The organism is Cellulosimicrobium arenosum, from assembly GCF_014837295.1.
Taxonomy (GTDB): Bacteria; Actinomycetota; Actinomycetes; order Actinomycetales; family Cellulomonadaceae; genus Cellulosimicrobium; species Cellulosimicrobium arenosum.
In genome coordinates, this window is record NZ_JACYHB010000008.1 from 1 (window position 1) to 55,898 (window position 55,898).

Genomic DNA, 55,898 nt, shown 5'->3' on the forward strand with positions numbered 1-55,898 from the left:
TCCGTCAGCGCCGTCGCGTCCGCGATCGCGAACGGCACGTTCAACAACCGCGCCAACGTCTGCGCCAGATACGTCTTGCCCGTCCCCGTCGGACCGATCAGCAGCACGTTCGACTTCGACAGCTCGATGTCGGCGTCCGACCCGTCCTCGCCCGCCGCCTCGGCGGCGGCTGCGGCGCGGATCCGCTTGTAGTGGTTGTGGACGGCCACGGCGAGCGCACGCTTGGCGCCGTCCTGCTCGACCACGTACCGGCTCAGGTGCGCGAAGATCTCGTGCGGCGTGGGCAGGTGCGCGTCCGCGTCGGTGATGTCCGGGACCGTCTCCTCGACACGGTCCTCGTCGACCATCTCGAGGCACAGCGCGATGCACTCGTCGCAGATGAAGACCCCCGCCGGCCCGGCGATGAGTCGCTTGACCTGCTTCTGCGACTTTCCGCAGAACGAGCAGGTCAGGGCTTCAGCGGCGCGTGGACGTGCACCGCGCCCGTTCCCCGAGCCGGAACTGCTGCCGTCCGTGGGTGCCACACGTGCCTCCGTCGGTTCGCCGTCACGTGCGCCCGATGGTAGCGCTACCCGGTGACATTTCGGTCACGACTCCCTTCCCGGACGTCTCGATCCGCGCGAGCAGGGTGAGCCGGCTCGCCATCCGGAAGGCGTCCGGGCGGTCCGGCATCGCGGCGAGGAACGCGTCCCTGTCGTGGGCAGACGTGACGACGAGCTCGACGTCCGCGTCGCACAGCACGTCGACCACGGCGATGAACCGCTGCTGCGCCTCCCTGTCCGCACCGGGGAGCAGCGGCACGTCGGTGACGACCCAGCGACGGAACCGGGACGCCCAGTCGAGGTACTCGAGCGTCGACGTCGCCCGTGCCGCCAGGTCGGCGAACGTCGTCCACAGCTCGCCGTCGCGCGCAGCGGACACGGCGAACGTCCGGGAGCCGGTGCGGACCGTCGTCCGCTCGCCCGCCGCGGGTGCGCGCAGCCCGAGCGCCGCGAGCTGCGCCGGCGCGCCCGGCGACACCCAGCTGCCGCCGGCGAAGCCGGAGCGTCCCCGCCCTCCCCACGAGCGGTAGTCGGTCGTGCCGGCCAGCTCGACGACGTCGAGGTGGGCCTGCAAGAGCTCGATGCCCGGCTCGGCGAGGTGGTGCCACAGCGGGTTCGGCAGGAGCGTGCCGGGCTCGTAGTTGGACGTGGCGACCACGACCACGCGTGCGCTGAACGCACGGCGCAGGAGCCTCGTCAGCAGGGTCGCGTCACCGGTGTCGTGCAGGTGGAGCTCGTCGAGGTACAGCACGCGCGTCCCGCGCAGCAGGTCGTCGATCGCGGCGTCGACGACCGTCGCCCGGGGTGGCGGCTGCGCTGCGTCGTCGGGCCGCGGGGCCGCCCACGACGCGACGCGCTGCGCGTGGATCGCCGCGTGCAGCTCGCGGAACAGCTCGTAGACGTGGACGCGGCGGGCGGCTCCTGCTGTCGGCCCGTCCACCAGAGCGGCGAAGAACGCCCCGACCAGCCAGGACTTGCCGCGCCCCGCGGGACCCCACACGTACAGGCCGCGGAGACCGCGCCGTCGGGCGGTGCGCAGGCCGACGGCCAGCACGAGGAGCCGGTCGAGGACGGATTCCTGCGCAGGGTCGAGGGCGAAGCCCTCTCGCGCCGCCGCCGCCGCGACCGCGTCCCGGATGCGCGTCGCCTCACCATGTACCACCGGTACAGGCTAGGTTCTTCAGGGGCAGTACGAGCGCCGCTGCTCGGCTAGACTGGAACGGTTCCAGACTAGGACTCTGCTCCAGCATGCTGCGCACCCGGGAGGCCGCCGTGACCGACCTGATCGACACCACCGAGATGTACCTGAAGTCGATCTACGAGCTCCAGGAGGAAGGGATCCCGCCCCTGCGCGCGCGTATCGCCGAGCGGCTCGGCCACTCCGGTCCCACCGTCTCCCAGACGGTCGCGCGCATGGAGCGCGACGGGCTCGTCGTCGTCGGCGGCGACCGCCACCTCGAGCTGACCGGTCTCGGCCACGAGACCGCGATGCGCGTCATGCGCAAGCACCGCCTCGCCGAGCGCCTGCTCACCGACGTCATCAAGCTCGACTGGGAGCAGGTCCACAACGAGGCGTGCCGGTGGGAGCACGTGATGAGCGACCTCGTCGAGCAACGGCTCATCGGCCTGCTCCACCACCCGCACTTCGACCCCTACGGCAACCCGATCCCGGGCCTGCACGAGCTCGGCGAGAACTTCCCGGAGGTCCAGTACCTCGACGGCGTCGTCGCGCTGCCCAAGCACCTCGCGAAGACGGACGCCAAGGCGGGCGACGACCTCCGGGTGGTCCTGCAGCGCATCGCCGAGCCGATCCAGGTCGACGTCGAGCTCCTCGCCCGCTTCGCCGAGGCCGGGATCCTGCCGAAGAAGTCGCTCCAGGTGCAGGTCGGGGACGACGGTGTCGTGACCGTCTCGGGCGAGGGCGCGCAGACGGTCATGGACCTGCCGGAGGAGATCGCCCGCCACCTGTTCGTCACGACAGACTGACCGGACCCGCGCGCTCCGCGCGCCCCGCGCGAGCCCCGCGCGCCCCGCGCGAGCCCCGCGCGCCCCGCGAGCCCCGCGAGCCGTCGAGAACGACCTGGGGGCCGTTATCCATCGGATGACGGCCCCCAGGTCGTTCTCGACGCGAAGAGGAACTCAGGCGGGGACGATCAGACCCGCCGTCTGGGTGCGGGCGCGGTCCAGGCGGGCCGCGACGTCCTGCCAGTTGGCGATGTTCCACACGGCCTTGATGTAGTCGGCCTTGACGTTGAGGTAGTCGAGGTAGAAGGCGTGCTCCCACATGTCGAGCATGAACAGCGGGGTGATGCCGACGGGGACGTTGGCCTGCTGGTCGAAGAGCTGGAAGATCGCGAGGCGCCCGCCGATGGCGTCCCAGCCGAGCACCGCCCAGCCGGAGCCCTGGATGCCGGCCGCGACGGCCGCGAACTGCCCCTGGAACTTCTCGAACGAACCGAACTGCTCGGTGATGGCGGCGGCGAGCTCGCCGTCGGGCTGGCCGCCGCCCTCGGGCGACAGGTTGTGCCAGAACACGGTGTGGTTCGTGTGGCCACCGAGGTTGAACGCGAGGTTCTTCTCGTGCAGGTTGACCGCGGCGAAGTCACCGGACTCGCGCGCCTCGGCGAGCTTGTCGAGCGCGGTGTTCGCGCCGGTGACGTACGCCTGGTGGTGCTTGTCGTGGTGCAGCTCCATGATGCGCCCGGAGATGTGCGGCTCCAGAGCGGCGTAGTCGTAGGGCAGCTCGGGCAGGGTGTAGACAGGCATGGTTCCTCGGATCCTTCCGTCGGTGTGCTTGCCACGCTAGGACCTCGACCACGGTGCAGGTCAAGGGGAGGCGGCTGTGATCTTGCTGGTCGGACGCCCGACGACGCCCCCGCCCACTCTCCCGCGTGCCGGGCTCCCGCGCTCGCGGGAGCACGTGGTCACCTCGCCGTCTTCCCGTGCAGCCTGGCCGCCGACGAGGCTGTCGCGCCCCGGCTCGGCGGCTTCTCGTATGCCAAGGGACGGTCCGCTTCAGCGCGGACCACCCCCTCCCTGCCGACGTCGTCCGCGATCTCGTCGCCGGTCGCGTCGACCAGACTACGCGCAGCTGGATCGCTGAGACCGCCGTGGCGGGCATGATGGACGGATGCCCGACGTCGCCCGCCCCGGTCTGCGCGTGAGCGCGTCCCTCGTCGTGCCCGACGCCGAGCTGTCGTGGCGCTTCTCCCGGTCCTCGGGCCCGGGTGGGCAGGGCGTCAACACCGCGGACTCCCGGGTCGGGCTCTCGTGGGACGTGATGCGCTCGGCCGTCCTCTCGGCCTCGCAGCGCGAGCGGATCCTCGACCGCCTCGACAAGCGGCTCGTCGAGGGCGTGCTCACCGTCTCCGCGTCGGAGAACCGCGCGCAGCTCCGCAACCGCGAGCACGCGCGCACCCGGCTCGCCGCGCTCGTCGCGGACGCCATCGCGCCCCCAGGTCCGCGACGTCGTGCGACCCGCCCCACGCGCGGCTCGGTCGAGCGCCGGCTCGGCGCGAAGAAGCGGCGCACCGACGTCAAGCAGCTCCGCAAGCCCCCGCGGGACTGAGCCCTGATCCTGCCGCCGAAGGAGTCACCGGTGGTGTCTCCGCGGTTCTGGTCCCCTCGTGCCGTCGTCGAGCCCTGCGGCGCTACGCTCGGCGGGTCCGGCTTCCAGGGTTCGCCGGCGAGCCCCAGATCACAGGAGCGATGTGAGCGTGCCCCCTCGTCTGTCAGCCACGGCCATGTTCTGGTGGGGGGTCGGTCTGTTCGCTGCCGGCATCGTGCTGAACGAGCTCCTCGCGCGCCGCGCGGGCGCCTACGGCTCGCCGGAGCTCGCTCGGGTCCTGCAGTCCGTCTTCGGCATCGGGCACATCGCCGGCACGGCGGCGTACCAGCTCGGCATCGCGACGCTCGTCGGCTCGTTCGTCGTCAGGGCGCTCAAGGACGAGTGGCCGCTCAGACAGACCCAGCCAAAAAAGCCGCAAAAGCACTAACCACCCACCCCACCCACCCCACCCACCCCACCCGCCCCGCCCCCCGCCCCCCGCCCCCATCACCCGCCGTCGAACACGTCATGGAGGTCGTTCTGAGGGGCTAGGCGACCGTCATGACGTGTTCGGCGACAGGGCGAGAGCTGTGGCGGCCGCGGCGGCCAGCGTCTCGGCCACTCGGGTCAGGGACGGGGAGTGGAGGCGCCACTGCTGCCAGTGCTGGGAGACGTGGAGCGCCTGCCCGTCGTCGAAGCCGACCAGGCGGCCCGCGCGCTCGGAGGGGGCGCTCTGCAGGTCGGGGAGCACGCCCCAGCCCATGCCGAGCTCGATCGCGCGGCGGAACTCGTGGGACGCCGGGACGTGGTGCCGAGGCGGGTCGAGCCGGGTGGGGCCGGACCTGTTACGCAGGTACCGGTCCTGGAGGTCGTCCTTGCGGTCGAACGCGAGGACGGGCGCGACGGCGAGCGCGGTGGTGGTCGGGCCCTCGGGAAACCAGCGCTCGACGAACCCCGGGCTCGCCATCGGCCGATAGCGCATCTTCCCGAGCAGCGTCGAGCGGCAGCCGGGAACGGCCTCGGCGACCGAGGTGACGGCGGCGACGGCGGTGCCGTCACGCAGCAGCCCGATCGAGTGCTCCTCGTCCTCGCGCAGCACCTCGAGCCTCGCCCACGCGGCGGCCTCGGCGAGCGCGGGCAGCGCCCACGTCGTCATCGCGTCGCCCGAGACGACCAACGTGATCTCCGGGAGCGGGGCGCCCGCACCGTCGTCGGACCCGTCGGGCGACGGCCCGCGGTCGAGCCCCAGCTCGGCGAGCACGTCCGCCTGCTGGAGCGCCACGTGGCGGGCGTGCCGCACCAGCACCCGGCCGGGCGGGGTGAGCTCCGCCGGGCGCCCGCGCCGCACGAGGACCTGTCCCACCGCGGACTCGAGCGCGCGCATCCGCTGGCTCACCGCCGAGGGCGTGACGCCGAGCTCCTTCGCCGCGGCGTCGAACGTGCCTGTCGCGGCGATCGCCTCGAGCGCGCGCAGCTGATCGGGTTGCAGATCGACCATGAGCTCACCTTACGATCCTGCAGAATCTTTCGCTGTACTGAACATCGTGCGCGACCTATCGTCGACGACGTGAGCCTCCTCGCCGCCGCGCCCGCAGCCCTCGCCGGCTTCGGCACGGGTCTGTCGCTGATCGTGGCCATCGGTGCGCAGAACGCGTTCGTCCTGCGCCAAGGGCTGCGGCGCGAGCACGTGCTGCCCGTCGTGGTGGTCTGCGCGCTGTCGGACCTCGTCCTCATCGCGGCGGGCACGGCCGGCCTCGGGGCCGTCGTCTCCGGCGCCCCTGCCGTGCTCACGGGTGTGCGATGGGTGGGTGCGCTCTTCCTCCTGACCCTCGCGGTGCTCGCGGCACGACGCGCCCTGGGACCCGGCGCGCTCGACGCCGCGGGGACGGGTGCGTCGTCGGCGCGGTCCGCCGTCGGGACGTCGCTCGCGCTGACCTGGCTCAACCCGCACGTCTACCTCGACACCCTCCTGCTGCTGGGGTCTCTCGCCGCGGGGTATGCCGCCGCGCACGCGGGCGGTCCGAGCACCCCGGCTCCCGACGCCGTCCGCTGGCTCTTCGGGGCCGGTGCGGGTCTCGCGAGCATCGTCTGGTTCACGTCGCTCGGGTTCGGCGCGCGGCTGCTCGCCCCGATCTTCGCGCGGCCCACCGCGTGGCGCGTGCTCGACGGGGTGATCGCGGCCGTCATGGCGACGATCGGGGTGTCGCTGCTCCTGGGCGGATGAGGCCCTGGCCCGTCACGTCAGGTGGTCGTAGTCCCCGCGCACCCACGCCGCGTGCCGTTCGGCGGAGCGCAGCACGACGTCCCGCGCGTCCACGGGAACCATCTCCTCGAAGTTGTTGTAGAGCCGGTCGAACGGGCGCCGCGCGACGCGTTGCGCGACGCGCAGCGCCACCGTGCCGGACAGCGGGAGACGGTTGGGGTAGGAGCGCATGAAGCTCACGGACGTCCGGTCCGGGTTCGCCATGATCGTGTCGCCGCTGAGCAGCACGCCGCGGCCCTCCGCGCCCGCCGCCCAGTGCACGACCGCGCTGCCCGGGAAGTGCCCGCCGGGTTGCGACAGCACCACACCGGGCAGCAGCTCGCGCTCGCCCGACCACGTCTCGATCACCGGGTCGGGCCGGGCCACCCACCCGGCGTCGGCCTCCGCGACGAGCACCGGGACTCCGCCCAGGGCACGGCTCCACTCGACCTGCGCCCCGAACATGTGCGGGTGGCTCGCGACGATCGCCACGACCGGGCCGAGCGCGTGGACGGCGGCGGCCGCGTCGTCGTCCACGAAGCCCAGCGGGTCCCACAGGAGGTTGCCCGCGGGCGTGCGCACCACCTTGGACTGCTGGCCGATCCCGACACTCGGCTCGCTCGTCAGGCCGAACAGGTCCGGCTCGAGCTCGGTGACCGTGACCCGCTCGCCCGCCGCGGCGAGCTCGGCGAGCGTCGTCCACGCCTGACCCGTCGCGGGGACGTACTGCCGCTCGTCCGCGCAGATCGCGCAGACCTCGGGTCGCTCGGCGTGCTCGACGGCGCAGGTGCGGCAGATCCACCAGGTGGCGCCGGAGGGGGCGGGGGAGGTCGCTTCCATGCCCTGTGTCTACCGCAGCCCGAGCGGACGTCGCCAGTGGACTGCTCCCCTGTCGTGGCAGGGCGGTCGACTCCGCTCCTGCCGGGCGATCGGTGGGGGCGCGGTGTGCCTGGCGGCCGCTGCGCCGGTGCGTGCCGGTGCGTGCCGGTGCGTGCCGGTGTGCCCGTGCCGCCGGGTGCGGTCCGTGGTTGGCTCGGGTCGTGAGCGGACACGACCCGCAGTTCCTCGGCCCCCTCGTGCCGTTGCCGCGTGCGGACAGACCGCTGCGCGAGCTCCCCTCCACGCACTTCACGGTGCAGCTCGACACCGTGCGGCGCCTCGCCGCGGCCACGGTCGTCGACATCGACGGTGCACTGCTGCGGGACGTGCCACGCGACGACGCCTGGCACCTCGACCCGCGCGTACCCGAGACGGAGCAGGCAGGTCCCGAGCTCTACGCGCGCAACGACCTCGACCGTGGGCACCTCGTCCGGCGGCGGGACCCCGGCTGGGGCGACGAGGACGAGGCGCGGCGCGCGGACGCCGAGACGTTCGCCTACCCCGACGCCGCGCCGCAGGTCGCACGGTTCAACCAGTCGAAGGAGCTGTGGAACGGGCTCGAGGACCACGTGCTCGAGCACGCGCGCGCGCAGCGGTCGCGTCTCGTCGTGCTCACCGGGCCCGTGCTCGCGCCCGACGACCCGGTCTACCGCGGCGTCGGCATCTCGCGGCTGTTCTGGAAGGTCGTGGCCTGGGCGGACGACAGGGCGGAAGGCACGGCGGGCGACACCATCCTCGCCGCGACGGCGTTCGTGCTCGACCAGTCCCCGCAGCTTGCGGGCACCGAGCTCCGGACGGCGACGGCCCGGGCGCTCGCGGCCGGCGACGTGCCGCCCCTCGGCCCCTTCCGGACCTTCCAGGTGCCGGTCGGCGACGTCGCGATCCTGACCGGTCTCGACCTCGGCCCGCTCGTCGCGGCCGACGTCCTCCCGGCCGACGTCCTCGCGCCGATCGAGCCCGGTGCGACCGGAGCCGGGACGTCCGGGACCGGCCCGGAGCCGTCGACGGCGCCGGTGCGGGCGGGGTGGACCGAGCTGCACGTGCCGGCACAGGTGCGTCTCCCTTGACCTCCCTCCCCCACCTGTCGTGGGAACGCTTCCACGACCGGGCCCGGGCGGGTTAGCCTACGTCTGACGGGTGCTGCCCGTCCGTCGTCCACGGTCCGAGGAGGAGCCATGGTGCAGACCACGCTCGCGGACGTCGCCGCGGCCGCGCGCGTCTCGCGGTCCACCGCCTCGCGCGTGCTGCGCGAGTCCGGCTACGTCTCGCCCGACGCCCGGCGCGCGGTCCTCGACGCCGTCGAACGGCTCGCCTACGTGCCGCACCCGGGCGCGCGTGCGCTGGCGAGCGGCCGGGGTGAGCGGGTCGTCGTGGCGGTCGGGTCGCCGTCGTCGGACCTCATGGCCGACCCCTACGTCGCGCGCGTGGTCGCCGCCGCGGGTCGGGCGGCCGACGCCGAGGGCGTCGGCGTCGCGCTGCGCTGGCTCGGCCGGGAGCCGCAGCGCGAGCTCGAACGGCTCGCCCGCGACCCCGGCGTCGGGGGAGTCCTGCTCGTGGACTACTCCGCGGACGTCCTGGCCCGGGTCCCCCGCGACCTCGCGGCGCGCGTCGCGGCGATCGGACCGGCGGACGGCCGGGTGCCGTCCTACGACGTCGACGCCGCCGCGGGGATCGGGGCGCTCGTCGAGCGCGTCGTGGCGCGCGGTCGACGGGGAGTCGTGATGCTCGCCGGTCCCCCGTGGCTGCCGGGGACGGGCCGCGCGGTCGACGCCTACGAGGCCGTGATACACGACGCCGGGCTCCCCGCCCGCGTCGTCGTCGCCGGTCTCACGGCTGCCGACGGCGCCGGTGCGGCCCGCGAGGCACGGCTCCGCTGGCCCGACACGGACGCGCTCGTGGCGATGAGCGACTCGTCGGCGATCGGCGCGCTGCGGGCGCTCGCGCGGGACGGCGTGGCCGTGCCCGACGACGTCGCGGTGACCGGCTTCGACGACCTCCCCCTCGCGGGCGAGGTCGATCCCGGGCTCACGACGGCGACCCACCCGGTCGAGCTCATCACGGCCGCGGCGACGGCCGACCTGCTCGGGCAGCTCCGCGGCCAGGGGCGGGTCTTCCCGTCGGTCGTCGTCTCGCGCTCGACGGCGTAGCAGGCCGGTCGCGCACGGTCCCGTCCGGTCTCACCAGTCGTGCACCGTCCCGTCCTGCAGCCGGTTCACCGGCAGGTATGCCGGCGCGTACGGGTGGGCGGCGGCCAGCTCCTCGTCCAGCTCGACGCCGATCCCCGGCGCGTCGCCGGGGTGGAGGTGGCCGTCGTCGAACGTGAAGGCGTGGCGGAACACCTCGTGCGTGCGGTCGGTATAGCCGGAGTACTCCTGGATCCCGAAGTTGTGGATCGCGAGGTCCAGGTGGATCGCGGCCGCCATGCCGACGGGCGACACGTCCTCCGGGCCGTGGATCGCACTCTTGATCTGACGCGTCGCGGCGTAGTCGAAGAGCTTGCGCAGCGGGGTCACGCCGCCGAAGTGGGTGACCGCGGAGCGGACGTAGTCGATCAGCTGGTCGTCGACGAGGGTCTGGTAGTCGTAGAACGAGTTGAAGACCTCGCCGATCGCGAGCGGCGTGGTCGTGTGCTCGCGCACGAGGCGCAGACCCTGCTGGTTCTCCGCGGGCGTGCAGTCCTCCAGCCAGAACAGGTCGTACCGCTCGATCTCCTTGCCGAGGCGCGCCGCCTGCTGGGGCGTCAGGCGGTGGTGGGCGTCGTGCAGCAGCGGCAGAGCGGGTCCGAACTCGTTGCGCACCGCCTCCAGGACCGTCGGCAGGTGCCGCAGGTAGGCCGCCGTGTCCCAGTCCTCCACGACGGGCCGGGCGCGCTGGTCCTGACGCGCGTCGCCGTCGTCGGGCGCGATCGCCGTCCCGGAGTGGACCCCGTAGACGGCCTGCAGGCCCGGGACCCCGGTCTGCACGCGCACCGCCTGGTAGCCCTCGGCGAGCCGGGCTCGCACCGAGTCGAGCAGCTCGGGGACGTCGCGTCCGTTGGCGTGGCCGTAGGTGCGCACGCGCTCGCGGGACGCGCCGCCGAGCAGCTGGTAGAGAGGGAGCCCGGCGGCCTTGGCCTTCACGTCCCACAGCGCGACGTCGACCGCCGCGATCGCCGCCATGGTGACCGGTCCGCGGCGCCAGTACGCGCCCCGGTAGAGCGACTGCCAGGTGTCCTCGATCCGGTGCGGGTCGAGCCCGACCAGCAGCGGGGCGACGTGGTCGCGCAGGTACGAGACGACGGCGAGCTCGCGACCGTTGAGCGTCGCGTCGCCGAGGCCCGTGATCCCTGCGTCGGTGGTGATCGTGAGCGTGACGAAGTTGCGGCCGGGGCTGGTCACCACGACCTGGGCGTCGACGATCTTCATGCGGGTCCTTCTCCGGTCGTCGGGGTGGGCGGGACGATCATGTCGCAGCTGCCGCGGTCTGCTCGTCCGTCACGAGGGTAGGCGTCGCGCCGCCCGGTGGAGCGACCCAGACCGCGAGACAGAACCGCCGGTCGCGAGATTGCACTCGCCGCGTTCTACCTCGCGACCGCAGCTTCTACCTCAGCGTGGTGGTGTCACGCATTTTGGGTGACGACTGCGGCGACGGGGTTCGTCATCCTGGCCGGAGGGCGCCTGAGCGCGCCGCGGTGGCGTCCGGGCGAGGTGCGATGAACGGTTCCGAAGAGACCTCCCGGTCCGGTGCGGGGGGCGGCGGCCTCGCCGAACGGCTCGCCGCGCTCGAGCAGGAGAACGCCGAGCTGCGCCGCCTCGTCGCGGAGCGCGCCCCGCACGTGGACGAGCCACAGCGCCCACCCCGGCACCGGGGGCGCTCCGCCGCCGCCGTCGTGCTCCTCCTCGTGGCGACACTGCTCGCACCCGTGGCCGCGGTCTCCGCCTGGACCGAACGCACCCTCACCGACACGGAGCGCTACGTCGCCACCGTCGCACCGCTCGCGCACGACCCCGTCGTGCGCCAGGCGATCGCCGGGCGCATCACGCACGAGGTGATGGAACGCCTCGACGTCGCCGCGCTCGTCGACCAGGCGATCGGCGAGCTGCAGAGCACGTTGCAGGAGCAGGGCGTCGCACCCCGCGCGAGCGCGGCGCTCCCGTCGCTCGTGGCGCCGCTGACGAGCGGTGTCGAGTCGTTCGTCCGCGAGACGGCGAACCGTCTCGTGAACAGCGACGAGTTCGCGTCGACCTGGGCGCAGGCCAACCGCGTCGCGCACCGCCAGCTCGTGGCCGTCCTGCGCGGGTCGGGCGGGGACGTGCTCCAGGTCGGCCAGGACGGGCAGCTCACGATCCAGCTCGCCGGGGTGATCGACCTGCTCAAGGAACGGCTCGTGGCGCGAGGGCTCGACGTCGCGGGGAACATCCCGACCGTCGACGCGTCCTTCACGCTCGCTCAGACGTCGCAGCTCGTCGAGGTGCAGAACCGCTACGCCCAGGTGGTCGCGCTGGGCACGTGGCTGCCGTGGGTCGTGCTCGGTCTGTACGCCGCCGGCGTGCTCGTGGCGGTCCGTCGCGCGCGCGCCCTGGTCGTCGCCGGGCTCGCGCTCACGCTCGCGATGCTCCTGCTCGGCGTCGGGCTCGCCGTGGCGCGCGCCCTGTACCTCGACGCCCTGTCGGGGCGGGTGCTGCGGCTGGACGCGGCCGAGGTCGTGTTCGACCAGCTCCTGTCGTTCCTGCGCACCACCCTGCGCACCGTCGGGGTGCTGGGCCTCGTGGTCGCTCTCGTGGCGTACCTCGCGGGGCCGGGGGAGTCGGCGCGAGCACTGCGCGGCGCCGTCGTCCGCGGCCTCGCGCGAGCCCGGGCCGGCGCCGAGCAGCGCGGGGCGTCCAGCGGTCGGCTCGGCACGTGGCTCGGACGGCACCGACGGCCCGCCCGGGTGGTCGTGCTCGCGCTCGCGGCTCTCGTGCTCCTGCTCGCCCCGCACCCGACGCCGCCGCTCGTCGTGGGTACGGCGGTGGTCGCCGGGCTGCTCGTCGCCGTGCTCGAGCTCGTCGCGCGGCCGCCGCAGGAGGTCGCGGGGGACGACGGTCCGGAGACGGCGACGCCGGACGACCGCCCGGGAGATCGCGTTCTCACGCGAACGACATGATGCGAGCCTCCCCGACGCGGTGTCGACTGGGTCCACGGCGACGAGGGGCCGACCTCGCCGGGTCCGTCTCGCGGAAAGCTCGATCGGCGTCGGAGGACGGAGGCTCGTCGTGGACCATGCGGAGACCCTGCAGCGGCTCATGATCAACGACGCGCGCATCGAGGACGGGCGAGGGCTCGAGCCCGAGGTGCTGGACCCGAGGACCCTCGCGCTCGTCCGGCTCGCCGCGCTCGTCGCGGTCGGGGGAGCCGACCCGACCTACGGCGCGGAGGTCGACGCCGCGGTGGGGGCGGGCGCCTCCGCGGCCGAGGTGGTCGACGTGCTGTGCGCCGTCGTGCCGATCGTCGGCCTGCCGAACGCCGTGGCCGCCTCGCCCAAGGTCGCGCTGGCACTGGGGCTCGAGCCGGTCGAGGGGATGTGGGACGACGGGGCGCCGGGCGCCGCGGGAGGGCCCGGGAGGTCGCGGGCTGTCTAGGAGAGCGACGTCGCGAGGCGGGCCAGCGCGCCCGGGACGAGGGAGTAGTAGGCCCAGCGTCCGCGCTGCTCGCGGGTGAGCAGACCGGCGTCCACCAGGATCTTGAGATGGTGGCTGACGGTGGGCTGGGAGAGGCTGACCGGTTCCGTGAGGTCGCAGACGCACGCTTCGCCGCCGTCGTGCGCGGCGACGACGGACAGCAGCTGGATGCGGGTCGGGTCGCCGAGCGCCTTGAACACGCGGGCCAGCTCGCGCGCGCTCTCGGGGTCCGCGGCCTCGCGCACGAGCGGCGTGCAGCACCCGCCCGGGGCGGGTGGATCCGTTGCGTCGAGCGTGAGCGGGGTGGTGGGCATGTCCCCATCTTGCCATGCATCGAAGTTTGTGGATACGTTGGCGGCAAGACGTTGATCGAAACCTGTCGATGCGAGGAGACGTGATGAGCGTAGAGCGTGCGGACCTGCCGGTCGTGGTGATCGGGGCGGGCCCCGTCGGGCTGGCCGCGGCGGCCCACCTGCTGGAGCGCGGCCTGGAGCCGCTCGTGCTCGAGGCCGGTGACGGTCCGGGTGCGGCGGTGGCGTCGTGGGGCCACGTGCGTCTGTTCTCGCCGTGGCGCTACGACGTCGACGCCGCAGCGCGGCGCCTGCTGGAGCCGACGGGCTGGGCCGAGCCGGAGCCCGACGGCCTGCCGACGGGCAGCGAGCTCGTCGAGCGGTACCTCGTCCCGCTGGCCGCGACGCCCGAGATCGCCACGCACCTGAGGACCGGGACCCGGGTGGTGGCCGTCGCGCGCGACGGGGCGGACAGGACGCGCTCGCTCGGGCGCGAGCGGAACGGCTACCGGGTGCGCACCGTGGACGGCACCGGCGCCGTGCGTGACGTGCTGGCCCGGGCGGTGATCGACGCGTCGGGGACGTTCTCGACGTCGAACCCGCTGGGGGTCTCGGGGCTGCCCGCGGCCGGTGAGGCCGAGGCGGCCGCGTTCGTGACCGGACCGCTGCCGGACGTGCTGGGCGCACAGCGCGACCGGTTCGCCGGCCGGCACACCCTGGTGGTGGGGATGGGCCACTCCGCGGCGAACACGCTGCTGAACCTGATCGATCTCGCCGAGTCGGAGCCCGGCACGACGATCACCTGGGCGATCCGGGGCGGATCGCCCCGGCGCCTGTTCGGTGGGGGCACCGACGACGAGCTGCCCGCGCGCGGCCGGCTCGGCACCCGGCTCCAGGCGGCCGTCGAGTCCGGGCACCTGACCCTGCTCAAGCGCGTGTCGATCGAGCGGCTCGTGCCCGGCGACGAGTCGGTGCGGGTGCGAGGGACCGTGCGTGCGGAGGTGCTGGACCTGCAGGTGCACGCGATCGTCGACGCGACCGGGTTCCGCCCGGACCTGGACATGCTGCGCGAGGTGCGCCTGGACCTGGACCCGATCGTCGAGGCGCCGGCTGCTCTGGCTCCCCTGATCGACCCGAACCAGCACTCGTGCGGCACCGTGCCCCCGCACGGAGAGCGGGTGCTGTCGCACCCCGACGACGGCTTCTACCTCGCCGGCATGAAGTCCTACGGGCGCGCGCCGACGTTCCTGCTCGCCACCGGGTACGAGCAGGTGCGCTCGATCGCCGCGGCGCTGGCCGGCGACCGCGCCGCCGCGGACGTGGTCGAGCTGAACCTGCCGGCTACCGGCGTCTGCTCGAGCGACCTCGCCCTGGCCGCCGACGGCGAGAGCGCGGCCGGGTCGTGCTGCGGCACCGCGCCGGCCGAGCCGCAGCTCGTCACCTTCGGGGTCGGGCCCGGTGCCGTCAGGCGGTAGCGACCGCGACCGGCGTGACGCCGAGCTCGTCGAGCAGGGTCAGGATGCGCGCGCGGATCTGGTCGCGGATGGGGCGCACGGAGTCGATGCCCTGCCCGGCAGGGTCGTCGAGCTGCCAGTCCTCGTAGCGCTTGCCGGGGAAGATGGGGCACGCGTCGCCGCAGCCCATGGTGATGACGACGTCGGAGGCCTGTACGGCGTCCGTCGTGAGGATCTTGGGCTGCTCGGCACGGATGTCGATGCCCTCCTCGAGCATGGCGTCGACGGCGACCGGGTTGATCTGGTCCGCGGGCGCGGACCCGGCCGAGCGGACCTCGACGGCCCCGCCGGACAGGGCGCGCAGGTAGCCGGCGGCCATCTGGGAACGGCCGGCGTTGTGCACGCAGACGAACAGGGCGGACGGCTTCGCGGTGGTGGTGCCGGTCATGGTGGCCTCCGGTGGCTCGGTCGGTCGGGGGGTGGGCAGTGCGAGGTCGGGCAGGAGATCGGTGAGCAGGGCGCGGACCCGGGTGTCGAGCTCGGCGCGGATGGCGGCGACCCCGGCGGGTGAGGCCAGCGCGGGGTCGCCCACGAGCCAGTCCTCGTACCGCGTGCCGGGCAGGACCGGGCAGACGTCGCCGCAGCCCATGGTGATCACGACGTCCGCGGCACGGACGGCGTCGTCGGTCAGCGGCTTGGGGAACGCCTCGCCCTCGGCGGTGCCGAGCGCGGCGAGCTCGGGCCGCACCGCGGGGTGCACGTCCGCGGCCGGGGTCGAGCCCGCGGAGCGGACGACGACGCGGTCGCCGGCGTAGCGGTGGACCAGGGCGGCGGCGAGCTGGGAGCGCCCGGCGTTGGCGACGCAGACGAACAGCACCTGCGGGCGCGCGCCCTGGTGGCGGGACAGGTCTGCCAGCCGCTGGCGGGCGAAGCGCTCGGTGAGCGTGTGCAGGTGCGCCGAGACCGTGGCCGACCGGGCCAGGGCCGTGTAGGACTCGCGCACGGTGCGCAGCACGACGCCGGAGCCCAGGTCCGGGTGACGGGTGGCGAGGTCGGCGGCGAGGCGGTCGAGCGCGGCGTCGACGTCCTCGAGTCCGGTCAGCTCGTGGGGTGCGACGAGCGCCTCGAGGGCGGCCGGGGCGAAGGACTCGAGCAGGGTGGAGATCGCGCCCTTGTAACCGGGGGTGATGCGGTACCAGACCCAGGTGCCGCGCCGCTCGGAGGTCAGCACCCCGACCTCGCGGAGCACCTTGAGGTGGTGCGACACGGTGGGCTGGGACACGTCGGTGAGCGCCGCGAGGTCGCACACGCACGCCTCTCCCGCCGGAGAGGTCGCGATGAAGGAAAGCATCCGCAGGCGCAGCGGCTCCGCGAGGGCCTTGAGCGTGGTGGCGACGGCGCCGGCGACCTCGGTGCCGATCGCGTGGGACTCGATCTGCGGGGCGCAGTCCGGGTCCGCGACGGTCGGGGGGGTGGTGGTCATGACCTCACCTCTTCCAGCTCACGTGCAGGGGTGGCGTAGGGGTCGACGGCGAACCAGCGGCGTGCGAGCCACAGCGAGACGTAGACGAGGCCGACGAGCACGGGGACCTCGATGAGGGGGCCGACGACACCGGCGAGGGCCTGGCCCGACGTCGCGCCGAAGGTGCCGATGGCGACGGCGATCGCGAGCTCGAAGTTGTTGCCCGCGGCGGTGAACGCGAGCGTGGTGGAGCGTGCGTAGCCGAGCGCGAGCATCTTGCCGACGACGATGCCGATGCCCCACATGGCGGCGAAGTACACCAGCAGCGGCAACGCGATGCGGGCCACGTCGAGCGGGTGGGACGTGACGGCCTCGCCCTGCAGGGCGAAGAGCAGCACGATCGTGAACAGCAGCCCGTACAGCGCCCACGGCCCGACGGCGGGCAGGAACCGGTCCTCGTACCAGGTGCGACCGTTCGTGCGCTCCCCGACGAGGCGCGAGGCGAACCCGGCGGCCAGCGGGACGCCGAGGAAGACGAGGACGTTGAGCGCGATCTGCCCGACCGAGACGTCCAGGCCCTGGGTGTCCAGCCCGAGCCACCCGGGCAGCACGGTGAGGTAGAACCAGCCGAGCAGGGAGAACGCGACGACCTGGAACACGGAGTTGATCGCGACCAGCACCGCGGCCGCCTCCCGGTCCCCGCACGCGAGGTCGTTCCATATCACGACCATCGCGATGCAGCGGGCGAGGCCGACGATGATCAGCCCGGTGCGGTACTCGGGCAGGTCGGGCAGGAAGATCCACGCGAGGGCGAACATCAGCGCGGGCCCGACCAGCCAGTTCAGCACCAGTGAGGACACCAGGAGCCGCTTGTCGCCGGTGACCGCACCCACGCGGTCGTAACGGACCTTGGCCAGCACCGGGTACATCATCACCAGCAGGCCGAGCGCGATCGGGACCGAGATCCCGCCGATCTCCATCGCCGTGAGCACCTCGGACAGCGCGGGGACGAACCGGCCCAGGACCAGACCGGCGACCATCGCGAGCCCGATCCACAACGGCAGCCACCGGTCCAGCGCGGACAGCCGCCCGCGCGTGGCCGCGGTGGGGTCGCTCACGCGAGGACCTCCTCGATCTCGGTGACCAGCGCCTGCTTCGGGCGCGCCCCGACGACGGACTTGACGAGCTTGCCGTCGGTGTAGAAGTTCAGCGTCGGGATGGACACGACCCCGGCGGCGGCGACGGTCCTCGGGTTGGCGTCGGCGTCGAGCTTGGCGATCGTGAGCCTGCCGTCGTACTCCTGCGCGAGCTCGTCCAGGATCGGGGCGACCTGACGGCACGGGCCGCACCAGGTCGCCCAGACGTCCACCAGGACCGGAATCTCGGAGGCGAGGACCACCTCGTCGAAGGTGTCGTCGGTGACGGTCACGGTGCTCATCGGATCTCCTCCAGCGCCAGCGGCAGCTCGTCGGGGTTCGGTGTTTCCGGGTTGCCGGCGAGGTCTTGCAGGCCGGCGGCGTCGGCGAGCTCGGTGAGGTAGCGCTGGGCGTCGAGCGCGGCCGAGCAGCCCGACCCGGCGGCGGTGATGGCTTGGCGGTAGGTGTGGTCGACGGCGTCGCCGCACGCGAACACGCCCTCGAGGTTGGTCGCGGTCGTGCGCCCGACGACCTGGATGTACCCCTCGTCGTCGAGATCGACCTGTCCCTTGACGAGCTCGGTGCGCGGCTCGTGGCCGATCGCGACGAACAGGCCCGTGGCGGGCAGGGCGCGCTCCTCGCCGGTCACCGTGTCGCGCAGCGTGAGCGCCTCGACCGTGCTCTCGCCGCCGATGCCGGCGACCTCGGCGTTCCACGCGAACTCGATCTTCGGGTCGTTCCTCGCGCGGTCGGCCATGATCTTCGACGCGCGCAGCTCGTCGCGGCGGTGCACGAGCGTCACCTTCTCGGCGAACCGGGTCAGGAACGTGGCCTCCTCCACCGCAGAGTCCCCGCCACCGACGACGGCGATGTGCTGGTCGCGGAAGAAGAAGCCGTCGCACGTCGCGCACCAGGACACGCCGCGCCCGGACAGGCGCCTCTCGTCGTCCAGGCCGAGCTCGCGGTACGCCGACCCCGTCGCGAGGATCACCGCGCGAGCGCGGTACGTCTCACCGTTGCCCGTCACGACCGTCTTGACCGGCCCCTCGAGGTCGAGCAGCGTCGCGTCGTCCCACTGGACGCGCGCACCGAACCGCTCGGCCTGCGTGCGCATGCTCTCCATGAGCTCGGGGCCCATGATCCCGTCCGGGAAGCCGGGGAAGTTCTCCACCTCGGTCGTGTTCATGAGCGCGCCGCCCGCGGTGATCGATCCCGCCAGCACGAGCGGCGCCATGCCCGCACGCGCCGCGTAGATCGCCGCGGCGTAGCCAGCGGGGCCTGACCCGACGACGATCACGTCCTCGGCAGGCAGCCGTTCCTGTATCGACATGGTTCTATATTGACATACATCGAATCAAGAGGCCAGAGGTCACCCGTCGGTCCTGTTGAGGGCCCGACCGGGTGACCCTAGGCTGCAGAGGTGTCCGAGGGGAACCTGGACGGGGTCGCGGCTCGACCTGACCTGAGCCGTACGCTCCAGGCCGGGAAGGTCGAGACGCCCAGAACGCGCCGCGGAGCAGTGCCGCGGCGTGCGCTCATCGAGCGCGCCCGGGGAGGCGGCGCCAGGGTCGTCGGTATCACCGCGCCGCCGGGCTACGGCAAGTCGACGATGCTCGCGGAGTGGGCGGACGCGGAGGACCGCTCGGTCGCCTGGGCCACCGTCGACCGGCTCGACGACGACCCCGCAGCCCTGCTCACGCTGCTCGCCCTCGCGTGCTCCGCGATCTCCCCGCAGGTGGCGGACGTCGTGGAGGACATGCGCGGCCCCGGGCCGAGCTTGCTGGGGCGGTCGGCCCCGCTCCTGGCCTCCGCCCTGTCGCGGACCAGCAGCCCGTTCGTCCTGTTCGTCGACGACCTGCACGAGGCCGACTCGGCGGGCAGCCAGGACGCGCTCGGGATCGTCCTGCGCGGGGTGCCCGAGGGCTCGCAGGTGGTCGTCGCGAGCCGGCACGAGCAGGCCTACCTCGCGCGGCGACGGGTCGACGGGGACGTCCTGGAGATCGGCGCCGACGACCTGCGGCTGGACGCCACCGGCGCCCGGACCGTCTTCCGGGAGGCCCGCGTCGAGGCCTCCGAGGCCGAGCTCGCCGCCGTCGTGGAGCGCTGCGAGGGCTGGCCCACGGGGGTCTTCCTCTGCGCGCTGCTGGTGCGCGACGGCGGCCCGACGTCGGCGTTGACGGGCGACGACCGGTTCGTCGCCGACTACCTCTACCGCGAGTGCATGTCGACGCTCTCGCCCCGGACCCAGAACTTCCTGCGCTGCACGTCGGTGCTCGACCAGCTGTCCGCCGGCGCGTGCGACGCCCTGCTCGACACGGACGACTCGCGCGCGCTGCTGCGCGAGATCGAGGCGGCGCACCTCTTCCTCGTCCCGCTGGACCACCGTCGCGGGTGGTTCCGGTACCACTCCCTGTTCCGTGAGTTCCTGCTCGCCGAGCTGGACCGGGTCGAGGGCGACGCCGTGCGCGGGCTCCACCGTCGCGCCGCCGCGTGGTTCACCGAGAACGGGCTGGCCGCGCGCGCCGTCGAGCACCTGCTCGCGGCGGGCGCGAGCGACGAGGCCGCGCTGCTCGTGGCAGGGCTCGCGCTGTCGACGTACCAGCGCGGCCAGGTCGACGTCCTGGAACGCTGGCTCGTCGCCGTGGGGGACGCCGCGATCGAAGGCTGTCCGCCGCTCGTGGTCGTCGCGGCCTGGAAGGCGCTGCTCCTGGGCGACACCCGCGAGGCGGAGCGCTGGGCCGCGGTGCTCGAACGACTCGACCTGCACGACGCGTCGGACGAGGACCGGACCGCGCTCGAGTCCGCGCGGTGCCAGGTCCGGGCGGCCATGTGCTCGGACGGCGAGGCGAAGGCCCTGGAGTGTGCGCGCTTCGCCGTCGCGCACGAGCCGTCCTGGAGCCCGTGGCGTGACCAGGCGCTCCACCTGCTCGGGTCCGTGCACCTGCTCGTCGGATCGGTCGAGGCGGCGCGTGACGCGTTCGTCGAGGGCGCGCAGTGCGCCGCGGCCATGGGGAACCCGGACTCGATGCTGCTGTGCGAGGCCGAGCTCGCGATCCTCGCGATCGACGCGGGGCGGTGGCCGGTGGCCGCCGAGCACGCCCGCGCAGCGGTCGAGGCGGTCGACGTCCATCACATGGAGGGCTACTCGACGACCGCCCTCGCTCTCGCCGTCCGTGCCCGCGTCGCGCTGCACCACGGCGAGCGGGCCGTCGCCGAGCGGTTCCTGACCCGCGCGATGCGGGCGCGGGTGGCGTGCACGTACGTCCTGCCGTTCCTCGCCCTGCGGGTACGGCTCCAGCTGGCACGTGCCTACGCGACGCTGGGGGACCGGACCGTCGCGATGCACCTCGCGCACGAGATGGACGAGATCCTGCGGCAACGACCTCACGTCGGTCTGCTCGTCGAGGAGGTCGCCACGTTCCGGAGCCGGTTGGAGGAAGCGACGGCGACGCCGGGGGCACCGCCCCTCACCCCCGCGGAGCTGCGGCTGCTGCCGTACCTGCAGACCCACCTCACCATGTCCGAGATCGGCCGCAGGCTCTTCGTGTCGCGCAACACCGTGGGCTCGCAGGTGGGGTCGATCTACCGCAAGCTCGGCGCGACGACGCGCGCGGGCGCGGTCGAGCGCGCCGTCGGGCTGGGCCTGCTCGGCGGCTGAGGCGCACCCCCCGCTCCGCCGTCGACCTGCCGCCGTGGATCGTGCGATCTGCGTGATGAGCCCGCGGTCCCGCCCGACCTACCGTGATGCGGTCACTGTCGTGACGCCCCGCCGGAGGACGAGCAGGAGCGAGGAACGATGAGCGAGGACACGTCTGCCACCGTGGTCGGGCGGCCGCTGCCGCCGGAACGCACCCTGCCGTTCCCGCCGAGGCGCTCGGGCAGCCTCGCCGGGCGCACGCTCGCCGAGTCGACGTACTCGCCGAGGCCGCCGGAGCAGCACCTGCCCGACGACGCGCCGAACGTCGTCGTGATCCTCGTCGACGACGCCGGACCGGCGCTGCCGACCACGCTGGGCGGTCTGGTCCGCACCCCCACGCTCGACCGCGTGCGGGCGGGGGGCGTGGGGTACAACCGGTTCCACACGACGGCGATGTGCTCGCCGACGCGTGCGTCGCTGCTGACGGGCCGCAACCACCACCGGATCGGCAACGGTCAGATCGCCGAGCTCGCGAACGACTGGGACGGGTACTCCGGACACATCCCCAAGACCAGCGCGACGATGGCCGAGGTGCTGCGCCAGTACGGGTACTCGACCGGGGCGTGGGGCAAGTGGCACAACACGCCGGCGGAGGAGACGACGGCGGCCGGCCCGTTCGAGCGGTGGCCGACCGGGTACGGGTTCGAGTACTTCTACGGGTTCCTCGCGGGCGAGGCGTCGCAGTACGAACCCAACCTCGTGCGCAACACCTCGACCGTGCTCCCGCCGAAGACGCCCGAGGAGGGCTACCACCTCAGCGAGGACATCGCCGACGACGCGATGCGTTGGCTCCGGGAGCACAAGGCGTCCGCGTCCGACAAGCCGTTCTTCGTCTACTGGGCCACCGGTGCGCTGCACGGTCCGCACCACGTCATGAAGGAGTGGGCGGACCGGTACGCCGGGATGTTCGACGACGGGTGGGACGCCTACCGCGGGCGCGCGCTCGAGGGCGCGAAGGATGCGGGGTGGGTTCCCCAGGACACCGAGCTCACGCCTCGGGACGAGAGCCTCGACGCGTGGGACGACATCCCCGCCGACCAGAAGGCGTTCCAGTCCCGGCTGATGGAGGTGGCGGCGGGGTTCGGCGAGCACGCGGACGTGCAGGCCGGGCGGCTGCTCGACGAGGTCGAGCGGCTCGGGTACGGCGACAACACGATCGTCGTCTACATCTGGGGCGACAACGGGTCGTCGGGCGAGGGGCAGAACGGCACGATCAGCGAGCTCCTGGCGCAGAACGGCATCCCGAGCACCGTCGAGCAGCACATCGCGGCGCTCGACGACCTCGGCGGGCTCGACGCGCTCGGCACCTCCGCGACCGACAACATGTACCACGCGGGATGGGCCTGGGCGGGCTCGTCGCCGTACAAGGGGATGAAGCTGCTCGCGTCCCACCTCGGCGGCACGCGGAACCCGATGTTCGTGAGCTGGCCCGACCGCATCACGCCCGACTCCCGACCCCGGACCCAGTTCCACCACGTCGTCGACCTCGTGCCGACGATCTACGAGATCCTGGGCATCTCCCACCCGGAGACGGTCAACGGCATCCCGCAGGACCCGATCGACGGGACGAGCTTCGCGTACTCGATCGACGACCCGGACGCGGTAGGCCGGCACCGCACGCAGTACTTCGAGATCATGGGCAGCCGCTCCATCTACTCGAACGGCTGGATGGCCTCGGCCGTCGGGCCGCGCCTGCCCTGGGTCCCCGGGACCCCGGCGGGCATCACGACGTGGACCCCCGACCACGACGTGTGGGAGCTGTACCACTTGGACGAGGACTGGAGCCAGGCGCACGACCTCGCCGCCGAGCACCCCGAGAGGCTCGCCGAGCTCAAGGAGCTCTTCGCCATCGAGGCGGCGCGCAACGAGGCGCTGCCCATCGGCGGCGGACTCTGGGTGCTGGTGCACCCCGAGGACCGCATCACCCCGCCGTACTCGGAGTGGGAGATGTCCGGTGACACCGTGCGGGTGCCGGAGTTCTGCGCACCGGCGCTCGGCAACCGGCCGAACACCGTCACGATGACGGTCACGGTGCCCGAGCGGGCGGAGGGCGTGCTCTACAAGCTCGGCGGTGCGGGCGGCGGGCTCACGTGCTTCCTGCTCGACGGCGTGCTGACCTACGAGTACAACCTGTTCCTCATCGAGCGGACGGTCATCCGGTCGGACGCGCCGGTCGCGCCCGGCGAGCACACGATCGAGATCGCGACGACGTACGTCGAGACCCGGCCCGCCGGGCCGCTGCAGGTCGTCCTGAGCGTCGACGGCGACGAGGTCGCGTCCGGGACCGTACCGACCAGCGCACCGCTGCTGTTCTCCGCGAACGACTGCCTCGACATCGGCAGGGCGTACGGGGGTGCGGTGTCGCGCGAGTACGCCGACCGCATGCCGTTCGCCTTCACCGGGCGGATCGACGACGTCCGCATCGCCTACGTGGTCCCGGACGCGGACCCTGCATGACGACGCAGGACGCGTCGCCCGGCGAACCGGCGGGCGAACCGGCTGTACCGGAGCCGGTCGGACCGCACGGAACGGTAGCGCACCGGCAACCGCCGGGCGAGCGCACGCGTGCGGTGCTCGCCGTCGTCGTCTTGTCCGTGACCGCGATCCTGACGGCGTGGTGCGGGTTCGAGTCCTCGAAGTGGAGCGGGCAGATGTCCATCCGGTTCAGCGAGGCGTCGAGCGCGCGCATCGAGTCGATCGACCTCGCGAGCGAGGCCCGCGACGTCACCGCGATCGACCTGGCGATCTACCTGCAGTGGTTCGACGCGCGCGCGGCCGGCGACACGGAGCTGGCCGAGTACGTGCAGGCGCGCTTCACGCCCGAGTTCGTCGTCGCGTTCGACGACTGGCAGGCGGGCGGGGAGACGCTGCGCTCTCCCTTCGCCGAGGCGTCCTACGTGCCCGAGGGCCGCGCGGAGGCGGCGGCCGCGAGCACGAGGGCTGAGGCGAAGTTCGCGGCGGCGCTGCGCAGCAACCAGCGTGGGGACGACTACGCCCTGCTCACCGTGCTCTTCGCGCTCGTCCTGTTCTTCGTGGCGCTGTCCGAGCGGCACACCGAGCGATGGGCCGGCTGGTACCTGCTCGGGGCGGGGATGGTCGTGGGTGCCGTCGGCGTGGGGATCCTGGTGTCGTTCCCCGTCCTGGTCTGACGTGGCGCGACGCCCTCGCACCGTGCCGCCGCACTTCATGCGTTCTGCGTGAGGACGACGACGGCCCCGCGCGGCAACCTGGCAGGAGGCCCGCGGTCGACGCGGGCACGACGTGAGAGGGGCGGTCGACCATGACGCAGGAACTCGGGCAAGAGCTCCACGGTGATGCCGGGGACGTCGGCGACTTCGAGGAGGGCGGGCCCGTCGACTTCCTGGTCGTCGAGCTCCCGACGGACCGCGCGACGGGCGACGTCGCGTTCCCGCACCTGCTCGACCTCGTGGAGCGCGGCATCATCCGGGTGCTCGACCTGGTCGTGATCCGCCGCGAGGAGGACGGTTCGGTGACCGGCCTCGGCATGGAGGAGCTCGACGACGGCTCGACGGAGCTCGCCGTGTTCGCGGGCGCCCGCTCCGGCCTCCTGGGCGACGACGACCTGGCCGAGGCCGCCGGCGCCGTCGAGCCCGGCATGACGGCCGTGGTGCTCGTCTACGAGAACGCGTGGGCCGCCCCGTTCGCGACTGCGCTGCGTCGCAACGGCGCCCAGCTCGTCGCGAGCGGCCGCATCCCCGTCCAGGCGATCCTCGCGTCGCTGGACGCCGCCGAGCCGGGCGTCTGAGCCCGGCCTTCCTGAGAGGACACTCCCGTGCCAGGACTTCTTCGCGGCGTCGCGCGGACCGCCGCCATCGCCGGGACGGCGACCGCCGTCTCCAACCGCGTCTCGCGCCGCCAGGCAGGCCGGTGGGCGGCGCAGCAGCCCGCGGAGCCCGCGCCGACGTACGCGGCGCCACCCCCGACGTACGCGCAGCCGGCGTACGCCCCGCCCCCTCCGGCGTCGTCGGGGACGGACGCACGGATCGAACAGCTCACCCAGCTCGCCGCCCTGCGTGACCAGGGCGTGCTCAGCCCTGCCGAGTTCGAGGCGGAGAAGGCACGGATCCTCGCCGACTGATCGCGGTCGGCTCGACGAAAGGCACGGACATGGACACCTTCTGGGACTGGTTCGGGTTGATGATCTGGTGGTTCTTCCTCGTGATGTACCTGGTGATCCTCTTCCAGATCATCGGCGACCTGTTCCGCGACCGGCACCTGAGCGGGTGGTGGAAGGCCGTGTGGCTGCTCGCGCTGGTCGTCGTGCCGTTCCTGACCGCACTGATCTACCTCGTCGCGCGCGGTCGGGGCATGGCGGAGCGTCACGCCGAGCGGCTGGCAGGCGCGCGGGCGGACACGGAGGCGTACATCCGCGGCGTGTCCGGCGCGTCCGCGGCGTCGCAGATCTCCGACGCGAAGGCCCTGCTCGACGCGGGGACGATCGACGAGCGCGAGTTCGCCGCGCTCAAGGCGAAGGCCCTGGCCTGAGCCCGACCCGCACCCGGCACACGCAGCACCGACCGCGCCGATCGTCTCGGCTCGTCGAAAGGACCGAACGATGACCGACCAGCGCCACGTGCTGCGACCCACCTACACCCGGGACGGGGTGCGCGCCGTCGCGCCGCGCCTGCAGATCCCCGACGGCGAGATGGAGCCGACGTCCGCGTACCAGCTCGTGCACGACGAGGTCATGCTCGACGGCAACTCCCGGCTGAACCTCGCGACCTTCGTCGCGACGTGGATGGGCGACGAGGCCGACCGCCTCTACGCCGAGGTCTACGACAAGAACATGGTCGACAAGGACGAGTACCCCCGGACGGCAGCGATCGAGGAGAACTGCTGGCGCATCCTCGGATCCCTGTGGAACGTGCCCGACGTGACGGACTGCATCGGCACGTCCACGGTCGGGTCGTCCGAGGCGTGCATGCTCGGCGGCCTCGCGCTCAAACGCCGGTGGCAGCTCGCGCGGCGCACGGCCGGGATGTCGGCCGACCGCCCGAACCTCGTGATGAGCTCGGCGGTGCAGGTGTGCTGGGAGAAGTTCTGCAACTACTTCGAGGTCGAGCCGCGGTACGTGCCGATCACCGCCGAGCACCCGTGCCTCGACGGCAGCAACGTCGAGGAGCACGTCGACGAGAACACCATCGGCGTCGTGGCGATCATGGGCGTCACCTACACGGGCATGTACGAGCCGGTGCAGGAGATCGCGGCCGCGCTCGACGCCCTGCAGGAGCGGACGGGGCACGACGTGCCGATCCACGTCGACGGGGCGTCCGGGGCGATGATCGCGCCGTTCATCCAGCAGGACGTCGTGTGGGACTTCCGGCTCGAGCGCGTGCACTCGATCAGCACGTCGGGCCACAAGTACGGCCTGGTGTACCCGGGGGTGGGCTGGGTCGTGTGGCGCACGCTCGACGCGCTGCCCGAGGAGCTGATCTTCCGGGTGAGCTATCTCGGCGGGGACATGCCGACCCTCGCGCTGAACTTCTCGCGCCCGGGCGCCCAGGTGCTGCTGCAGTACTACCAGTTCCTGCGGCTCGGGCGGGAGGGGTACACCGCGATCCAGCAGGAGTGCCAGGACGTCGCGAAGTACCTCGCCCGCGGCATCGCGGACATCGGCGCGTTCGACCTGTGGAACGACGGGTCGGACATCCCCGTCTTCGCGTGGCAGCTCAAGCCCGGGCACACGGAGAACTGGAGCCTGTACCACCTCTCCGACCGGCTCCGGATGAAGGGCTGGCTCATCCCGGCGTACCCGATGCCCGACGACCTCGGCGACGTCACCGTGCAGCGGATCGTCGTGCGCAACGGTGTGAGCCGGGACCTCGCCGACGACCTGCTCGCGGACATCCGGGTCGAGACCGAGTGGCTCGACGGGCTCTCGTCGCCGATGCCCGTCGAGGGCCTGCGACCGAGCTTCCACCACTAGCCCTCGTGGACCGGGCGGCGGTGGGAGGAGCCGTGAGCGCCTCGACGGGAGCGCTCGAGGTACGACGACGGCTGCGCCGCGAGGCGTGGGGCTTCGCGCTCGGCTCGCTGTGCTTCCTCGTCGGTGCGCTCCCGCCCTATGCCGACGCGGTCGGCGCCGTGACCGTCGGGGTGACCTTCTTCGTCGGCTCGCTGCTCTTCACGGCGGCGGCGTTCGTCCAGCTCGCTCTCAGCGGGCGGCGACCCCCGCGCGCCGGCACGCACCCCGCGGACCGGTGGGACTGGTGGGGCGCGGCGGTCCAGCTGGTCGGGACGGTGTGCTTCAACGTCAGCACGGCGGCGGCGCTGGTCGCGGCGGTCGCCGAGCCGACGCTGACCGGTGCCGGCTGGCGGCCCGACGCCTATGGTTCCGTGGCCTTCCTCGTCTCCTCCGCACTCGCGATCGTCGCGACCCGGGACCGGGGACACCTCTGGGACACCGACGCCCGCACCTGGCACGGCACGTGGCTCAACGTGCTCGGGTCCGTCGCCTTCGCCGCCTCCGCCGTCGGGGCGTACGTCGACCCGTCCACCGGGGACTACGTCAGCACGTGGTGGGACGACGCCGGCACGATCGTCGGGGCGGTGTGCTTCCTGGTCGCGGCGCTGCTCTCGCGCCGCTCCGTCGATGGGAATTCGCCGAGTGATGCACTCCCGGCCGAGTGATGCCGTCATCGAGGACGAGCTGGAGCGGCGGACCTCAAGGGTCAGGCCCGGCCGGTGCGCTCCAGGACGCCGCGCACGTAGGCCGCCTGGCCCGCGTGCTGCAGGCTGTCGACCGCGACGCTGATCAGCCGTGCGCCGAGCGTGACGGGCGGGTCCCACGCCTCGTCGACCACCCGGTCGAGGTCGTCGTCCGTGAGCGCCGCGAGCGCGTCGGCCGACTCGGACTGCACGGCGTCGACGTACCCGAGCAGGAGCTCGGCGCTCGCGCGGACCTGCGCGACGTCGTCGGGCGACTGGCCGTAGCCGGACGCCGAGTCGTCGAACGGCAGGTCGAAGAGCCGGGCCCAGCCGTCGCGGGTCCACACCTGGTCGCGCCCGACGGCGGCGGCGACCTGCGCGTCCTGCCCGCGGGCCAGGTGCCAGGCGAGCCAGGCGATGGTGTTGGCCTCGGGGTCGAGCCGCGCGGTGAGCGCGTCGTCGCCGAGGCCGTCGACGGCGCGGGCCGCCGTCGGGCCGATGCGTCCGAACAGGTCGTCGAGCAGTGCGTGTGCGTCCACAGGTTCGCCTCTCGTCGGTAGGTGCACCGCCAGCGTCTCCCGGCGCGACGGGTCCTCGCGACCGGAGGCGGTCGACGGCCGGCCGAACCCGTGGCGCGTTGCCCGGTCCCGCCGCCGGAGAGCCGACCGGGCCGGGTTCAGTCGAGGCGCACGACGACGGTCCCGGCCTTGTGCTCGTCCTCGACGTGCCGGTGGGCGTCGGCGATCTCGTCGAGCGAGTACGTGGCGTCCACGACCGGACGGAGCGCGCCGGAGCGACCGAGGGACAGCGCGGTCCGCAGGGTCGCGGCCTTCTGCGCGTCGGACCGCAGGCCGGTGAACGCGACGACGCCGCGGCGACCGCGCGTGCGCCGCCCGGTCCACAGGTTTCTCCACAGGATCGGCAGGGACGGGACCGTCGTGAGGTAGACACCGTCGTCGGTCAGGAGGTGACGGCAGCGGCGGTACGAGCTCACGCCCGCGGCGTCGAGCACGACGTCGTACCGCGCCGTCGTCGCCGTGAAGTCTTGCGCCGTCCGGTCCACGACGCCGGTGGCGCCCAGCTCTCGGACCAACCCGGTCCCACGGGGTCCGCACACGGCGGTGACCTGCGCCCCGGTGTGCACGGCGACCTGGACCGCCGCCGTCCCGACGCACCCCGAGGCGCCGATCACCAGTACCGACTGCCCGGCCCGGACCCGGGCGTGGACCGCGAGGAAGGGCAGCGCGGTCAGGGGGCCGGCGGCGAGGACCGCGGCGTCGACGGCGGTGAGGTCGTCCGGCACCGGCTCGACCACCCCGTCCGCGCGCAGGACCACGAGCTCCGCGTGCGCGCCGGCACCCATGTGCGTGAGCCCGACGACGCGGTCGCCGACCGAGAACCTGGTCACCCCGTCGCCGACGGCCACGACCTCCCCGGCGACCTCGCCGCCGAGCACCGGGTGACGCGGCCGACGCAGGCCGAACGCGAGGCGCGCGAACCACGGCGTGCCGGAGCGTGCCGCGACGAGAGCGGCCTCGATCGTGCTCGCGCGGTTGCGCACGAGGATCTCGCCCGCGCCGGGCGCGGGGTCGGCGAGCTCGGCGACGTGCACGACCTCGGGCGGTCCGTACGTGGTGGAGACTGCTGCGAGCATCGACGTGTCCTCTCGTGGGCGGGTGTCGTCAGGTGCCGTCGGGGGTGTCCTCGGGGTAGCCGAAGACCTCGTCCAGCGGTGCCCGCAGCGCGCGGGCGACGAGGAACGCCGTCTCGAGCGACGGCGAGTAGCGCCCCTGCTCGATCGCGATGACGGTCTGGCGGGTGACACCGACGCGGTCCGCGAGCTCGGCCTGCGTCATCTCACCGCGGGCGAAGCGCAGGGCACGGATGGAGTTGGTGACCCGGGTCGGTCTGCCGCCCATGTCAGACCCCCCGGCGGTAGGCGACGATCGTCGTCACCGACGACAGGACGGCGGAGACGACGAACCCGAGGTAGACGGCGTTGGCGATCCAGAAGTAGTCGGCCTCGACGAGGGCGAGCACGAGTGCCACGAGCGCCCCCGCGATCACGCCCCACCAGCCGACGGCGACACCGCGCCGTGCGAGCTCGCGGTCGCGCTCGTCGCTCCGGTAGCTCTCGCTCGGACGGACCACCTCGACCACGATCCGTACGACGACCGCCGCGACGACGGAGGCGACGATCGTCCACAGCAGCGGGGCGACGTACGCGACGTCGGCGAGCGTCCCGCCCTGCGCCGTCGAGAGGAGCACTCCCACGTAGACCCCGTAGACCACGACGCTCACCACGAGGTAGACCCACGTGCCCTTCTCCTCGTACGACATGCTGGCTCCCACGGGTGATGTCAAAGATTGCTGACATGAACGAATGTAAAGCAGAACAGACACGACGTCAAGAATGATCGACATACCACGGTGGCCAGGAACAGAGGCGACGCCGTCACGCGACCGTCGTGCGAGCTCGGCGAGCGGACCGTCATCGGCGAAGGTCGAGCGAAGGCGGCGAACCTGGCGCGCCGACCGCGTCCCCGGCCACCTCCCCGAGAGGGAGTTCCCGACCGGCGGTAGTTTGAGCAGCGGACCGACCAGGAGCGCGACAGAGGGGACCGTGGGGATGAGCGAGGACCAGATCCTCACGGTGATCGGTGTCGCGGCGCTCGCGGGCGTCGCGGTGGTCGGGGTGAACGCGGTCGCGCGGCGGTCCGGGGTCGCGGCCCCGCTGCTGCTCGTGCTGCTCGGCGTGGTGATCAGCTTCCTCCCGTTCGTGCCGGCCGTCGAGGTCGCGCCCGAGTGGATCCTCGCGGGGGTGCTCCCGCCGCTGCTGTACTCGTCGGCGGTGCGGATGCCGACGATGGACTTCCGCCGCGACTTCACGGCGATCGGCGGGTTGTCGGTGGTGCTCGTGGTGGTGAGCTCCGTGCTGCTCGGTCTGCTGTTCACCGTGCTGGTCCCGGACCTCCCGCTGGCGACGGGCATCGCGCTCGGCGCGATCGTGAGCCCGACGGACGCGGCCGCGACCGCGATCGTGCGCCGGCTCGGGGCGTCGCCGCGCGTGGTGACGGTGCTCGAGGGCGAGAGCCTGCTCAACGACGCGTCGGCGCTCGTGCTGCTGCGCTCCGCCGTCGCGGCGACGGCGGCGAGCGTGTCGCTGTGGTCGGTCGCGGGGGACTTCGTGCTGGCCGTGCTGATCGCCGTGGCGGTCGGGTTCCCGGTCGGGCTGCTGGGGTTGTTCGTACGGGCGCGGCTGGGCCGCGCCTCGCTGAGCACCGCCGTGTCGTTCGTCGTCCCGTTCGTCGCGTACCTGCCCGCGGAGCTGCTGGGGGCCTCGGGCCTCGTCGCGGCGGTCACCGCCGGACTCGTCACGGGCAACGGGTCGGCGAAGTACCTGCGCCCCCAGGACCGGATCTCGGAGCGGTCGAACTGGGGGATGGTCGAGATCCTGCTCGAGGGCGGGGTGTTCCTCCTCATGGGCCTCGAGCTGTTCGACCTCGTGGCGGACGTCGTCGACACCAACGGCGATCTCTGGCAGGCGGTCGGGGTCGCCGCCCTGACGATCGTGGCGGTCGTGCTCGTGCGGTCGGCGTACGTGCTGCCGCTCGTGCGGGGTGCCGGCCGGCGCGCGCGGCGCGGCGAGCGGGTCCGTCCCGCGATCACGGGCATGCAGCACCGGCTCGACGCGAAGTTCGGGCCCGACGGCGAGCGGCTCGCCCCCACCCTCGGCCCAGCCGGGTCCTCGGCCGGGTCCGTGCCCGCCGCGGACGACGCGACCGGGCTCACCGCGGAGATGCACGCGATCGGCCCGCACCTGCCGTACGCCCCGAACGAGGCTCGGCGAGGTCAGCGGACCGGCGGACCGCGGGCGGATCCGCAGGCGCGGGTCGGTCGCATGCGCGCCGTCCTGCGCCGGCGCGTCGCGGACATCGACTACCTGACGGCGGAACCGCTGGGCCCCCGGGAGGGCGTGCTCCTCGTGTGGGCCGGGATGCGCGGCGTCGTGACCGTCGCGGCCGCCCAGTCGCTGCCCGGTGGGACGCCGCACCGATCGCTGCTCGTCCTCGTGGCGTTCGGCGTCGCGGCGGGCTCGCTGCTGCTCCAGGGCGGCACGTTGCCGTGGGTCGTGCGCCGTCTGGGTCTGTCAGGGGGGTCCTCGCGGGCCGACGGCGACCGCGCGTCGCTGCGCGCCGAGATGGACGACGCCGCGGTCCAGGTGGTCGACGCACCGGACCTCCGCCGACCGGGAGGCAGGTCGTACGACCCGGTGGTCGTCGACCGCGTCCGGCACGACGTCCTCATCGACCTCGAGAACGGCGACGCCGACGACGCGACGCCGGCGGACCTGTTCGACCAGTACCGCGAGCTGAGGCTGCGGGCCATCGAGGCGCGGCGGGCGCGGCTGCTGGAGGCGAGGTCGGCGGGCGTCTACAGCTCCCAGGCCCTGACCTACGCGCTCAACCTGCTCGACGCCGAGCAGATCGACCTCGAGCTCCGGCGCGGTCCCACCGACGGGGGCGACGACACCTGAGCAGCGCCCGCGCCAGGACCGTCCGCGCCAGGACGCCGTGGGGACCGGTCGGAGATCGTCAGCCGAGCGGTGCGCACAGGCAGAACGGGTGGCCCTCGGGATCGGCGTAGACACGGAACGGGTCCTCGGGATGGCCTTCCTCCTCGGGTGTCCCCGTCAACGGGGTCGCGCCGCACGCCAGCGCGTGCTCGTGCGCGGCCTCGAGGTCAGGGACGCGGAGGTCCAGGTGCACTCGTGCGCCACCGGGCCACGGCGGGACCGGCGCGTCGGAGCGCTGGAGCGCGAGGCGCGTGATGCCGTCCCCGGGCGACTCGAGGGTCAGCCAGTCGTCACCGTCGGGATCGGGAGCCTCGTGCCCCGGCGTGTACGCCCACCCGGCGAGCCGTCGGTAGAACTCGGCGAGCCCGCGCGGGTCGCGCGCGTCGACGGTCACGTTGCGCAGCGGCATCGGCGTGAGCGGCGCGCCGGGTCCGCCCGCCTCGCCTGCGGGGGCGCTCATGCCAGGGCCCCGCGCAGCCATGCGACGTCGGCGGGCGCGTCCGCGTGCGTCTCGCAGACGACGGACGTGCCCGCGTCGCGCACGACGCCGAGCAGCAGGTCCGGGTCGATGGTCCCGGCCGTGAGGCCCGCGTGCCGGTCGGCGCCGGAGCCGGCGGTGTCGCGGCTGTTGTTGAGGTGCACCAGGTCCACGCGGCCGGTGATCGCGCGGACGTCCGCCACCGCGGAGGTGAGGTCGATCCCACCCGCCCAGGCGTGGCACGTGTCGAGGCAGAAGCCGACGTTCTCGGCGCCGTCGGCCTGCTGGACCGCAGCCCACAGGCCCTCGATCCGGTCCAGGCGCCGGGCCATGGAGAAGTCGCCGCCCGCCGTGTTCTCGATGTACACCGTCACGTCGGTCTCGAGCGCGTCGATCGCCTTGCGCCAGTTGTCGAACCCCTTCGCGGGGTCCTCCTTCGCGGTGACGTGCCCGCCGTGCACCACCACGCCCGTGGCGCCGATCGCGGACGCCCCGTCCGCGATCTGCTGGAGCAGCTTGCGGCTCGGGATCCGGATCCGGTTGTTGGGGCTCGCGACGTTGATGACGTACGGGGCGTGGACGACGAGCTGGAGGTCGGCCTCCCGGGCAGCGTCGCGCAGCGCGTCGGCGCCGCCGGGGAAGGTGAACTCCGGCCCCTTCCAGGACTGCGGGTCGCCGAGGAAGACCTGCGCGACGTCCGCGCCGACCTCCCGCGCCTGAGAGATGACGTCCGACTGGTCGAGATGGGCTCCGATCCGCATGGTCCTCAACCTACGCGGAACCACCCACGTCGCGCCGCACGGGCGGTACGTAGCGTCAGCGTTCCAGGGTCCGGAAGATCGTGTCCTTCTGGAGGTCGCGCAGCGCGGACCGCGCGCGTCGTCTGCGGTCGGTCGGGTCCACGGTGCGCTCGTCCCCGGGGTTGGCCGAGCGGCGGACCTCGCCGTGCTTGTTCAGCCCGAGGTCCAGGTCCTGGTCGCCCGACGCGTGGGTCGTGCGCGGGTGGTTCGTCGTCGACGGGGCGGTGGTGGCGCCTGGCGAGGAGAAGAGAGGGTGGTCGGGCACGAGGGGCTCCAGGGTGTCGGTGGAACCACCATCGTGCGACGGAAAGGTTTCCCGACCTCGTCGGGCGCGTTTCGTCCGTGTTGCGCGACTAGAGCTGTGCGGCGCGGGCGTCCGAGGCGCCGGCGCCGGCGCCGGCGCACGACGCGACCTCCTGCCCGTCGACGCGCAGCGATGCCCGCCAGGTCCATCCCGGCGCCAGCCCGTCGAGCGCCGCCTCCGGCACGTTGACGGCCTCGGCGACCGATCCCGCGGAGGTCGTGCCCTCGATCTGCTGCCAGGTGCTGCCGCCCGCGTCGAACGAGACACGGAACGTGCTCGCCTCCTCGGAGACGGGTGCGCCGTCGACGTCCTGCACCGCCAGGACCAGGTCGGCGTCCACCGGCTCGTGGGTCTCGGTCCCGGCCGCGGCGTCGACGAAGTAGACCGCGGTCAGCCCCGTCCACCCCGACCCGTAGGGCGTGCTCGGGTCGGGGTCCGTGCTGCTGCGTGTCACGCCCCACCGGGTTGCGGTCACCGTCGTGGGGACGAAGTCGGCCTCGACGGACACGAAGGTGAGCGGCGCGGTCGTCGAGTCTGCGGTCGGCGCCGGGTCGCACCCCGTGACCCACGACGACGAGGCCGTGCTCGTCGGGCCGAGCGCGAATGCCGCGCCCGTGCCGCACAGCACCACCGCGGCGGCGGTCACCAGGGCGGAGGCGCGGCGGCGGGCGAGGGGCCGCGCGGCGTCGGGCCTGGTCCGGTGGAGCACGACGGTGCTCAGCATCGAGTCCGCGAACGTCTTGCGCTGCGGGTGCCACAGGGGTCGCAGGTATCCGATGAGGAGGACGCAGTCCACGACGTGCGCGAGCCAGCGCAGCACCGTCGTGACGATGCCGGCGGGCCGGCCGGTCTCCTGCCGGACGACGACGATCCCGGCGACGCGCTTGCCGGGCGTCGCCCCCGTGTACGCCTGGAGCAGCGCCAGGCCCAGCACCGTCAGCGCGAGCCAGGCGCTGTCGTCCACGCCGACGCCCGCGCCGGCCCCGGACGAGAGGCCCGGCAGCACCGCGGGCGCGCTCGTCGCGCCGGCCGCGAGGAACGCCACGCCCCCGACGACCGCGGTGTCCAGCAGGTAGGCGACGACGCGCCGGGCCCAGCTCGCGTACGGGGGCTGGTCCGGGTCCTGCCCGACGCCGTGCAGGTGCGTCTCGAGGTCGCCGGACCTCGCGTCGTGCGAGAGGACGGGTGCCCCGGTCGGTGCGTCGCTGGTCACGGCAGGATCTTCGCAGAACGGACGGGCGACGTCACGCGTGCGGGGTCCCGTCCGCGGGCTCGGCCCCCGACGGGGGAGGCACTCGGGCCCAGGGGCTCAGGCGCCCAGCGGGAACCGTCCGGCCGGGTCGTAGCGCGCCCGCACCGACCGCAGCCGCGAGGACGTCTCCGGTGACCACGCGCGCTCGAGCGTCTCCTCGGTCCACGGGCCGGACAGGAAGTTCGCGTTCGTCTCGCTCGCGGCCCACGGCGCCGACCACGCCGCGAGCGCCTGCGCGTTCGCCACCATGTCGGGGACCCGGGGCGGGTCCACCCCCACGAGGCTGAGCAGGAAGCCTGCGGTCCGGCCCCCGGCCGCCGACCCGCCGTCGACGTCGCGTGCCGCCGCGCCCCCGAGGTGCCGGAGCTCCGCGGCGACGAACGGCGAGTCGCTCCCCGGCCCGTACTCGGCGAGGAACCGGTCGACGAACGACTCGTCCACCTCGCGCAGCCCTGCGCCGGACACCCACGAGGGGCTCGCGTCCTCCGGGTCGGCGTGGATCGTCGCGACGGCGGTCGTGGGGATCTCGCCGAGCGCGTCGGTCAGGACCGGGGCGAGCGCGCGCAGCGGTGCGGCTCGGAGCGCTCCTTCGTGGGCGTCGCCCGCGTAGGCGAAGCGCACGGTGAGCACCGTGCGCCCGCGCAGCGGCTCGGGGACGAACGGCAGGTCGGGGAGCGCGAGGATCACGGCGGACGTCGAGACGTCGTCGGGTGCGGTGGCCGTCCACCGGGCCCAGCCGCGGAACGCGTCCTCGACGTGCGGGGTGTCGAAGGTCAGCGACCCGGCGTACAGGCTGCTCAGCTCGACGAGCTCGAGATCGAGGCGCGTCACGACGCCGAGACCGCCCTTGCCGCCCCGCAGCGCCCAGAACAGTTCCGGCTCGTGCTCGGCGTCCGTCTCGACCACCGTGCCGTCGGCGAGCACGACACGTGCCCCGCGGACCCGGTCCGTCGTGAGCCCGTGGCTGCGCACCAGCGGGCCGATCCCGCCGCCGAGCGTGTACCCGACGACGCCGACGTGCGTGGACGACCCGGTGATCGGCGCGAGCCCGTGCACAGCCGCGGCGTCGATCACGGCCTGCCAGCGGGTGCCCGCACCGACGCGCGCGACCCGGGTCGCCGGGTCGATCTCGACGCCGGCCAGGCCCTGGGTCCCGACGACGACGCCGTCGGTCACGGGCCACGCGGCCCCGTGGCCGGTCGCGTGCACGCGGACGGGCAGGTCGTGCGCGGCGGCGAGCCGGACCGCCTCGACGACGTCCGCCTCGGACTCCGCGAGGACGACGACCGCCGGGTCGTGCTCGATCAGGGTGCTGTGGGCGGCGACGGACTGTGCGGCGGTCGGGCCGTCGCCGGGAAGGTCGTCGCGCAGGAGCACGCGACCGGTGAGGCGCGCGCCGAGAGCGGCGACCGCGTCGAGCAGGACGATGGAGGGTGCGCTGGTCGTCATAGGAGGAGGAGAGGCCCGCGCGTCGGCTTCGTGACGTCGGGTCGACGGGCGCTACCGCTCGGCGAGGGCCGTCAGCACCCGCTGCACCGACGAGCCCAGACCCCATCGCTCGGTGAGCGCCGCGAGCGCGTCCGGGTCCGCCGGGGCGCTCGGCAGCGCGTCGTGGACGTCGCCCACCGGGGCGTCGCGGGCCACCTGCACGACGACGGGCGCGGCCTCGAGGTAGTCCGCGGCCTCCGTCAGACGGCGGCGCTGGGTCGCCGTGAGGCCAGGGTCGCCGGCATCGCGCGCGGCCAGCACGCCCGCGAGGTCGCCGTACCGGTCGAGCAGCGCGACCGCCGTCTTCTCCCCGATGCCGGGGACGCCGGGCAGGCCGTCGCTCGGGTCGCCCCGGAGGGTCGCCATGTCGGCGTACGCGGCGCCGGTCGCCAGCCCGTAGCGCTCGGCGAGCCGCGACTGGTCGACGACGTCGAGGTTCCGCACGCCCTTGGTGGGGTAGAGGATGCGCACGCCGGCGGAGTCGTCGACGAGCTGGAACAGGTCGCGGTCCCCGGTCACCACCTCGACGAGCGCCCGGTCCCCGCGACCGGCCGCGCGGCCGGACGGGCCCGGTCCGTCGTCGGGTGTCCCCGCGTGCCGCGCGACCTCGAGCGTCGTGAGGGTGCCGATCACGTCGTCGGCCTCGTACCCGGGCACGCCGACACGCGCGATCCCCAGGGCCGCGAGCACCTCGACGATCACGGGGACCTGGACCAGGAGCCTCTCGGGGACCTCCTCGATGCTCCTCGGGCCGGTCGCGCCCGGCTCCTCGCGCGCGACGCGGTGGGCCTTGTACGAGCTGATGGCCTCGACGCGGAACGCGGGCCGCCAGTCGTCGTCCCAGCACGCGACGAGCCGGTCGGGCCGCCGGTCCGTCACGAGCGTCGCGATCATGTCGAGCAGCCCCCGGACCGCGTTGACGGGCGTGCCGTCGGGGGCCTTGATCGAGTCCGGGACGCCGAAGAAAGCGCGGAAGTACAGGCTCGCGGTGTCGAGCAGGAGAAGCTCGGTGCTGGTGCTGGTGCTGGTGCTGGTGCTGGTGCTGGTGCTGGTGCTGGTGCTGCTGCTGCTGGTTCCCGGTGCCGTCGCGTCGGTGCTCTCGGTCATGCCGTCATCCTGCCGCACGCGTGTGACGTCGTGCCGCACGGCGCCGTCTCGATGCGACCGGCGAGCGACCGATGAGAGCGGACGTCGTGAGCGGTCGACCCTGGGAGCGGGCCGGACGTCCGGTGCCCGGCCCCGCGATCCACCTGGAGGCACCATGCTCGGCAAGGGTTTCAGCGGGTTCTCGGTCGACGACGTCGGCGCGGCCCGGACGTTCTACGCGGAGACGCTCGGCGTGCCCGTGCGGGGCGAGGACATGCTCTGGCTCGACCTGCCGGGCAGCACCGGCATCCTGGTGTACCCCAAGGGCGACGCGCACGAGCCCGCGTCCTTCACGATCCTCAACTTCCCCGTCCAGGACGTCCCGGGGACGGTCGCGGCGCTGCGCGAGCGCGGCGTCGCGTTCGAGCGGTACGCGGGCACGCCGGTCGAGACCGACGACGACTACGTGTTCCGGGGCGGCGGGCCGCTCATCGCGTGGTTCCGCGACCCGGCGGGCAACGTGCTGTCGGTGATCCAGGACGACGGCGCGGGGGAGTAGCACCGTCTCGATCGCCACCACGTACCGAGAGCCTGCCGCTCGACGGGTCAGGTGTGCTCGCGGGCCCAGCGCTCGGCGGCGTCGAGGGCCTGCTGCATGCCCCCGAGGACCTCGTCCGTCGCCTCGATGACGGCGTCCTCACCGAGCTCGTCGACGGTCCCGGTGCGCTGGAGCAGTGCGTACATCGCGGGGGAGATGCCGGCGAGGTAGAGCCGGTTCCCCTGGGCCTGCAGCGTCTTCGCGGTGCGGTGCAGCAGGTCGACCATCGCCGACGACGGGATGTCCGGGAGCGTGCGCAGCACGAGCACGAGCGCGGCCCCGTGGGCGTCGTCGCCGCGCGGGAGCGCGCGCTCGATCGTGGGGAGCCCGGCGAAGAACGACGTCCCGGCGTAGTCGACGATCGTGACCTCACCGGACGTCAGCGTGGGCGGGACGTCGGGCGACGCGTGCCAGCGGCCCTCGCCGTCGCGCGTCAGCAGGAGGAGCCGCGACTGCCGGGCGGCCTGCACGCAGTAGAGCAGGAGGGAGAGCACCGCGCCGAGCACGATCGCCTGCTGGAGCGGCAGCGCCGTCGTCGCGAGGAACGTGAGGACCATCGCGGCGGACGACAGCGGCGAGGTCCGCAGCACCAGGCGGATCTCGCGCCGCTTGCCCCAGATCAGCTCACCGCCGACGACGAGGATGAGCCCGCCGATCACGGGCATGGGGATGAGCTCGGCGACACCGCCCAGGAGCACGACGACGAGCGCGAGGAACACGCCGCTGACGACGCCGGCCCAGCGCGTCTGCGCCCCCGCGTCCACCGCGACCCCGGTGCGCGACATCGACCCGCCGCTCGGCAGGGCCTGGAAGAAGCCGCCCGCGACGTTCGCCCAGCCCTGGGAACGGAAGTCGGCGTTCGCGTCGGAGCGCGACCCGTCGGGGTTCGGCATCGACGGCGCGATGCTCGCGGCCTGCGCGAGACCGACGAGCGCGACGGCGAACGCGCCGCCCACGAGCGACGGCGCCACGGACAGGTCGGGCAGGGACAGGCCGGGGAGCGCCGCAGGGATCGACGCGATGTCGGACACCTGTCGCACGTCGATCGACGCGAGCACCACGACGACGCTCACGACGACCATCGCCACGAGCAGCGCGACGGGCACGAGCCGCTCGACGCGGCGCGCGAGGGCCCAGACGACGACCGTCGCCACGGCGACGAGCGTGGCGGCGAGCTCCCACGAGCCGATGTGCACGAGCCAGTCCCCGAGCTGGTACAGCCGGTTGTGTCCCCGCGGGTCGTACCCGGTCGCGTCCTCCAGCACGCCGGTGACGATCTGGAGCGCGATCCCGGTGGAGAAGCCGGTCATGACCGCGTTCGACACGAAGCTCATGACCGCGCCCAGGCGCAGGAAGCCCATGAGGAGCATCGCGATCCCCACCATGACGGTCAGCGTCGCGACGTTCGCCGGGTCCTTCGGATCGAGGCCGACGCCGCTGAGCACGCTCTGCGACGTCAGCGCGATCGCGCTCGTGAGGGTCGTGACCATGAGGACCGTGCGCGCGGTGAGCGAGCCGACGATCGCCGGCACCACACCGGCGTAGAGACCCGCGACGGGGTTGAACCCGGCGATCGACGCGTACGCCATGCCCTCGGGGATGGAGAACAGGCCGGTGACCATGCCGGAGACGACGTCCGACTTCTTGGGCCTGCCGATGCGACGGCCGAGCCTGCGGGCCGCCGACGGGGGCTCCGTCGGCTGCGGACGGGCATCGTCGGACGAGCCCGCCTGGCCGGGCTCGTGCGGGTGCGCGGGCATGCCGAGAGCGAACCACGCGAGGCAGAGCACCGCATCTCGGCTGCGCCTCGCCACGACGCAGCTCCGGTGGCGGTTCCCCGGGGGCCGCCATAGTGTCGGCACGGCCGGGACGCCGCCACGTCCGTGGAGACGAGCCCCGTCCCGCTCGACCGACCGACGTGATCGAGAAGGAGCCGACGTGGCAACCCTGACCGTGTGGAAGTTCGACGACGCGAGCGGTGCGGAGCGGGCCGAGCGACAGCTGCTTTCCCTCCAGAAGCAGGAGCTCGTCCACGTGCAGGACGCCGCGACGGTGTCCTGGGAGCCGGGCAGGAAGAAGCCGAGGACGAGGCAGGGCACCAGCACCACGGGTGTCGGTGCGCTCGGCGGCACCTTCTGGGGGCTGCTCTTCGGCCTGATCTTCCTCGTCCCGCTGCTCGGTGCCGCGATCGGTGCCGCCACGGGCGCGCTCGCCGGCGCGCTGACGGACGTCGGGATCGACGACGACTTCATCGAGTCGGTCCGCAGCAAGGTCACTCCTGGCACGTCCGCGCTGTTCGTCCTCACGACCGGGGCGGTTCTCGACCGCGTCCACGACGCGCTGCGCGCGGAGGGGTTCGAGGGCGAGCTGATCCAGACCAACCTGTCGGCGGAGGAGGAGGCCCAGCTCCGGGCCGCCTTCGACGAGAACGACTGACCCTCCTGCTGCGCGTTCGCCGCCGCCGCGCCTCGACCACGACGAAGGAGCCCGACCCATGGGTGCTGCGATCGGACAGTCGCTGCCTGTCGCGCTCGGTGTGATGATCAGCCCGCTTCCCATCGTGGCGGTGGTCCTCATGCTCAGCAGCGCCAAGGGCAAGGTGAACGCGTTCGCCTTCCTGCTGGGCTGGTTCGTCGCGGTGGGTGGCGTCGCGCTCGTCGTGGCGCTGCTCGCGGGCTCGGGGGCCGACGACGACGGGGCCGCGCCCGCCTGGGCGGCGTGGCTCAAGATCGTCCTCGGCGTCCTGCTGCTGCTCGTCGCGGTGCGCCAGTGGCAGGGACGTCCCCGGGCAGGCACGGAACCGCCGACGCCGAGGTGGATGCAGGCGGTCGACACGTTCACGCCCGTGAAGGCGGCAGGTCTCGCCGTCCTCCTGGGTGCGATCAACCCGAAGAACCTGCTGCTCGTGGTCTCCGGCGGTTCGACGATCGGCGCCGCTGCCGCCGGCGACACGACCGTGAGCGTCGTCGCGGCGATCGTCTTCGCCGTCGTCGCGAGCATCGGCGTGGCACTGCCGGTGGTCGTCTACGTGTCGACGGGCGACCGGGCGGGGAAGATGCTCGACGAGATGAAGGCCTGGCTGGTCGGCCACAACGCCGTCGTCATGGCGGTCCTGCTGCTCGTCATCGGCGCGAAGATGCTCGGGGACGGCATCTCGCTGCTCTGAGCCGGCACGCCGGCTCGGATCGCCGAGGCTAGTCGATGCCTTCCCTGCGACGCTCGTCGACGGTCCGGGCCGCTTCGCGCGCCGCGCGCTCGTTCGCGCGGCGCCGCGAACCACGACGGCCGCTCCTCTTGTCCCGGGCCGCCTTCTCCGGGTCGTGCAGCAGCTCCGAGTCGACGAGCTCGTGGCGCTGCAGGTAGGTGTTGCCCACCGCCTGGATCGTGGCCGCGATCGGGAGCGAGAGGAACGCGCCGAGCGCGCCGAACACGGCACCGAAGGCGAGCACGACGACGAAGCTCACCGCCGGGTTCATCTCCAGCGCTCGCGCCGAGACCTTGGGCGAGAAGACCAGGTTCTCGAGCTGCTGGTAGGCGATGATGAAGATCAGCACGGCGACGGCCTGCGGCACCCCCTGCGAGGTCAGCGCGACCGCGACGGGGAGCGCGCCGCCGATGTAGGTGCCGATCGTGGGCACGAACTGCGAGACGACCCCCGTGAACACCGCGAGCGGCAGTGCGTACGGCGTGTCCACGATGAGCAGGAACACGAACGTGAACGCGGCGGACAGCGATGCCAGGACGATGCGAGAGCTGATGAAGTCCGAGACCTTGATCTGCGTGACCTCCCACAGGTACAGGACCTCCTCCTGCCGGTCCGGGGACAGGAACCGGCAGACCGCTGCCCGGAACGACGGGCCGGCGGCGAGCAGGTAGTAGGTGACGAGCAGGATCGTCAGCGCCGCGAAGATGCCGCCGATGATCGTGGAGCCGATGACGATCGCGCCCGTCGCGACGTCCTGCCCGAACTGGGAGAACACCTCGTGCAAGAGCTCGTCCGACGCCGGGAGCACCACGTCGAACTGGCTCTCGAGGTACTCGCTGACGTTGAGGTAGAGGCGTGGGACCGCCTCCCCCAGCTGGAAGAGCTGCTGGATGAACAGGTTGCCGAAGAGCGCGAGGATCACCAGGATCACGACGATCGACCCGATGAGGGAGACCCCGGCCGCCAGCCCCCGCTTCCATCCGTGCCGCACGAGCCACACCACGATCGGCTCGAGAGCGAGCGCGAGGAAGAACGCGAGGAGGACGTTGACGCCCAGCCCCTTCAGCTGACCCAGCGCGTACCACGCGAAGATGGCGAGGAACACTCCCACGACGGCCATGAGCATCGCGCGGGGGATCCAGCGGGGCGGTCGGCGCGAGTCGTGCTGGACGGGGCGCGTGCCGTCGTCGACCGCGGGCTTGGGCTCGCTCATGCGTCCGAACGTAGCGTCGCACCCGGCGTCGGGCACACGGGCGCGCCGCCCTCCCGGATGCCGAAACCGCCCGACGGTGCCACGATCGACGCGCACGCCGTCGGGCCCGGTCCGGGGTCCAGGACAGGGAAGGAAGAACATGTCACGTCAGTCACAGGTCACCGCGTGGGTCGGATGGGTCTGGTTCGCGGGGATCGTGCTGGTCATGATCGGCCTCTTCAACGTCATCAGCGGCGCGGTCGCGGCCTTCTCGCCGAAGGACCTGGTCACGGTCTCCGAGGGTGCCGTCGTCGTGCTCGACGTCTCGACGTGGGGATGGATCCACCTGGCCTCCGGGGTCCTCATCGCGCTCGTCGGTTTCTTCCTCCTCGCCGGGCGCCGATGGGCCCGTCTCGTCGCGATCGTCCTCGTCGTGCTGAACACCCTGACCCAGTTCACGACGCTCCAGCTCACGCCGTGGTGGTCGCTCGCGACCATCGTCCTCGACCTCTTCGTGCTGTGGGCGCTCATCGTCCACGGCGACGAGGCCGAGCGCGCGGCGCGCTGAGCCGCCGACCCAGCCAGTCGCTCAACCGCCACCCCAACACCCGGGAGAATCCTCATGGCCACCTCCAGCTTCGGTCCCGTCGAGATCGTCGCGCTCGCGTTCCCGTCCGACCGGATCCCCGCCGAGGTCCAGACGGCCGTGCGTGACGTGTTGGCCGCCGGCACCGTCACGCTCCTCGACCTGGCCGTCGTGCGTCGCGACGAGTCCGGCGAGGTCGAGCTCATCGAGGTCGCCGACCTCGGGGACGAGTACGAGATCACGGACGTCACGCTCGCCGGCGAGGGGCTGGCGGGCGAGGAGGACCTGCAGGAGATCGCCGCCGGGCTGGCCGATGCGTCGTCCGCGCTGGTGCTCGTCGTCGAGCACACGTGGGCGCGCGGCGTGGTCAGCGCCGCCGCCGACGCCGGGGGCATCGTGCTCGCGAGCGAGCGCATCCCCGCCGAGGTCGTCAACGAGGTCGCCGACCTCATGCTCGTCGAGGACTGACCGACCCGCTGACCGTCCACCCCGCACGACACGCGAAACCACGAAGGAGAACTCCCATGCCCCCCATCGGTCGTCGTCGCATCGGACGCCCCGGTCTCATCGGGACCGCCGCACGCACCGCGGTCATCGCCGGGACCGCCACCGCCACCACCGGCGCGATGGCCCGCCGCCAGGCGAGCAAGCAGCAGCAGAGCTTCGAGCAGCAGCAGTACGCGGCGCAGCAGGAGCAGGCCCGCATCGACGCCGCCGCGCAGCAGGCGGCGGCGCAGTACGCCCAGCCCGCCCCGCCGACCCAGTACGCGCAGCCCGCCCCTGCCGTCCAGGACGCCCCGGTGGCGCAGGACGACCTGCTCGCGCAGATCGAGCGGCTGGGCCAGCTGCACGCGTCGGGCATCCTGTCCGACGCGGAGTTCTCCGCCGCCAAGGCCAAGCTGCTCGGCTGAGCGGCCCGCCCGACCCGAGAGGCAGGACCAGCATGGCGACCTTCACGGTCTGGAAGTTCGACACCCCCGAGGGCGCTGACACGGCGTCCGGGATCCTGCACGACGCCGCGTCCCAGGGCCTCGTCACGATGATCGACACCGCGGTGGTCAGCTGGCCCGAGGGAGCCAAGAAGCCGACGACCCGGCACGGACAGCAGGGCGAGTGGCGCGGTGCCGGGTGGGGCGCCTTCTGGGGCTTCCTGCTCGGGATGCTGTTCTTCATCCCGCTCATCGGAGCCGCCGCCGGGGCGGCGATCGGGGTCGCGGCGAAGGCGATGGAAGCCGTGGGCATCAACAAGGACCAGCTCGAGCGCATCCGCGAAGGAGTGACCCCCGGGTCCTCCGCGCTGTTCGCCGTCACCGAGGGCGCCGACATGGACCGTCTGGGCGAGCGGTTCCACGGTGCGGTGGGCACCCTCGTGTCGACGAACCTCACCCCGGCGGAGAAGGCGAACCTGCTCGAGACGTTCGACTGATCGCCGACGCCGCGGGCCGTCAGTCGTCGAGCCGCGCCGGCAGGCCGAAGAGCGGGAACCAGGACGCGGTGTCCAGGAACGCGTTGATCGCGACGACACGTTCGCCGTCCGTCTCGATCACCTGCAGCGCCCACGGCTCGTGTCCACCGCCCGGCGCCGGGCGGTACTGGCCGAACCCGAACGTCCCGTTCGCCCGGACCGGGACGAGGCGGGAACCCTCGCACTCGTACCCGGGGCCGACCATCCACGCGACGACGTCCGCCGTGCCACGCAGCCACAGCGGGTACGGAGGCATGGACAAGGTCGCGTCCTCGTGCAGGATCGCGACGAGCGCGTCCATGTCGTAGCGCTCGAACGCGTCGAGGTACCGCTCCAGCAGGCGCTGCTCGACCTCGCCGAGCGCGTTCCGGTCACTGGCCGGCCTCCGATCACCGGCCGACCCGGCCGTGGGTGCCTCGTCCTCTCCCGCATCGAGACCCGAGCTGCCCCAGTGCGCGCGGGCGGCCATCGTGGCGCGAGCGCGCTGGAGCGCGCTGTTCACCGACGCCACCGTCGTCTCCAGGAGCTCCGCGACCTCGGTCGCCTGCCAGCGCAGGACCTCGCGCAGCAGCAGCACCGCGCGCTGCCTCGGCGGCAGGTACTGCAGCGCCGCGACGAACGCCAGCCGGATGCTCTCGCGACCGACCGCCACCTGGGCGGGGTCGCCGTCGTGCGGCAGGACGCGGTCGTCGGGCACGGGCTCGACCCAGGTCTCCTCCGGCAGCACCTGCCCGAGGTTCTCCACCTCCGGGGCCTGCGGGCCCCCCAGTCCCATCGGACGTTCCCGACGCTTGCGCGCCGCGAGCGCGTCGAAGCACACGTTCGTCGCGATCCGGTAGAGCCACGAGCGCACGGAGGAACGACCCTCGAACCGGTCGTACGCGCGCCAGGCGCGCAGGAGGGTCTCCTGCACGGCGTCGTCGGCCTCGAAGGCCGAGCCGAGCATGCGGTAGCAGTACCCGGTGAGCTCGCGACGGTAGGACGCGAGCACGTCGTCCAGGTCCGGGCGCTCGGGGCGAGCGGAACTGTCGGTCGGCGGTGCAGCAGTCATGCTGTCGGTCATCGCAGTCTCCAGGTCAGGTGGGCTCCAGGTCGTGTGGGCCAGGTCACACGCTACTCCGGAGGGCTGACACGCGTCAGTGGCGCCGGCGCACCGGTGCCCGGACGAGGTCGAGCTCGAACCAGACGGTCTTGCCCAGCCCGCCGTCGTCGGCCGCGTCGTGCGTCTCCACGCCCCAGCGGGCCGCGCTGCGCTCGAGCAGCCGCACGCCTCGGCCGCCGGGTTCGTGCGGCTCGGGAGACAGCAGGCGTGGTGTCGACGTCGATCCGTCCCGCACGGACACGCGCACCGCACGATGGCCGACCTCCACCGTCGCGAGCACGGGTCCGACGGCGTGCTGCACGGCGTTCGTCAGGAGCTCGCTCGTCAGGAGCATCACGAGTCGGCGCACCTGGTCGTCGACGTCACAGCTCTCCAGCACGTCGTCGACCCACCGGCGTTGCTCGCCCACGGCGCGCGAGCAGTGCTCCATCGGCCGGCGGTTGACGGTCGGCCTGCCCGGGCGCGGCAGGTGCCGGGCCGAGTACCGGGCACGCACCGCGAGGACCGCGACGTCGTCGCGCTGGCGTCCGCCCACGAGGCGCCGCACGAGGGTGTCGGGCACGGTCGACGTCGCGGCACCGTGCTGCGCACCGAGCGCGACCCGGAGCATCGCGACCCGTTCGTGGAAGGCCGTGCCCCGCTGCTCGACGAGCCCGTCCGTGTACAGCAGCATCGTGTCGCCCTCGGAGAGCCGCAGGAGGTGGTCGTGCCGTGCGCTGCCCGGTCGCACACCGAGCATGATGTCCGGTTCTCCCGGCGCGTCCTCGACCGTCCCGTCGGCGCGGAGCACGAGCGGGGCGGGGTGGCCCGCGGAGGACCACAGCACGTCGAATCCCTCCGGCGTCCGGTCGACGCGGGCCACGAGCGCCGTCCCGCTGGCGTGCAGGCCCAGACCGCTGTTCGCGCGGTCCAGCAGGCGCAGCAGCGTCGCCGACGGCTCGTCCTGGCACCACGCGAACGTGCGGAGCATCGAGCGCAGCTGCCCCATGTGCGCCGCGGCGTGCATGTCGTGGCCCGTCACGTCGCCGATCATCAGGACGGACGCGTCGTCGTCCAGCACGACGGCGTCGTACCAGTCGCCGCCGACCTGGTCCGTGCGCGTCGCGGTCGAGTACGTCGCGGCGAGCTCGATGCGGTGCACGGACGGCAGCTCGGACAGCATGGCCGACTGGAGCGTCGTGGCGACGCGGTGGCGTTCCTCGAGCAGGCGGACGCGGTCGAGCGCGTGGGCGACGTACGACGCGATGGCGGTCTCCGTCTGGATCGAGTCCTCGTCGTGCTCGCGACCGGTGTCCCACTCGAGGGCGACCATCCCGAGCAGCCGGTCCCCGGCGACGGCGGGCAGGAACGACCGGGCACCGGCGTGCGGCTCGCCCAGGAGCTCACCGATGGCCGGGTAGGCGGCGGCGAACTCGGCGTGGTCCCGGAAGAGCTGGGGCACACGGCTGCGCGCGGCCAGCGCAGACGGGCGGTCGTCGTCCAGGCGGAACCTGCGGTAGGACTGGGGGACGCCCGGCTCGAGGTGGTGCAGGGTGGTGTAGGTCATGCTCGTGCCGGTGGGATCGAGCACGGCGAGGCCGGCGTAGCGGGCGCCGATGGTGGTGGCCACGACGGACAGCTTCTCCGTGACGTCGTGCACCGACGTGGCCGTCGCGAAGGTCTCCGACAGGCCCAGCAGGAGCCGTGCGCGGCGGTTGGCGGTGAGCGCTGCCCGCTGCATCCGTCGTGCCCGCGCCTGCGCGAGCCGCAGCCGCAGCTCCGACGTGCACGCGGACGCGAGGTCGGTGAGCGTGGCGAGCTCGTCCGCGGTCCAGGTGTGCGGCCGGGCGTCGATCGCGCACAGCGAGCCGACGACCTCTCCGCGGGGGTCGAAGATCGGGAAGCCCGCATAGGCCCCGACGTGGAGCTCGTCGATGGCCGGGTTGTCGGCGAGCCAGGGGACCCGGCGCGTGTCCTCGACCACGAGCGGCCTGGACGACTGGACCACGTGGCGGCAGAACGAGTGGGAGAGCGGGGTGCGGCGGTCCGTCTGGTACGGCTCCGGCAGCCCCTGCGCGCCGGGGAAGACCTGCTCGTCCTCGAGCACGAGCGTGACGAGCGCCGACGACACGCCGAGCTGGCGTTTGACGAGCCGCGCGAAGCGGTCGAACGACTCGTCTGCGGTGGGGGTCGTGAGCCCCGCTCGCGCGAGCTCACTGATCGCCTCCACCCCGGTCATGCTCCAGTATGACCAGGACAGCCCGGATCGCGACCGGTCGGACCGCTCCGCGTCCGGACGGAGCCCGTGACGAGTCGCCTCAGACCTCGATCAGCCCACGCCGGTGTGCCAGGGACACCGCCTCGGCACGCCCCGATGCGCCCAGCTTCGCGAGCACGTTGGACACGTGCACGCTCACCGTCTTCGCCGAGATGAACAGACGTTCGCCGATCTGCCGGTTCGAGAGCCCTTCCGCGACGAGCAGGAGCACCTCCTCCTCGCGGCCGGTCAGCAGCGTCGAGGTGGTGCGGCGCAGACCGGGCAGGTCCAGGCGTGCACGCCGGGCGAGCGAGCGGACGGCCTCGGCGAGCGGTGCGGCACCCATCGCCATTGCCTCGTCGAGGGCCTCGGTCGCGACGACGTGTGCCCGGTCGCGCTCGTCGGCGGCGCACAGGGCCTCCGCCTGGCGGAACCGCGACCGTGCCGCCTCGTAGCGGTAGCCGTAGTCGAACGCGCGGGTCGCCTCCTCCCACAGGGCCGGGTCGTTCTCCCCGGTGAGACGCGCGTGCTCCGCGACCGCTCGCGCGAGCCAGGCGACGCCCTCGGGCCCGAGCCGGCCGCCGCGTGGACGCCCACGCTCCGCGGTCGTGCGCGCGGCCTCGAGGAAGGGGGCGCCCCGGTCGACGAGAGCGGTGGCGTCGGGCGACGCGACGCCACCGCGGACCCGCGCGGCGTCGGCGGCGTCCGCGAGCGCCGCGAGAGCGAGGGCCGACAGCCAGATGCGCCCGAGGAAGTAGTCGCTCCAGGTGCGGCCGAGGTACTCGACGAGCTCGACAGCGAGGTCGACCGCGGCGTCGAAGCGGCGGGACCAGGTCAGCGCGTCGATCGAGCAGCCGCCGGAGATGAGCGCGATCTGGCCGTCGCGAGACCAGTCGCGGCGCAGCGCCGCACCGCGCTCGATCGTGTCGACGTCTCCGCGCGCGGTCGCCGCGTAGAGCTGGACGCCGTTGAGAGCGGGCGCCGAGCCCTCCGGGACCGTCTCGCCCGTGCTGGCCGTGGGCGAGAGGTCGCCCAGCACGTACCGGACGAGGTCCTCGAACAGGCGCAGCTCGACGCCGTACGTGCTCCAGCCCAGACCGGTGGCCCGGGCGCGCGCGACGCCGTCGCGGGTCACGTCGTAGGCCCGGGTGATCTGGCCCGCGTAGTAGCGGTTGGCCGCGAGGTTGTACCAGCAGCGCAGCTCGGTCGAGATGTCGCCCGCCTCGACGGCACGCTCGCGAGCACGGGCGAGCAGCTCGGCTGCGCGGTCGTCGTCGTCGACCTCGAGGACGGCCAGCGTCGTGAGGGCGTCCGCCTCGACGTCGGGCGCGTCGAGCTGGTGCGCCGCGGCGAGCGCCTCCGCCGCGACCTCGGCGGCGAGGTCGTCCTGGTCCGCGTTCATCGCTGCGCGGGCTCGCGTCGCGAGCGTCCACGCACGGGCCAGCGTCGGCGGTTCGGCGGGCAGGACGGCGAGGGCCGCCCGGGTGTGCTCGAGGACCTCGTCGATGCGTTCGAACCCCAGCAGGTACCGCGAGACGACGTGGCGCAGCGACGCCTGACGCTGCGGGTCGTCGTCGGTCGCCGCGAGCGCCGCACGGGCCAGCGCGACGGCGCGGTCCGGGTCGCCGGAGCGGTCCGCGGCGCCCGCTGCGGCGAGACCGACCGTGACGCGGTCCTCGCCGAGCCGCTCCGCGGCGTCGGGCACGGCGGACCACAGGTCCAGGACCTGCTCGAGGTGGCGCAGCTCCTCGGCCGGGGCGAGCACCCGTGCCGCCTTGCGCGCTGCGGCGCGCGACGCGGAGAGCGCGGCGGGGAGGTCGTGCGCGGCGAGCGCGTGGTGCGCGCGCAGGGCGGGGGAGCCGAGCGTCCGGTCTCCCTCGAGCGCGGCGAGGTAGGCACGGTGCACGCCGACCCGCTCGCCGGGCAGGAGGTCGGACGCGACGGCCTCGGCGAGCAGCGCGTGCCGGAACACCACGGTGTCGCGCCCCGCTCGGCCCGGGTCGCTCTCGACGGCGAGCACGTGGTGCGCGATCGCCTCGCGCAGCGCCCGGTCGAAGGCGGCCGGGTCGTCGCCGGGCGCCGAGCCCTGCGCGAGCGCGGTGCGCAGCAGGGGCTCGCCGACCTGTCGGCCGGACACCGAGGCGGTCCGCGCGAGCGCCTGCACGGCCGGGTCGAGCGACTCCAGGCGCGCGCGCAGGACGTCCGCGAGGGACCAGGGCAGCTCGTCGCCCGGTCCCGCCTCGACGAGCTCCTCCGCGAAGTAGGCGTTGCCCTCGGACCGGGTGCGGACCGACTCGAACGCGTCGTCGGGCAGGCGGTCGCCCGCGACGCCGGTCGTGAACTCGCGCAGCTCCGCCGCGGTGAAGGGCTCGAGGTCCAGGTGGTCGACGCGCGGGTGGCGGCGCAGCTCCGCGAGGGCGGGGCGCAGCGGATGGCGGCGGTGGAGGTCGTCCGAGCGGTAGCTCGCGACGACGGCGACGTGCTCGGACCGCAGGCGCGCGACGACGAAGCGCAGCACGTCGCGGCTCGACGGGTCGGCCCAGTGCAGGTCCTCGAGCACGAGCACGAGGGGGGACTCGTCCGTGCCCGACGCGGCGAGCGCGGCCGCGATGCTCTCGAAGAGCTGGAGGCGTTCACCCTGGCTCTGCTCGTCGTCCGCCGGGACGGCCGTGTCCAGGAGGCGCGCGAGCGCGGGGCGCTCCGCCACGATCGCGTCCACGGAGCCGTGCACGGATCTCAGCGTGGTCAGCGCCTCGGTGAACGGCAGGTAGGGCAGCCCGACCTCCCCGAGGTCGACGCAGTGTCCCCAGACGACGGTCGCCCCGTCGTCCGCCGCGCGCTCGCCGGCCCGTGTCAGCAGGCGTGTCTTCCCCACGCCGGCGTCGGCGCCGACGAGTGCGACGCCCGGCTCTCCGCGACGCGCGCGCTCGACCGCGCCCGCGAGCCTGTCCAGCTCGGACGTGCGGGCGACGAAGGGCGCGCGTGCGGAGGGCCTGGGCACGGAGCCCATCCTTCCAGCCGGGACCGACACGGTGCGCCTCGTGGCGGTGCCGCCGTTCACCGCGACGGGGGCGTTCCTCGGCGACCGTGCGCGCGCAGCCGGCGGAGCAGCGGTCGGCTCGCCCGGCGGTAGTCGTCGCGCTGCTTCTCCCGGTGGTAGGAGAGCTCGGCCTCGAGGGCCGGTCCGAACTGCATGCTCATGGTCTCGTCCCCGTTCCGCAGACCCCGTGCCTGCCTGACGGCCACGTTCGTCCTGAGTCCCCGGTCCGGGGATCGGTCGTCCTCGCACACCTGGCGGGGCGGTGCGCCTCAGATCGGCGACCGACCGTCCTCACGCACGTCTGAGGTACCTCAGACGTGCGTCGGCGCCGCGGCGGTTCGACGGGCCGTTCGGAGGCCCTTCGGCGGCGCGGGGAGCCGGTCGGGCGCCGCCGGAGACGCAGAATGTGCTCCAGGTCACCCTTCCCGTTGCGTGGTGGGTAGGGACGAGCGCAGACTGGACTGAACCTGACCCGCTGTGGGGGTGACCTCGTGACCGAGACCTACGACATGCTGCCGATGCTGGGCCGTGGCAAGCACCGCAACCCGAAGAGGGGCGCGTGCTTCATGGAGCTGGCGTCCTATCTCGCGGGGGAGAGGTGGAGCGACCATCCTCGGTGCACGCACCCGCTGCTCGCGATGCTCGCCCGGGCGGTGAACGACCTCACGATCGACCCGGAGCGGCCCCGGCTGGCGCCCCTGATCCCCTCGGTCATCGGCCTGACGAGCACCGACCCGCACTGGGACGTGCGGATCGCGCTGCGGGCGGCCGTCACGGCTCTCCCCGTGGCCCCGGCGGACCGGCAGCAGACCTTGGCGGTCGCGATCATCGGTGCCGAGAAGATGCTGGACGTCCTCGACGACCGTCCCGCCGGCACCCTCAGCCCGGAGTCGGCCGACGCGCTCGCGTCGTGCCCGCAGACCGCGCGCTGGGCCCAGCGCTTCTGCGAGGGCGCACGGTTGCGCCCCCACCGGTTCGTGCGTGACGCCGCGCCGAGCGTGATCTCCGCCGCGGTGCAGGGGATCGCCGAGGCGTGCGTCGCGGACCCGGACGCCCGGCTCCGGGCGCTCCTGGAGGCCACGGTCGACGACTGCCGGTCCTGGGCGGACGCGGATCCCGCACCCGTGCTCGCGCCGGAGTCGTGGAGCCCCGTCGTCCGGTCCGCCACGGGTGCACGCTGACCGGGCGCGGGCATCGTGAGCGTCACCGGCGACGGCATCGACGATCCCGCCCTCGCGCTGGCTATCCGGGCGGCGGTCGACCCGTCCGCCCCCCCGAGCGGGACGGGGTGCCTCGAGTGCGACCGTGACGGCGGGTGGTGGGTCCACCTGCGTCGGTGCGCCGCGTGCGGGCACGTCGGGTGCTGCGACTCGTCGCCGAGCCGGCACGCGACCGGCCACTACGAGGAGACCGGCCATCGCGTCATGCGCTCGTTCGAGCCGGGCGAGGACTGGTTCTGGGACTTCGGGACGCAGCAGACCCTGGCCGGGCCCCACCTCGCCGCACCCCTCTCCCACCCGACGGCACAGTCGGCGCCGGGACCGGCGGACCGCCTGCCCGACGACTGGTCGTCCCGCCTGCACGACTGACACCAGCCTCGCGTGAGCCTCGCGTGAGCCCGGGCTCGGCGGACCGCACCCTGGTGCGGATCGACGCCCTCGCTCCGCCGTGCGAGCCGGGATCTGCGGGCAACGGATCTGCGCGATCATGCCGCTACCTGTTGAGTTTTTGTGGTGGAAGATGTTTAGTTCTGTGGAACGGTGTGTGCGCCGCGGCCGACGACGGTCGCGGCGAGGAGCGAAGTCGCTCAGGCCGCACGCCGTCGATCGACAGAACCGCTCGACGAGGAGGGCTCCGACCCATGCACCCGATGACAGCGTCATCACGATCCCGAGGACGCCCGCGCCGCGTCCTCGCCGCGGCACTGGCGGCCGTGCTCACCGCGCCGCTCGCCGTCGCCACGGCGGTCAGCGCCGGGGCGGCGCCCGAGGAACCGGCGGCGGTCGCCGACGTCGGCCTGGACAACGGGCTCAAGGGGGAGTACTTCCTCTCCGGCGGCCCGAGCTGGCCGCTGACCGACCTCCGGGCCACGATCCCGGACCAGCGGATCGAGTTCCAGAACCTCGTGCCGACGTTCCAGGAGCTGACCGGGAGGGGCGAGCGGACGTCCGCCCGCTGGACCGGCTCGATCACGCCCGACTACAGCGAGGCGTACACGTTCTCCGCGATCGGTGACAACGGCTTCCGCCTGTGGATCGACGACGAGCTCGTCATCGACCACTGGGTGGACGACTGGGACGTCGAGCAGGTCTCCGAGCCGATCGAGCTCGAGGCCGGCCAGGACTACGAGTTCCGCATGGAGATGTTCCAGAACACGGGCGGCGCGCACCTGCGGCTGCGGTGGCAGAGCCCGTCGCAGGAGCGGGAGATCGTCCCCACGGACGCCTTCACGTACCCGGACGACTTCGTCGTCTTCCCCGCGCAGGCCGGCATCGAGAGCGACGGCACGAGCCTCAACGTGACGTTCGACGGCGCCGTGGGCGGCGTCGACGAGAGCCTCGTCGACCACCTCAAGGTCCAGGTCGACCAGCTCGCGTGGCCCGTCGCCGAGGTCGCCGCGCAGGGCGACGTGCTCGGGATCACGCTGGCCGAGCCGGTCGACCGCGACTCCGCAGCGCGCCTGGTGTACGACGGCGAGGGCGACCTGACGGTCGGTGGCGAGCCCGTGGGCTCGCTCAACCTCCCCGTCACGAACGACTCCGAGTTCCGCATCCAGACCCCCTGGGCGGACGACTTCGACCCGGAGAACCCGCTGCCCGAGTACCCGCGCCCGCAGCTCACGCGCGACCAGTGGCAGAACCTCAACGGGGTGTGGCAGTTCGAGCCGGCGTCCGAGGACGCGGAGGCGCCGCACGGCCGCGACCTGGACGAGGAGATCGTCGTCCCGTACGCCGTGGAGTCCGCGCTGTCGGGCATCGAGCGGCGTGAGGACGACATGTACTACCGCCGCACCATCACGGTCCCCGAGGACTGGGCGGTCGGGACCGACAACCGTCTGCACGTCAACTTCGGTGCCGTCGACTACGAGGCGACCGTCTACCTCAACGGCACCGAGGTGGGCAGCCACCGCGGTGGCTACGACGCGTTCTCGGTCGACGTGACCGACGCCCTCGTCGAGGGCGCCGAGCAGGAGCTCGTCGTCCACGCGGTCGACACGACCGACGGCAGCAACCAGGCCGTGGGCAAGCAGACGCTCAACCCGGGCGGCATCTTCTACACGCCGACGTCGGGCATCTGGCAGACGGTGTGGATGGAGCCCGTCCCGGTCGCGGCGATCGACGACGTCGTCACGACACCGGACATCGAGGCGGGCGTGCTCGCCGTCACCACGCAGTCGGAGTCCGCGTCCGACGGCGCCGAGGTCACCGCCGTCGTGCGCGACGCCGAGGGCGACGAGGTCGGCACCGCCACCGGTGCCGCGAACGAGCAGCTCACGGTCGAGATCCCGGACGCCCACCTGTGGTCGCCCGAGGACCCGTACCTGTACGACGTCGACGTGACGCTCACGGACGGGACGGCGACGGACACCGTCGCGTCCTACGCGGGGATGCGCTCGATCGAGGTCGCCGAGGTGAACGGGGTGAACCGCATCCTGCTCAACGGCGAGATCACGTACCTCATGTCGACGCTCGACCAGGGCTACTGGCCGGACGGTCAGTACACGCCCGCCTCGGACGAGGCGTACGCGTTCGACATCCAGGCGCACAAGGACCTCGGGTTCAACACGCTGCGCAAGCACATCAAGGTCGAGCCGGCCCGCTTCTACTACCACGCCGACACCCTCGGCCTGATGATCTGGCAGGACATCCCGTCCGGCTGGTTCAACGACGGCGACACCCAGGCCGAGTCCCGCACGTTCTGGGAGTCGGAGATGAAGGAGATCATCGACCAGCTCCGGTCGGTGCCCTCCATCGTCGGCTGGGTCACGTTCAACGAGGGCTGGGGCGAGTGGAACCTGCAGGACACCGCGCGCATCGGCAACGAGATCGACGCGTACGACCCGAGCCGCATCCTCAACACGCACTCGGGCTACAACTGCTGCGCGTCGAAGGGTGACTCGGAGACGGGCGACATCATCGACCACCACTCCTACACCGGACCGGCCCTGCCGAAGCCGGACGCGAACCGTGCGTCCATCGACGGCGAGCACGGCGGCTTCTCGATGAGCACCCCGGGCCACATGTGGCCGGGCGTCTCCGCCAACCCGTACGGCGGGGTGGCGAACAGCGAGGCGCTGACGGACGCGTACGTCCAGAACACCGAGAAGCTCGTCCGCCCCGCGCAGTGCTACCTGTCCGGGTCGGTCTACACCGAGATCTCCGACGTGGAGAACGAGCTCAACGGGTTCTACACCTACGACCGTCGCGTCCTGAAGATGGACGCCGCGCGCGTCAAGGACGTTAACGAGCGCGTGATCGCTGCGGCGAAGCAGGGCACCGGCCCCGTGGACCCGGGCACTCCCGGTCTCGAGGGCGTCGGTCGCTGGTCGTTCGACGAGGGCTCCGGCACGACCGCGGCCGACGGCGTGGGGGACCACGCGGCGTCGGGCACGGGCGAGTGGGTGACCGGGCACGACGGCACGGGCTCGGCGATCCACCTGGACGGCGAGGACGACGCGTTCGAGACCGAGGGCCCGGTGCTCGACACGACGGGCTCCTACACCGTCTCGGCGTGGGCGCAGTTCGACGAGAAGCCGGGGAACTGGGCGACGATCGTCGGCCAGGACTCGGTGACCGGGGCGAGCGCGTTCTACCTCCAGTACGGCGGGGACGGCACGTTCGCGTTCTCGTACCTGGACGAGCCGCGCGCGACGTTCCAGGTCGACCCGGTGCTGGGCGACTGGTACCACGTCGTCGGCGTGCGCGACGCCGAC

At 73.2% G+C, this 55,898-nt stretch carries 55 protein-coding genes and 1 pseudogene (1 of these 56 running past the window's edge); 28 read left to right on the forward strand and 28 right to left on the reverse strand.

What is annotated here, in order from left to right:
* Together IF651_RS10690 and zapE are read right to left on the reverse strand one after the other, a co-directional pair.
* A partial coding sequence (locus IF651_RS10690; RefSeq protein WP_191829254.1) for a ClpX C4-type zinc finger protein occupies window positions 1-452 on the reverse strand: 452 nt, incomplete at its 3' end.
* A 94-nt stretch (window positions 453-546) separates the two neighbouring features.
* Window positions 547-1,704, reverse strand: coding sequence for a cell division protein ZapE (gene zapE, locus IF651_RS10695; RefSeq protein ID WP_338403903.1), 1,158 nt, complete (start codon window positions 1,702-1,704; stop codon window positions 547-549).
* A 110-nt stretch (window positions 1,705-1,814) separates the two neighbouring features.
* Here zapE and IF651_RS10700 point away from each other — a divergent pair, with 110 nt between their 5' ends.
* Window positions 1,815-2,528 carry an iron-dependent transcriptional repressor DtxR gene (locus tag IF651_RS10700; RefSeq protein ID WP_191829256.1) on the forward strand — a complete coding sequence of 238 codons (714 nt, stop codon included), beginning with the start codon at window positions 1,815-1,817 and terminating at the stop codon, window positions 2,526-2,528.
* 153 nt (window positions 2,529-2,681) lie between these two features.
* Here the strand turns inward: IF651_RS10700 and IF651_RS10705 are convergent, their stop codons facing one another.
* Complete coding sequence (locus IF651_RS10705; protein WP_191829114.1) at window positions 2,682-3,308, reverse strand: superoxide dismutase; 627 nt, start codon at window positions 3,306-3,308, stop codon at window positions 2,682-2,684.
* A gap of 364 nt (window positions 3,309-3,672) precedes the next feature.
* Here IF651_RS10705 and arfB point away from each other — a divergent pair, with 364 nt between their 5' ends.
* Window positions 3,673-4,110: an alternative ribosome rescue aminoacyl-tRNA hydrolase ArfB gene (gene arfB, locus IF651_RS10710; RefSeq protein ID WP_191829115.1), complete on the forward strand. Its 438-nt coding sequence runs from the start codon at window positions 3,673-3,675 to the stop codon at window positions 4,108-4,110.
* 142 nt (window positions 4,111-4,252) lie between these two features.
* Window positions 4,253-4,537, forward strand: coding sequence for a hypothetical protein (locus IF651_RS10715; RefSeq protein WP_191829116.1), 285 nt, complete (start codon window positions 4,253-4,255; stop codon window positions 4,535-4,537).
* Window positions 4,538-4,648: 111 nt separating this feature from the next.
* On the opposite strand, the gene IF651_RS10720 is transcribed toward IF651_RS10715, so the two are convergent.
* Window positions 4,649-5,587 carry an ArgP/LysG family DNA-binding transcriptional regulator gene (locus IF651_RS10720; RefSeq protein ID WP_191829117.1) on the reverse strand — a complete coding sequence of 313 codons (939 nt, stop codon included), beginning with the start codon at window positions 5,585-5,587 and terminating at the stop codon, window positions 4,649-4,651.
* A gap of 69 nt (window positions 5,588-5,656) precedes the next feature.
* On the opposite strand from IF651_RS10720, the gene IF651_RS10725 reads away from it, so the two are divergent.
* Window positions 5,657-6,313, forward strand: coding sequence for a LysE family transporter (locus tag IF651_RS10725; protein WP_191829118.1), 657 nt, complete (start codon window positions 5,657-5,659; stop codon window positions 6,311-6,313).
* Window positions 6,314-6,325: 12 nt separating this feature from the next.
* Here the strand turns inward: IF651_RS10725 and IF651_RS10730 are convergent, their stop codons facing one another.
* A complete protein-coding gene (locus tag IF651_RS10730; protein WP_191829119.1) occupies window positions 6,326-7,171 on the reverse strand; it encodes an MBL fold metallo-hydrolase in 846 nt (281 codons plus the stop codon).
* Window positions 7,172-7,371: 200 nt separating this feature from the next.
* On the opposite strand from IF651_RS10730, the gene IF651_RS10735 reads away from it, so the two are divergent.
* Together IF651_RS10735 and IF651_RS10740 are read left to right on the forward strand one after the other, a co-directional pair.
* Window positions 7,372-8,277: a DNA/RNA non-specific endonuclease gene (locus tag IF651_RS10735; RefSeq protein ID WP_191829120.1), complete on the forward strand. Its 906-nt coding sequence runs from the start codon at window positions 7,372-7,374 to the stop codon at window positions 8,275-8,277.
* 108 nt (window positions 8,278-8,385) lie between these two features.
* Complete coding sequence (locus tag IF651_RS10740; RefSeq protein WP_191829121.1) at window positions 8,386-9,357, forward strand: LacI family DNA-binding transcriptional regulator; 972 nt, start codon at window positions 8,386-8,388, stop codon at window positions 9,355-9,357.
* Between the two features lie 30 nt (window positions 9,358-9,387).
* Here the strand turns inward: IF651_RS10740 and manD are convergent, their stop codons facing one another.
* Entirely contained in the window at window positions 9,388-10,614 is a 1,227-nt protein-coding gene (gene manD / locus IF651_RS10745; RefSeq protein WP_191829122.1) for a D-mannonate dehydratase ManD, read from the reverse strand.
* A gap of 287 nt (window positions 10,615-10,901) precedes the next feature.
* Between manD and IF651_RS10750 the strand changes: the two genes are divergently transcribed.
* A complete protein-coding gene (locus IF651_RS10750) occupies window positions 10,902-12,335 on the forward strand; it encodes a hypothetical protein (RefSeq protein ID WP_191829123.1) in 1,434 nt (477 codons plus the stop codon).
* Window positions 12,336-12,444: 109 nt separating this feature from the next.
* Window positions 12,445-12,810: a carboxymuconolactone decarboxylase family protein gene (locus IF651_RS10755; protein WP_191829124.1), complete on the forward strand. Its 366-nt coding sequence runs from the start codon at window positions 12,445-12,447 to the stop codon at window positions 12,808-12,810.
* Here IF651_RS10755 and IF651_RS10760 read toward each other — a convergent pair.
* On the reverse strand, window positions 12,807-13,163 hold the full coding sequence (locus IF651_RS10760) for an ArsR/SmtB family transcription factor (protein WP_191829125.1): 357 nt from the start codon (window positions 13,161-13,163) through the stop codon (window positions 12,807-12,809). The genes IF651_RS10755 and IF651_RS10760 overlap by 4 nt on opposite strands.
* A gap of 83 nt (window positions 13,164-13,246) precedes the next feature.
* Here IF651_RS10760 and IF651_RS10765 point away from each other — a divergent pair, with 83 nt between their 5' ends.
* On the forward strand, window positions 13,247-14,614 hold the full coding sequence (locus tag IF651_RS10765) for an FAD-dependent oxidoreductase (protein ID WP_191829126.1): 1,368 nt from the start codon (window positions 13,247-13,249) through the stop codon (window positions 14,612-14,614).
* Here the strand turns inward: IF651_RS10765 and IF651_RS17740 are convergent.
* The 5 genes and pseudogenes from IF651_RS17740 to trxB all read right to left on the reverse strand — a co-directional run bounded on the left by IF651_RS17740 (window position 14,604) and on the right by trxB (window position 18,521).
* Window positions 14,604-15,041, reverse strand: a complete 438-nt coding sequence (locus IF651_RS17740) for an arsenate reductase ArsC (protein WP_241744357.1) — start codon at window positions 15,039-15,041, stop codon at window positions 14,604-14,606. The genes IF651_RS10765 and IF651_RS17740 overlap by 11 nt on opposite strands.
* A 75-nt stretch (window positions 15,042-15,116) precedes the next feature.
* Window positions 15,117-16,076, reverse strand: a pseudogene (locus IF651_RS10770) (metalloregulator ArsR/SmtB family transcription factor); the annotation flags it as partial.
* Complete coding sequence (gene arsB / locus IF651_RS10775) at window positions 16,073-17,173, reverse strand: ACR3 family arsenite efflux transporter (protein ID WP_191829128.1); 1,101 nt, start codon at window positions 17,171-17,173, stop codon at window positions 16,073-16,075. The gene arsB and the pseudogene IF651_RS10770, both read right to left, overlap by 4 nt.
* Window positions 17,170-17,493, reverse strand: a complete 324-nt coding sequence (gene trxA, locus IF651_RS10780) for a thioredoxin (protein ID WP_191829129.1) — start codon at window positions 17,491-17,493, stop codon at window positions 17,170-17,172. The genes arsB and trxA overlap by 4 nt, the downstream gene beginning before the upstream one ends.
* Window positions 17,490-18,521, reverse strand: coding sequence for a thioredoxin-disulfide reductase (gene trxB, locus IF651_RS10785; RefSeq protein WP_191829130.1), 1,032 nt, complete (start codon window positions 18,519-18,521; stop codon window positions 17,490-17,492). The genes trxA and trxB overlap by 4 nt, the downstream gene beginning before the upstream one ends.
* A gap of 90 nt (window positions 18,522-18,611) precedes the next feature.
* On the opposite strand from trxB, the gene IF651_RS10790 reads away from it, so the two are divergent.
* From IF651_RS10790 to IF651_RS10825, 8 genes are all read left to right on the forward strand, one after another.
* Window positions 18,612-20,849, forward strand: a complete 2,238-nt coding sequence (locus IF651_RS10790) for a winged helix-turn-helix domain-containing protein (RefSeq protein ID WP_191829131.1) — start codon at window positions 18,612-18,614, stop codon at window positions 20,847-20,849.
* A 138-nt stretch (window positions 20,850-20,987) separates the two neighbouring features.
* Entirely contained in the window at window positions 20,988-23,345 is a 2,358-nt protein-coding gene (locus IF651_RS10795) for an arylsulfatase (RefSeq protein WP_191829132.1), read from the forward strand.
* Entirely contained in the window at window positions 23,342-24,037 is a 696-nt protein-coding gene (locus tag IF651_RS10800) for a hypothetical protein (RefSeq protein WP_241744349.1), read from the forward strand. Before IF651_RS10795 ends, IF651_RS10800 begins: the two co-directional genes overlap by 4 nt.
* A 131-nt stretch (window positions 24,038-24,168) precedes the next feature.
* On the forward strand, window positions 24,169-24,654 hold the full coding sequence (locus IF651_RS10805) for a DUF6325 family protein (RefSeq protein WP_191829133.1): 486 nt from the start codon (window positions 24,169-24,171) through the stop codon (window positions 24,652-24,654).
* Between the two features lie 27 nt (window positions 24,655-24,681).
* Complete coding sequence (locus tag IF651_RS10810; protein ID WP_191829134.1) at window positions 24,682-24,987, forward strand: SHOCT domain-containing protein; 306 nt, start codon at window positions 24,682-24,684, stop codon at window positions 24,985-24,987.
* 29 nt (window positions 24,988-25,016) lie between these two features.
* Entirely contained in the window at window positions 25,017-25,394 is a 378-nt protein-coding gene (locus tag IF651_RS10815) for a PLDc N-terminal domain-containing protein (RefSeq protein ID WP_191829135.1), read from the forward strand.
* A gap of 70 nt (window positions 25,395-25,464) precedes the next feature.
* Complete coding sequence (gene gad, locus IF651_RS10820; protein WP_191829136.1) at window positions 25,465-26,835, forward strand: glutamate decarboxylase; 1,371 nt, start codon at window positions 25,465-25,467, stop codon at window positions 26,833-26,835.
* 32 nt (window positions 26,836-26,867) lie between these two features.
* A complete protein-coding gene (locus IF651_RS10825; protein WP_191829137.1) occupies window positions 26,868-27,539 on the forward strand; it encodes a YrhK family protein in 672 nt (223 codons plus the stop codon).
* A 41-nt stretch (window positions 27,540-27,580) separates the two neighbouring features.
* On the opposite strand, the gene IF651_RS10830 is transcribed toward IF651_RS10825, so the two are convergent.
* From IF651_RS10830 to IF651_RS10845, 4 genes are all read right to left on the reverse strand, one after another.
* Window positions 27,581-28,096, reverse strand: coding sequence for a mycothiol transferase (locus IF651_RS10830; protein ID WP_191829138.1), 516 nt, complete (start codon window positions 28,094-28,096; stop codon window positions 27,581-27,583).
* Between the two features lie 137 nt (window positions 28,097-28,233).
* Window positions 28,234-29,211: an NAD(P)-dependent alcohol dehydrogenase gene (locus IF651_RS10835; RefSeq protein ID WP_191829139.1), complete on the reverse strand. Its 978-nt coding sequence runs from the start codon at window positions 29,209-29,211 to the stop codon at window positions 28,234-28,236.
* A gap of 28 nt (window positions 29,212-29,239) precedes the next feature.
* A complete protein-coding gene (locus IF651_RS10840; protein WP_191829140.1) occupies window positions 29,240-29,476 on the reverse strand; it encodes a helix-turn-helix transcriptional regulator in 237 nt (78 codons plus the stop codon).
* Between the two features lies 1 nt (window position 29,477).
* Entirely contained in the window at window positions 29,478-29,897 is a 420-nt protein-coding gene (locus IF651_RS10845) for a hypothetical protein (RefSeq protein ID WP_191829141.1), read from the reverse strand.
* Window positions 29,898-30,186: 289 nt separating this feature from the next.
* Here IF651_RS10845 and IF651_RS10850 point away from each other — a divergent pair, with 289 nt between their 5' ends.
* Window positions 30,187-32,094 carry a cation:proton antiporter gene (locus IF651_RS10850; RefSeq protein ID WP_191829142.1) on the forward strand — a complete coding sequence of 636 codons (1,908 nt, stop codon included), beginning with the start codon at window positions 30,187-30,189 and terminating at the stop codon, window positions 32,092-32,094.
* A gap of 58 nt (window positions 32,095-32,152) precedes the next feature.
* Here IF651_RS10850 and IF651_RS10855 read toward each other — a convergent pair whose 3' ends face one another.
* From IF651_RS10855 to IF651_RS10880, 6 genes are all read right to left on the reverse strand, one after another.
* Window positions 32,153-32,593: a VOC family protein gene (locus IF651_RS10855; protein ID WP_241744350.1), complete on the reverse strand. Its 441-nt coding sequence runs from the start codon at window positions 32,591-32,593 to the stop codon at window positions 32,153-32,155.
* On the reverse strand, window positions 32,590-33,372 hold the full coding sequence (locus tag IF651_RS10860; protein WP_191829143.1) for a deoxyribonuclease IV: 783 nt from the start codon (window positions 33,370-33,372) through the stop codon (window positions 32,590-32,592). Before IF651_RS10860 ends, IF651_RS10855 begins: the two co-directional genes overlap by 4 nt.
* Window positions 33,373-33,427: 55 nt before the next feature.
* Complete coding sequence (locus IF651_RS10865) at window positions 33,428-33,676, reverse strand: hypothetical protein (RefSeq protein ID WP_191829144.1); 249 nt, start codon at window positions 33,674-33,676, stop codon at window positions 33,428-33,430.
* An 88-nt stretch (window positions 33,677-33,764) separates the two neighbouring features.
* Window positions 33,765-34,928 (reverse strand): RDD family protein, encoded by a 1,164-nt coding sequence (locus IF651_RS10870; protein WP_191829145.1) that lies wholly within the window; start codon window positions 34,926-34,928, stop codon window positions 33,765-33,767.
* A 96-nt stretch (window positions 34,929-35,024) separates the two neighbouring features.
* A complete protein-coding gene (locus IF651_RS10875; RefSeq protein WP_191829146.1) occupies window positions 35,025-36,416 on the reverse strand; it encodes an FAD-binding oxidoreductase in 1,392 nt (463 codons plus the stop codon).
* 51 nt (window positions 36,417-36,467) lie between these two features.
* Window positions 36,468-37,562: a 5'-3' exonuclease gene (locus IF651_RS10880; protein WP_191829147.1), complete on the reverse strand. Its 1,095-nt coding sequence runs from the start codon at window positions 37,560-37,562 to the stop codon at window positions 36,468-36,470.
* A 154-nt stretch (window positions 37,563-37,716) separates the two neighbouring features.
* On the opposite strand from IF651_RS10880, the gene IF651_RS10885 reads away from it, so the two are divergent.
* Window positions 37,717-38,100: a VOC family protein gene (locus IF651_RS10885; protein ID WP_191829148.1), complete on the forward strand. Its 384-nt coding sequence runs from the start codon at window positions 37,717-37,719 to the stop codon at window positions 38,098-38,100.
* A 47-nt stretch (window positions 38,101-38,147) separates the two neighbouring features.
* Here the strand turns inward: IF651_RS10885 and IF651_RS10890 are convergent, their stop codons facing one another.
* Entirely contained in the window at window positions 38,148-39,899 is a 1,752-nt protein-coding gene (locus IF651_RS10890; protein ID WP_191829149.1) for a SulP family inorganic anion transporter, read from the reverse strand.
* A gap of 178 nt (window positions 39,900-40,077) precedes the next feature.
* Between IF651_RS10890 and IF651_RS10895 the strand changes: the two genes are divergently transcribed.
* Window positions 40,078-40,575: a DUF1269 domain-containing protein gene (locus IF651_RS10895; protein ID WP_191829150.1), complete on the forward strand. Its 498-nt coding sequence runs from the start codon at window positions 40,078-40,080 to the stop codon at window positions 40,573-40,575.
* A gap of 58 nt (window positions 40,576-40,633) precedes the next feature.
* On the forward strand, window positions 40,634-41,305 hold the full coding sequence (locus tag IF651_RS10900; protein ID WP_191829151.1) for a GAP family protein: 672 nt from the start codon (window positions 40,634-40,636) through the stop codon (window positions 41,303-41,305).
* Window positions 41,306-41,333: 28 nt separating this feature from the next.
* Here the strand turns inward: IF651_RS10900 and IF651_RS10905 are convergent, their stop codons facing one another.
* Window positions 41,334-42,557, reverse strand: coding sequence for an AI-2E family transporter (locus tag IF651_RS10905; RefSeq protein WP_241744351.1), 1,224 nt, complete (start codon window positions 42,555-42,557; stop codon window positions 41,334-41,336).
* 139 nt (window positions 42,558-42,696) lie between these two features.
* On the opposite strand from IF651_RS10905, the gene IF651_RS10910 reads away from it, so the two are divergent.
* From IF651_RS10910 to IF651_RS10925, 4 genes are read left to right on the forward strand one after another with little or no spacing between them, the layout of a single operon-like run.
* Complete coding sequence (locus tag IF651_RS10910) at window positions 42,697-43,104, forward strand: DUF7144 family membrane protein (RefSeq protein WP_191829152.1); 408 nt, start codon at window positions 42,697-42,699, stop codon at window positions 43,102-43,104.
* A gap of 54 nt (window positions 43,105-43,158) precedes the next feature.
* Complete coding sequence (locus tag IF651_RS10915; RefSeq protein ID WP_191829153.1) at window positions 43,159-43,590, forward strand: DUF6325 family protein; 432 nt, start codon at window positions 43,159-43,161, stop codon at window positions 43,588-43,590.
* A gap of 56 nt (window positions 43,591-43,646) precedes the next feature.
* Complete coding sequence (locus IF651_RS10920; RefSeq protein ID WP_191829154.1) at window positions 43,647-44,033, forward strand: SHOCT domain-containing protein; 387 nt, start codon at window positions 43,647-43,649, stop codon at window positions 44,031-44,033.
* A 32-nt stretch (window positions 44,034-44,065) separates the two neighbouring features.
* A complete protein-coding gene (locus tag IF651_RS10925; RefSeq protein WP_191829155.1) occupies window positions 44,066-44,548 on the forward strand; it encodes a DUF1269 domain-containing protein in 483 nt (160 codons plus the stop codon).
* Between the two features lie 19 nt (window positions 44,549-44,567).
* Here the strand turns inward: IF651_RS10925 and IF651_RS10930 are convergent, their stop codons facing one another.
* The 4 genes from IF651_RS10930 to IF651_RS10945 all read right to left on the reverse strand — a co-directional run bounded on the left by IF651_RS10930 (window position 44,568) and on the right by IF651_RS10945 (window position 51,126).
* Window positions 44,568-45,638 carry a sigma-70 family RNA polymerase sigma factor gene (locus IF651_RS10930; protein WP_191829156.1) on the reverse strand — a complete coding sequence of 357 codons (1,071 nt, stop codon included), beginning with the start codon at window positions 45,636-45,638 and terminating at the stop codon, window positions 44,568-44,570.
* 85 nt (window positions 45,639-45,723) lie between these two features.
* Window positions 45,724-47,907 (reverse strand): SpoIIE family protein phosphatase, encoded by a 2,184-nt coding sequence (locus tag IF651_RS10935; protein WP_191829157.1) that lies wholly within the window; start codon window positions 47,905-47,907, stop codon window positions 45,724-45,726.
* Between the two features lie 79 nt (window positions 47,908-47,986).
* On the reverse strand, window positions 47,987-50,926 hold the full coding sequence (locus IF651_RS18030; protein ID WP_338403904.1) for a helix-turn-helix transcriptional regulator: 2,940 nt from the start codon (window positions 50,924-50,926) through the stop codon (window positions 47,987-47,989).
* A 56-nt stretch (window positions 50,927-50,982) separates the two neighbouring features.
* Complete coding sequence (locus tag IF651_RS10945; RefSeq protein WP_191829159.1) at window positions 50,983-51,126, reverse strand: hypothetical protein; 144 nt, start codon at window positions 51,124-51,126, stop codon at window positions 50,983-50,985.
* 330 nt (window positions 51,127-51,456) lie between these two features.
* Between IF651_RS10945 and IF651_RS10950 the strand changes: the two genes are divergently transcribed.
* The 3 genes from IF651_RS10950 to IF651_RS10960 all read left to right on the forward strand — a co-directional run.
* The gene (locus IF651_RS10950; protein ID WP_338403905.1) at window positions 51,457-52,146 is read left to right on the forward strand and encodes a hypothetical protein; all 690 of its coding nucleotides are present in this window, start codon (window positions 51,457-51,459) and stop codon (window positions 52,144-52,146) included.
* A gap of 15 nt (window positions 52,147-52,161) precedes the next feature.
* Window positions 52,162-52,554, forward strand: coding sequence for a UBP-type zinc finger domain-containing protein (locus tag IF651_RS10955; protein WP_338403906.1), 393 nt, complete (start codon window positions 52,162-52,164; stop codon window positions 52,552-52,554).
* Window positions 52,555-52,826: 272 nt separating this feature from the next.
* A protein-coding gene (locus IF651_RS10960) for a LamG-like jellyroll fold domain-containing protein (protein WP_206715272.1) crosses the window boundary here: on the forward strand, window positions 52,827-55,898 show its 5' portion. 510 nt of this gene lie beyond the right edge of the window; 3,072 of the gene's 3,582 nt are visible here — the first part of the coding sequence; its start codon is at window positions 52,827-52,829; the stop codon falls past the right edge of the window.

Excerpts from the sequence above, each read along its gene's own strand:
- IF651_RS10705 (WP_191829114.1), bottom strand. The coding sequence starts at position 3,308 with ATGCCTGTCTACACCCTGCCCGAGCTGCCCTACGACTACGCCGCTCTG.
- trxA (WP_191829129.1), bottom strand. The coding sequence starts at position 17,493 with ATGAGCACCGTGACCGTCACCGACGACACCTTCGACGAGGTGGTCCTC.
- manD (WP_191829122.1), bottom strand. The coding sequence starts at position 10,614 with ATGAAGATCGTCGACGCCCAGGTCGTGGTGACCAGCCCCGGCCGCAAC.
- IF651_RS10930 (WP_191829156.1), bottom strand. The coding sequence starts at position 45,638 with ATGACTGCTGCACCGCCGACCGACAGTTCCGCTCGCCCCGAGCGCCCG.
- IF651_RS10750 (WP_191829123.1), top strand. The coding sequence starts at position 10,902 with ATGAACGGTTCCGAAGAGACCTCCCGGTCCGGTGCGGGGGGCGGCGGC.
- IF651_RS10885 (WP_191829148.1), top strand. The coding sequence starts at position 37,717 with ATGCTCGGCAAGGGTTTCAGCGGGTTCTCGGTCGACGACGTCGGCGCG.
- IF651_RS10795 (WP_191829132.1), top strand. The coding sequence starts at position 20,988 with ATGAGCGAGGACACGTCTGCCACCGTGGTCGGGCGGCCGCTGCCGCCG.
- IF651_RS10890 (WP_191829149.1), bottom strand. The coding sequence starts at position 39,899 with ATGCCCGCGCACCCGCACGAGCCCGGCCAGGCGGGCTCGTCCGACGAT.
- IF651_RS10765 (WP_191829126.1), top strand. The coding sequence starts at position 13,247 with ATGAGCGTAGAGCGTGCGGACCTGCCGGTCGTGGTGATCGGGGCGGGC.
- IF651_RS10925 (WP_191829155.1), top strand. The coding sequence starts at position 44,066 with ATGGCGACCTTCACGGTCTGGAAGTTCGACACCCCCGAGGGCGCTGAC.
- IF651_RS10905 (WP_241744351.1), bottom strand. The coding sequence starts at position 42,557 with ATGAGCGAGCCCAAGCCCGCGGTCGACGACGGCACGCGCCCCGTCCAG.
- IF651_RS10855 (WP_241744350.1), bottom strand. The coding sequence starts at position 32,593 with ATGAGCGCCCCCGCAGGCGAGGCGGGCGGACCCGGCGCGCCGCTCACG.
- IF651_RS10920 (WP_191829154.1), top strand. The coding sequence starts at position 43,647 with ATGCCCCCCATCGGTCGTCGTCGCATCGGACGCCCCGGTCTCATCGGG.
- gad (WP_191829136.1), top strand. The coding sequence starts at position 25,465 with ATGACCGACCAGCGCCACGTGCTGCGACCCACCTACACCCGGGACGGG.
- arfB (WP_191829115.1), top strand. The coding sequence starts at position 3,673 with ATGCCCGACGTCGCCCGCCCCGGTCTGCGCGTGAGCGCGTCCCTCGTC.
- IF651_RS10805 (WP_191829133.1), top strand. The coding sequence starts at position 24,169 with ATGACGCAGGAACTCGGGCAAGAGCTCCACGGTGATGCCGGGGACGTC.
- IF651_RS10850 (WP_191829142.1), top strand. The coding sequence starts at position 30,187 with ATGAGCGAGGACCAGATCCTCACGGTGATCGGTGTCGCGGCGCTCGCG.
- IF651_RS17740 (WP_241744357.1), bottom strand. The coding sequence starts at position 15,041 with ATGACCGGCACCACCACCGCGAAGCCGTCCGCCCTGTTCGTCTGCGTG.
- IF651_RS10760 (WP_191829125.1), bottom strand. The coding sequence starts at position 13,163 with ATGCCCACCACCCCGCTCACGCTCGACGCAACGGATCCACCCGCCCCG.
- IF651_RS10935 (WP_191829157.1), bottom strand. The coding sequence starts at position 47,907 with ATGACCGGGGTGGAGGCGATCAGTGAGCTCGCGCGAGCGGGGCTCACG.
- IF651_RS10815 (WP_191829135.1), top strand. The coding sequence starts at position 25,017 with ATGGACACCTTCTGGGACTGGTTCGGGTTGATGATCTGGTGGTTCTTC.
- IF651_RS10900 (WP_191829151.1), top strand. The coding sequence starts at position 40,634 with ATGGGTGCTGCGATCGGACAGTCGCTGCCTGTCGCGCTCGGTGTGATG.
- IF651_RS10720 (WP_191829117.1), bottom strand. The coding sequence starts at position 5,587 with ATGGTCGATCTGCAACCCGATCAGCTGCGCGCGCTCGAGGCGATCGCC.
- IF651_RS10840 (WP_191829140.1), bottom strand. The coding sequence starts at position 29,476 with ATGGGCGGCAGACCGACCCGGGTCACCAACTCCATCCGTGCCCTGCGC.
- IF651_RS10875 (WP_191829146.1), bottom strand. The coding sequence starts at position 36,416 with ATGACGACCAGCGCACCCTCCATCGTCCTGCTCGACGCGGTCGCCGCT.
- IF651_RS10740 (WP_191829121.1), top strand. The coding sequence starts at position 8,386 with ATGGTGCAGACCACGCTCGCGGACGTCGCCGCGGCCGCGCGCGTCTCG.
- IF651_RS10945 (WP_191829159.1), bottom strand. The coding sequence starts at position 51,126 with ATGAGCATGCAGTTCGGACCGGCCCTCGAGGCCGAGCTCTCCTACCAC.
- trxB (WP_191829130.1), bottom strand. The coding sequence starts at position 18,521 with ATGTCGATACAGGAACGGCTGCCTGCCGAGGACGTGATCGTCGTCGGG.
- IF651_RS10845 (WP_191829141.1), bottom strand. The coding sequence starts at position 29,897 with ATGTCGTACGAGGAGAAGGGCACGTGGGTCTACCTCGTGGTGAGCGTC.
- IF651_RS10835 (WP_191829139.1), bottom strand. The coding sequence starts at position 29,211 with ATGCTCGCAGCAGTCTCCACCACGTACGGACCGCCCGAGGTCGTGCAC.
- IF651_RS10915 (WP_191829153.1), top strand. The coding sequence starts at position 43,159 with ATGGCCACCTCCAGCTTCGGTCCCGTCGAGATCGTCGCGCTCGCGTTC.
- IF651_RS10910 (WP_191829152.1), top strand. The coding sequence starts at position 42,697 with ATGTCACGTCAGTCACAGGTCACCGCGTGGGTCGGATGGGTCTGGTTC.
- IF651_RS10880 (WP_191829147.1), bottom strand. The coding sequence starts at position 37,562 with ATGACCGAGAGCACCGACGCGACGGCACCGGGAACCAGCAGCAGCAGC.
- IF651_RS10860 (WP_191829143.1), bottom strand. The coding sequence starts at position 33,372 with ATGCGGATCGGAGCCCATCTCGACCAGTCGGACGTCATCTCTCAGGCG.
- IF651_RS10730 (WP_191829119.1), bottom strand. The coding sequence starts at position 7,171 with ATGGAAGCGACCTCCCCCGCCCCCTCCGGCGCCACCTGGTGGATCTGC.
- IF651_RS10800 (WP_241744349.1), top strand. The coding sequence starts at position 23,342 with ATGACGACGCAGGACGCGTCGCCCGGCGAACCGGCGGGCGAACCGGCT.